This window comes from Nodularia spumigena CCY9414 (assembly GCF_000340565.2).
Lineage (GTDB): Bacteria > Cyanobacteriota > Cyanobacteriia > Cyanobacteriales > Nostocaceae > Nodularia > Nodularia spumigena.
This window is the reverse complement of the sequence record NZ_CP007203.1, coordinates 1147964-1205634: the sequence shown is the minus strand read 5'-3', so window position 1 is coordinate 1205634 and position 57671 is coordinate 1147964. Positions and strand designations below refer to the sequence as shown.

Annotated in this window: 51 protein-coding genes, 1 tRNA gene and 1 pseudogene (1 of these 53 cut by a window edge); 29 read left to right on the top strand and 24 right to left on the bottom strand. The window is 41.8% G+C overall.

The window, feature by feature from the left end:
- The 4 genes from NSP_RS05320 to NSP_RS05305 all read right to left on the bottom strand — a co-directional run.
- Positions 1-298 carry the beginning of a glutathione S-transferase family protein gene (locus NSP_RS05320; RefSeq protein WP_006194928.1) on the bottom strand. The gene continues 905 nt to the left of window position 1, outside the view, so only the first 298 of its 1203 coding nucleotides appear in the window; the start codon lies at positions 296-298; the stop codon falls past the left edge of the window.
- 93 nt (positions 299-391) lie between these two features.
- Positions 392-1996 carry a murein biosynthesis integral membrane protein MurJ gene (murJ, locus tag NSP_RS05315; RefSeq protein WP_006194927.1) on the bottom strand — a complete coding sequence of 535 codons (1605 nt, stop codon included), beginning with the start codon at positions 1994-1996 and terminating at the stop codon, positions 392-394.
- 177 nt (positions 1997-2173) lie between these two features.
- Positions 2174-2680, bottom strand: a complete 507-nt coding sequence (locus NSP_RS05310) for a pentapeptide repeat-containing protein (protein WP_042201771.1) — start codon at positions 2678-2680, stop codon at positions 2174-2176.
- Between the two features lie 183 nt (positions 2681-2863).
- Entirely contained in the window at positions 2864-4369 is a 1506-nt protein-coding gene (locus tag NSP_RS05305) for an LCP family protein (RefSeq protein WP_006194925.1), read from the bottom strand.
- Between the two features lie 116 nt (positions 4370-4485).
- On the opposite strand from NSP_RS05305, the gene NSP_RS05300 reads away from it, so the two are divergent.
- The 4 genes from NSP_RS05300 (at position 4486) to NSP_RS05285 (ending at position 9462) form a co-directional block, all read left to right on the top strand.
- Positions 4486-5550, top strand: a complete 1065-nt coding sequence (locus tag NSP_RS05300; RefSeq protein WP_006194924.1) for a mannose-1-phosphate guanylyltransferase — start codon at positions 4486-4488, stop codon at positions 5548-5550.
- A gap of 287 nt (positions 5551-5837) precedes the next feature.
- Positions 5838-7484: an ABC1 kinase family protein gene (locus NSP_RS05295; protein WP_006194923.1), complete on the top strand. Its 1647-nt coding sequence runs from the start codon at positions 5838-5840 to the stop codon at positions 7482-7484.
- Between the two features lie 212 nt (positions 7485-7696).
- Positions 7697-8677 (top strand): ABC transporter ATP-binding protein, encoded by a 981-nt coding sequence (locus NSP_RS05290; protein ID WP_006194922.1) that lies wholly within the window; start codon positions 7697-7699, stop codon positions 8675-8677.
- 50 nt (positions 8678-8727) lie between these two features.
- A complete protein-coding gene (locus NSP_RS05285; protein WP_006194921.1) occupies positions 8728-9462 on the top strand; it encodes an ABC transporter permease in 735 nt (244 codons plus the stop codon).
- Between the two features lie 306 nt (positions 9463-9768).
- On the opposite strand, the gene NSP_RS05280 is transcribed toward NSP_RS05285, so the two are convergent.
- The 3 genes from NSP_RS05280 to NSP_RS05270 all read right to left on the bottom strand — a co-directional run bounded on the left by NSP_RS05280 (position 9769) and on the right by NSP_RS05270 (position 12894).
- Positions 9769-10194, bottom strand: coding sequence for an ATP-binding protein (locus tag NSP_RS05280; protein ID WP_006194920.1), 426 nt, complete (start codon positions 10192-10194; stop codon positions 9769-9771).
- 3 nt (positions 10195-10197) lie between these two features.
- Positions 10198-11871, bottom strand: coding sequence for a SpoIIE family protein phosphatase (locus NSP_RS05275; protein WP_006194919.1), 1674 nt, complete (start codon positions 11869-11871; stop codon positions 10198-10200).
- Between the two features lie 306 nt (positions 11872-12177).
- Positions 12178-12894, bottom strand: coding sequence for a response regulator transcription factor (locus NSP_RS05270; RefSeq protein ID WP_006194918.1), 717 nt, complete (start codon positions 12892-12894; stop codon positions 12178-12180).
- A gap of 246 nt (positions 12895-13140) precedes the next feature.
- On the opposite strand from NSP_RS05270, the gene NSP_RS05265 reads away from it, so the two are divergent.
- Both NSP_RS05265 and ftsE read left to right on the top strand, forming a co-directional pair.
- Entirely contained in the window at positions 13141-13893 is a 753-nt protein-coding gene (locus NSP_RS05265; RefSeq protein WP_044482805.1) for a WecB/TagA/CpsF family glycosyltransferase, read from the top strand.
- Between the two features lie 68 nt (positions 13894-13961).
- Positions 13962-14729, top strand: a complete 768-nt coding sequence (gene ftsE / locus NSP_RS05260) for a cell division ATP-binding protein FtsE (RefSeq protein WP_017803863.1) — start codon at positions 13962-13964, stop codon at positions 14727-14729.
- Between the two features lie 82 nt (positions 14730-14811).
- Here ftsE and NSP_RS26690 read toward each other — a convergent pair whose 3' ends face one another.
- Entirely contained in the window at positions 14812-15579 is a 768-nt protein-coding gene (locus NSP_RS26690; RefSeq protein ID WP_231859538.1) for an armadillo-type fold-containing protein, read from the bottom strand.
- A 246-nt stretch (positions 15580-15825) separates the two neighbouring features.
- Here NSP_RS26690 and NSP_RS05245 point away from each other — a divergent pair, with 246 nt between their 5' ends.
- Positions 15826-16725: an alpha/beta fold hydrolase gene (locus NSP_RS05245; protein ID WP_006197015.1), complete on the top strand. Its 900-nt coding sequence runs from the start codon at positions 15826-15828 to the stop codon at positions 16723-16725.
- Positions 16726-16776: 51 nt separating this feature from the next.
- On the opposite strand, the gene NSP_RS05240 is transcribed toward NSP_RS05245, so the two are convergent.
- The gene (locus NSP_RS05240) at positions 16777-17310 is read right to left on the bottom strand and encodes a DUF4330 domain-containing protein (RefSeq protein ID WP_006197014.1); all 534 of its coding nucleotides are present in this window, start codon (positions 17308-17310) and stop codon (positions 16777-16779) included.
- A gap of 370 nt (positions 17311-17680) precedes the next feature.
- On the opposite strand from NSP_RS05240, the gene NSP_RS05235 reads away from it, so the two are divergent.
- A complete protein-coding gene (locus NSP_RS05235; protein WP_042202373.1) occupies positions 17681-18535 on the top strand; it encodes a M48 family metallopeptidase in 855 nt (284 codons plus the stop codon).
- A 19-nt stretch (positions 18536-18554) separates the two neighbouring features.
- Here NSP_RS05235 and NSP_RS05230 read toward each other — a convergent pair whose 3' ends face one another.
- Positions 18555-19313 (bottom strand): metallophosphoesterase family protein, encoded by a 759-nt coding sequence (locus tag NSP_RS05230; protein WP_006197012.1) that lies wholly within the window; start codon positions 19311-19313, stop codon positions 18555-18557.
- Between the two features lie 322 nt (positions 19314-19635).
- Here NSP_RS05230 and NSP_RS05225 point away from each other — a divergent pair, with 322 nt between their 5' ends.
- From NSP_RS05225 to dcm, 3 genes are all read left to right on the top strand, one after another.
- A complete protein-coding gene (locus NSP_RS05225; RefSeq protein WP_006197011.1) occupies positions 19636-19920 on the top strand; it encodes a DUF2470 domain-containing protein in 285 nt (94 codons plus the stop codon).
- 268 nt (positions 19921-20188) lie between these two features.
- On the top strand, positions 20189-21223 hold the full coding sequence (locus NSP_RS05220) for a restriction endonuclease (protein WP_231859537.1): 1035 nt from the start codon (positions 20189-20191) through the stop codon (positions 21221-21223).
- A 37-nt stretch (positions 21224-21260) separates the two neighbouring features.
- On the top strand, positions 21261-22562 hold the full coding sequence (dcm, locus tag NSP_RS05215) for a DNA (cytosine-5-)-methyltransferase (RefSeq protein WP_006197009.1): 1302 nt from the start codon (positions 21261-21263) through the stop codon (positions 22560-22562).
- A 12-nt stretch (positions 22563-22574) separates the two neighbouring features.
- Here dcm and NSP_RS05210 read toward each other — a convergent pair whose 3' ends face one another.
- Positions 22575-23372: a Tab2/Atab2 family RNA-binding protein gene (locus NSP_RS05210; RefSeq protein WP_006197008.1), complete on the bottom strand. Its 798-nt coding sequence runs from the start codon at positions 23370-23372 to the stop codon at positions 22575-22577.
- A 27-nt stretch (positions 23373-23399) separates the two neighbouring features.
- Here NSP_RS05210 and NSP_RS05205 point away from each other — a divergent pair, with 27 nt between their 5' ends.
- Entirely contained in the window at positions 23400-25211 is a 1812-nt protein-coding gene (locus NSP_RS05205) for an ABC transporter ATP-binding protein (protein WP_006197007.1), read from the top strand.
- 91 nt (positions 25212-25302) lie between these two features.
- Here the strand turns inward: NSP_RS05205 and NSP_RS05200 are convergent, their stop codons facing one another.
- Positions 25303-26058: a YebC/PmpR family DNA-binding transcriptional regulator gene (locus NSP_RS05200; RefSeq protein ID WP_006197006.1), complete on the bottom strand. Its 756-nt coding sequence runs from the start codon at positions 26056-26058 to the stop codon at positions 25303-25305.
- Positions 26059-26406: 348 nt separating this feature from the next.
- On the opposite strand from NSP_RS05200, the gene NSP_RS05195 reads away from it, so the two are divergent.
- The 5 genes from NSP_RS05195 (at position 26407) to NSP_RS05175 (ending at position 33452) form a co-directional block, all read left to right on the top strand.
- Entirely contained in the window at positions 26407-27696 is a 1290-nt protein-coding gene (locus NSP_RS05195) for an ABC transporter substrate-binding protein (RefSeq protein ID WP_006197005.1), read from the top strand.
- 128 nt (positions 27697-27824) lie between these two features.
- The gene (gene metH, locus NSP_RS05190) at positions 27825-31379 is read left to right on the top strand and encodes a methionine synthase (protein ID WP_006197004.1); all 3555 of its coding nucleotides are present in this window, start codon (positions 27825-27827) and stop codon (positions 31377-31379) included.
- A 257-nt stretch (positions 31380-31636) separates the two neighbouring features.
- Positions 31637-32044, top strand: coding sequence for an endonuclease domain-containing protein (locus NSP_RS05185; protein ID WP_006197003.1), 408 nt, complete (start codon positions 31637-31639; stop codon positions 32042-32044).
- A gap of 26 nt (positions 32045-32070) precedes the next feature.
- Positions 32071-32781 carry a M15 family metallopeptidase gene (locus NSP_RS05180; protein ID WP_006197002.1) on the top strand — a complete coding sequence of 237 codons (711 nt, stop codon included), beginning with the start codon at positions 32071-32073 and terminating at the stop codon, positions 32779-32781.
- A 2-nt stretch (positions 32782-32783) separates the two neighbouring features.
- Positions 32784-33452 carry a PAP/fibrillin family protein gene (locus NSP_RS05175; protein WP_006197001.1) on the top strand — a complete coding sequence of 223 codons (669 nt, stop codon included), beginning with the start codon at positions 32784-32786 and terminating at the stop codon, positions 33450-33452.
- Here NSP_RS05175 and NSP_RS05170 read toward each other — a convergent pair.
- Positions 33427-33900 carry a TspO/MBR family protein gene (locus NSP_RS05170; RefSeq protein WP_042202370.1) on the bottom strand — a complete coding sequence of 158 codons (474 nt, stop codon included), beginning with the start codon at positions 33898-33900 and terminating at the stop codon, positions 33427-33429. The two genes, NSP_RS05175 and NSP_RS05170, sit on opposite strands and share 26 nt — an antisense overlap.
- A 194-nt stretch (positions 33901-34094) precedes the next feature.
- Here NSP_RS05170 and NSP_RS05165 point away from each other — a divergent pair, with 194 nt between their 5' ends.
- On the top strand, positions 34095-34706 hold the full coding sequence (locus tag NSP_RS05165; RefSeq protein WP_006196999.1) for a DUF3611 family protein: 612 nt from the start codon (positions 34095-34097) through the stop codon (positions 34704-34706).
- Between the two features lie 125 nt (positions 34707-34831).
- A complete protein-coding gene (locus tag NSP_RS05160) occupies positions 34832-35467 on the top strand; it encodes a hypothetical protein (RefSeq protein WP_006196998.1) in 636 nt (211 codons plus the stop codon).
- A gap of 80 nt (positions 35468-35547) precedes the next feature.
- Here NSP_RS05160 and NSP_RS05155 read toward each other — a convergent pair whose 3' ends face one another.
- The 4 genes from NSP_RS05155 to NSP_RS05140 all read right to left on the bottom strand — a co-directional run bounded on the left by NSP_RS05155 (position 35548) and on the right by NSP_RS05140 (position 39586).
- Entirely contained in the window at positions 35548-35967 is a 420-nt protein-coding gene (locus tag NSP_RS05155; protein WP_006196997.1) for a type II toxin-antitoxin system VapC family toxin, read from the bottom strand.
- Positions 35964-36203, bottom strand: coding sequence for a hypothetical protein (locus NSP_RS05150; protein ID WP_006196996.1), 240 nt, complete (start codon positions 36201-36203; stop codon positions 35964-35966). Before NSP_RS05150 ends, NSP_RS05155 begins: the two co-directional genes overlap by 4 nt.
- 406 nt (positions 36204-36609) lie before the next feature.
- Entirely contained in the window at positions 36610-37905 is a 1296-nt protein-coding gene (locus NSP_RS05145; RefSeq protein ID WP_071839273.1) for a GUN4 domain-containing protein, read from the bottom strand.
- A 145-nt stretch (positions 37906-38050) separates the two neighbouring features.
- Positions 38051-39586 (bottom strand): phytoene desaturase family protein, encoded by a 1536-nt coding sequence (locus tag NSP_RS05140; RefSeq protein WP_006196994.1) that lies wholly within the window; start codon positions 39584-39586, stop codon positions 38051-38053.
- A gap of 97 nt (positions 39587-39683) precedes the next feature.
- Between NSP_RS05140 and NSP_RS05135 the strand changes: the two genes are divergently transcribed.
- The 3 genes from NSP_RS05135 to NSP_RS05125 all read left to right on the top strand — a co-directional run bounded on the left by NSP_RS05135 (position 39684) and on the right by NSP_RS05125 (position 43680).
- Entirely contained in the window at positions 39684-40466 is a 783-nt protein-coding gene (locus tag NSP_RS05135; protein ID WP_006196993.1) for an ABC transporter ATP-binding protein, read from the top strand.
- Between the two features lie 346 nt (positions 40467-40812).
- Entirely contained in the window at positions 40813-42090 is a 1278-nt protein-coding gene (gene iscB / locus NSP_RS05130) for an RNA-guided endonuclease IscB (RefSeq protein WP_006196992.1), read from the top strand.
- 105 nt (positions 42091-42195) lie between these two features.
- Positions 42196-43680: an MlaD family protein gene (locus NSP_RS05125; protein WP_006196991.1), complete on the top strand. Its 1485-nt coding sequence runs from the start codon at positions 42196-42198 to the stop codon at positions 43678-43680.
- Positions 43681-43795: 115 nt separating this feature from the next.
- Here the strand turns inward: NSP_RS05125 and NSP_RS05120 are convergent, their stop codons facing one another.
- Positions 43796-44092, bottom strand: a complete 297-nt coding sequence (locus tag NSP_RS05120) for a DUF3288 family protein (RefSeq protein WP_006196990.1) — start codon at positions 44090-44092, stop codon at positions 43796-43798.
- Positions 44093-44325: 233 nt separating this feature from the next.
- Between NSP_RS05120 and NSP_RS05115 the strand changes: the two genes are divergently transcribed.
- The 3 genes from NSP_RS05115 to NSP_RS05105 all read left to right on the top strand — a co-directional run bounded on the left by NSP_RS05115 (position 44326) and on the right by NSP_RS05105 (position 48935).
- Positions 44326-46779, top strand: coding sequence for an ATP-dependent Clp protease ATP-binding subunit (locus tag NSP_RS05115; RefSeq protein WP_006196989.1), 2454 nt, complete (start codon positions 44326-44328; stop codon positions 46777-46779).
- Positions 46780-46989: 210 nt separating this feature from the next.
- Entirely contained in the window at positions 46990-48165 is a 1176-nt protein-coding gene (locus NSP_RS05110; RefSeq protein ID WP_006196988.1) for an AAA family ATPase, read from the top strand.
- Complete coding sequence (locus NSP_RS05105) at positions 48162-48935, top strand: DUF3226 domain-containing protein (RefSeq protein ID WP_006196987.1); 774 nt, start codon at positions 48162-48164, stop codon at positions 48933-48935. The genes NSP_RS05110 and NSP_RS05105 overlap by 4 nt, the downstream gene beginning before the upstream one ends.
- 67 nt (positions 48936-49002) lie before the next feature.
- On the opposite strand, the gene NSP_RS05100 is transcribed toward NSP_RS05105, so the two are convergent.
- A complete protein-coding gene (locus tag NSP_RS05100; RefSeq protein WP_006196986.1) occupies positions 49003-49737 on the bottom strand; it encodes a 2-phosphosulfolactate phosphatase family protein in 735 nt (244 codons plus the stop codon).
- Positions 49738-50015: 278 nt separating this feature from the next.
- Here NSP_RS05100 and NSP_RS05095 point away from each other — a divergent pair, with 278 nt between their 5' ends.
- Entirely contained in the window at positions 50016-50435 is a 420-nt protein-coding gene (locus NSP_RS05095; protein ID WP_006196985.1) for a BlaI/MecI/CopY family transcriptional regulator, read from the top strand.
- A gap of 2 nt (positions 50436-50437) precedes the next feature.
- The gene (locus NSP_RS05090) at positions 50438-51283 is read left to right on the top strand and encodes a M56 family metallopeptidase (protein ID WP_006196984.1); all 846 of its coding nucleotides are present in this window, start codon (positions 50438-50440) and stop codon (positions 51281-51283) included.
- Positions 51284-51432: 149 nt separating this feature from the next.
- On the opposite strand, the gene NSP_RS05085 is transcribed toward NSP_RS05090, so the two are convergent.
- The 5 genes and pseudogenes from NSP_RS05085 to NSP_RS05065 form a co-directional block, all read right to left on the bottom strand.
- Positions 51433-52344, bottom strand: coding sequence for an nSTAND1 domain-containing NTPase (locus NSP_RS05085; RefSeq protein WP_231859536.1), 912 nt, complete (start codon positions 52342-52344; stop codon positions 51433-51435).
- 819 nt (positions 52345-53163) lie between these two features.
- Positions 53164-53235, bottom strand: a tRNA-Asn gene (locus NSP_RS05080).
- A 143-nt stretch (positions 53236-53378) separates the two neighbouring features.
- Entirely contained in the window at positions 53379-53930 is a 552-nt protein-coding gene (locus tag NSP_RS05075; protein WP_006196980.1) for an NYN domain-containing protein, read from the bottom strand.
- 215 nt (positions 53931-54145) lie between these two features.
- The gene (locus NSP_RS05070) at positions 54146-54823 is read right to left on the bottom strand and encodes an ABC transporter ATP-binding protein (RefSeq protein ID WP_006196979.1); all 678 of its coding nucleotides are present in this window, start codon (positions 54821-54823) and stop codon (positions 54146-54148) included.
- 13 nt (positions 54824-54836) lie between these two features.
- A pseudogene (locus NSP_RS05065) lies at positions 54837-55110 on the bottom strand (UPF0367 protein family).
- Between the two features lie 351 nt (positions 55111-55461).
- Here NSP_RS05065 and psbD point away from each other — a divergent pair.
- Together psbD and iscB (NSP_RS05055) are read left to right on the top strand one after the other, a co-directional pair.
- Positions 55462-56520, top strand: a complete 1059-nt coding sequence (gene psbD, locus NSP_RS05060; protein ID WP_006198347.1) for a photosystem II D2 protein (photosystem q(a) protein) — start codon at positions 55462-55464, stop codon at positions 56518-56520.
- A 641-nt stretch (positions 56521-57161) separates the two neighbouring features.
- On the top strand, positions 57162-57671 hold a 510-nt coding region (gene iscB, locus NSP_RS05055; RefSeq protein WP_017803858.1), incomplete at its 3' end, for an RNA-guided endonuclease IscB.

Below are 57671 nucleotides of genomic sequence, written 5' to 3'. Positions count from 1 at the left end.
TAGCAGGGAGCATTCCTGATGGGACCTTACGTTTGTACCAACTTTCTTTTTCCCCATAGCAGAACATTGTCACTTTTTCGATGCGGTAGGGGATCTGTTTTTCCTCTAGCCATAACCAAACTTTTTGACAGTATGGACACCAGGCGTGGTTATCGCGATACAGCGTTACCCGTACATCAGATTCGGGCTGACCAAACAAGCGTAACCTGGCTCTAGCATTGGTGAGACCATTAACAGTATCTATTTGATAATCCGTGAGGGTTTCTAGTTCTTGCCAGCTTAAGGGTGCGGTAGTCATAGGGGGAGTTGAGTAGGCAATACTTAGGACTTTTCTTGACTCTACAATTTTACCGACTACTTGCCAACATATTTAGTGACACACTCCACACACTTATCTGTTTAAAAATCGCTGACGCATCCGCACCACAAAGGTATTCACCTCTGGTATTTTCAGAAATGAAACAATGATGGCAAATACCGAAATCCCCACGAATCCTGATATACACAACTGCAACAGTTGAATAATTAACCCCTGGGTTCCTAGCAATTGCTGCAAACTGACCAAAGTCCCAAAACTGGCTAACCCAGCGACCACACTACCCCCAGTCAAACCCAAAATTGGCAAACTCCACTCACGCCAAGGTAAACCATTGAGTTTACGGTCAAGTAACCATAACAGCATTAATATCGAACTGCAATTTACGCCTACTGTTGCTAACACAATACCAGTCGCGCCAAAGGGTTTCACCAAAATTGCATCTAGTCCAGCGTTGAGGAAAATGTTAAAAATACTAATGCGAAAAGGTGTCTGTCCATCGCCCAAGGCGTAAAACACCCGTACTAAAACATCACGCCCTAAATAAACAAACATCCCAATTCCGTAAGCAATCAGCAGGGATGAAACCAACTGTGTAGCCTCTTGTTTGAAAGCACCCCGTTCATATACTATCTGCACAATTGGCACGGATAACACGATCATCAGCGCCCCTAAAGGTAGCATCGTCACGGCGGTGAGTAAAATTCCCTGGCGAATCCGTAATTTCAGGTCTGGCCAATGTTCTGGATCAGCCAATTTGGCAAACATTGGTAATAAAGGCAGTAAAATAATATTAGAAATAATTCCTAAAGGAGTCTGTACCAGGAGATTGGCATAGTTAAAACCAGCAGCCGCACCGGGGATCGGACTAGCAAAATATAGGTCGGTGGCGACATTAATGGGCATCATTCCAGAGGAAATTGTCGCCGGTGTCATGATTTTAATAACTTCTTGCACGCCAGGAGATTTAAAATCAAACCGCAGGCGTAATGTACCTAGTCCTAAGCGCCACTGCACAATTAGCTGTACCACCCACTGGAGAATCGCACCGGCTAGGGTTCCCCAAGCTAAGACCATACCACCAATGAAGGCGTATTCTGGCTTGATAATATCTTTACCTAGTTGCCCTGTTAAGATGGCAATCCCAGCAATTACAGTAATACTGGATAATAAGGGACTGATTGAAAGTAACCAATATTGATTAGCGGCGTTGAGAGTGCCAAAACCAATGCCAATTAAACCTGCAAATAAAGCCATTGGGGCCATGATGCGGATTTGTTGAATGGCGATCGCTCTTGTAGTCGGTTCTAAGCCATAACCAACAATATCAATAATTGTATCAGCAAAGAAAATCTGAGCAACCGTCACCAGTAACAGTAATCCACCCACCAGAGTTGTGACTGTTTCTACCAGTGGCGCGCCTTCTTCCCGTGGGCGCTTGGCTAAAACACTAACCACCGCACTGTGTAATGGTCCATTCACACCACCTAGTAAAATTAAGAGAAAACCAGGGATAATATAAGCGTAACTATAAGCAGTCGCCGCAGCACCCACACCAAAAGCAGCTGCGATCGCTTGCTGTCGGACTAAACCAAATACTTTACTAATTAATGTCGCTGCCGCTACAATGCCAGCAATTCCCGCAAAAGAACGAGCGGGTTTCGGATCTTCTTTTGTCACTAATTTTAACTAATTCGTAATTCGTAATTCGTAGACGTTTCAATTCCCAGGTAATGTAATAGCAAAGATGATGGAAACGAACCGCAAAGGCGCAAAGGGCGCAAAGAAAGATGGTGTTACTAGCCCAAAATCTTCCCCCCTGCCCCCTGCTCCCTGCTCCCTGCCCCCCTGCCTCTTTTACCGACATCCCAAGCTATCCCGTGTAGCCACCCCGGTAACTGAATTTATGCCAGCAGCGCGATCGCACATTAAAGCCACTTGATAGCGGTCAATCAAAGCATCCGTAAAATCCGCCCCAGTAATGTCCGCATCAAAAAAACGACTCCGGGTCATAGTCGCTTCCGTAAAAATCGCATTTTTTAAATTTGCCCCATCCATAGTTACACGGTCAACTAAAGCGCCTTCAAGGTTGGCATTTTCCAAATTAGCATTGAGTAAAACACCCTTAGTCAGAATGGCATTTTTTAAATTTGCGCCTTGAAAATTTGCCCCCCGCATTTCCGCCGCCACAAAAGTTCCCCCAGCTAAATCAGTGTTAGAAAAATCACGATTCTGGAGACTAGCATTGCTGTAATTGATGGTATTAATTTGAGCAAAAGCCGGTTGAGGATTGATAATCACCCATAACCCAGCCAAAACCACAATCACAAGCAAACTTAATAATCGCAGTAAAAACTTTTTCATAACTTGACAAACTTTATTGATCATCATTAGCCAATAGTTTAATACCATTTCTTGATCAAGTTGTGCGTTATTAGGCTGATAATCACGACTATATTTATCAGCCAGTAACATGAGTGACTGTCTATGACCAATGACTAATGACCAATGACCAATGACCAATGACTAATGACTAATGACCAATGACTATTTCCAATCTTGACCAATACGAATTGTCAGATCAGATTCTAAATCCCCCGTTGCCGACACGTCAATTTTACCCAAGCCGATGAATTTATGTAGTTCAAGTCCTGTAGCGCGATCGCCTTTTTGGACGAGAATCTGAGTGTCCCTTTGGGTATCAGGCCAAGCCGACACCGCATAAACATTTTTAAACCCTTTTTGTTTGAGATAGTGAATAACTTTTTCTGTTAGCTGAGGTTGATTAGAAGCATTTTGAATAGCAATTTTGAGGTGATGAACTGGACGTAAATCTGCCTTCAAACCAGGTACATCTACCCCAACATAATTATTCAACAGACTCTGTTGTCCATTGAGATTCAGCCAATAACTATTGGGATCTTGACTAAATCGGCTGAAAGTACCAGGCAAAATGGTCATTTGGAAATTATCCCGTTCCAGGTTCACCGAATAATTTACTAAAGCCATCATTTCTTCTATTTTGAGATTTGTGTCAAAATATTTCCGCATCAGGCGAGTTAATTGCGGTAATCTGGGTAACACAGTCGGACTATTAAGACGTTGGAGTAACGCTTTCATGAGGGATTGCTGTCGTTGTACCCTTGGTAGATCCCCTAGTCCTGGCTCACGGAAGCGGGCAAACTTTTCTGCTTGTTCACCGTCAAGAGTTTGCCAACCACTGACCAAATTAATCGATAACTGACGACTGGTGTCTTGAGATTGCATTTCTTGGGGTACAAAAACATCAACCCCACCCAATTGATCAACTAACTGCCTTAAACCACTCGTAGAAATCCGGATATAGCGATGAATAGGGGCATTGTTTAAAGTCCGGCTAACTACCCGTGCAGCCAAAACTGGGCCGCCTTGAGCATTAGCATCAGATACCTTGGTTAATCCCTTTTCGGGGATAGCAATCATCGTATCCCTGGGGATTGACAGTACCCGCATAGTTTTATTACTGGGGTTGAGCCTGACCAGCAGCATGGTATCACTGGTTCCAGCAAAACTTTCCGGTGAGCCATCAACAGTACCTTGAATGGGATCAACTCCCATAATCAAAATATTCATGGGTCGTGATAGTTTATACTGGGAGATATTACCCCATAATTCCCCCGGCAATGGAACTTTCTGCTCATCTTTGCCAGAAAATCCTAATTCTTCATCTGTTCGCTCCAGATTGCTCCACAGTGGAGTCCACAGCGCCACAGTCGAAACCAGCAAACCAGAAAATACTATGCTCAGGACTACTGTCAATATCCACAGTAGCCATCGAGGCATGGTCAAGCCTAACCTATCGTAAAGCTCGTTGGGAATTGCACCCACAGACTCAACAACACTACGGGAAATAGTTCCTGGCTCATGAGGTACTATCTCCATACTTGATGATGGCTGTTGAATGCCTAGCTCATTTTCAGCCCACGGTATTTGTTGAGGTTTTTCCTCTAGTTCTAACTCTGGTACTTCTTGAGACGGCACCTGATTTTCTGACCATTGAAATTGTTTAATCACAAATTATCTCCCCACTCAACCACTCCCTAAAGGTATGTTAATCGCAGCCACAAATCTTGCCAGTGCAAAAGCTCACTGTACACTGATAGTTATCTGAGCTAAGTCTGTATGACAACATGAGTAATTTACTGTTCCCTGTAATTCTTGCCGGTGGCAAAGGTGAGCGTTTTTGGCCCCTGAGTCGCAAAGACCGACCCAAACAATTTTTAAGTCTTGATGGTAGCTCTAGAAGTCTATTACAAGCAACTGCCGATAGACTTATCACAGTTGCAAGCGGTTGGAATAACCTCTGGGTCATTACTTCTAGTCAGATAGCCGCAGGTGTGAGACAACAACTACCTGAACTGCCATCTCAAAATTTATTAATTGAGTCACAAGGGCGAGACACTGCCGCAGCTGTTGCTTGGGCAAGTTTGGAAATTAAGAAGCGTTACACAGAAGACGCTATCATCGGCTTTTTTCCCTCTGACCACTGGATAGCTGACCAAGAAGCGTTTCAACGCACCTTAGATGCTGCTACCCAGTTAGCGGCAAGCACAGAGGCAATTGTCACTTTGGGGATCAAGCCTACTTTCCCATCAACTGGTTACGGCTACATCGAACAAGGCGAAAAGATTGGTAGATTTAATGATTTGCCAGCCTATCACGTCAACCGTTTTACTGAAAAGCCCAACCGTGAAACAGCAGAAACTTTTTTATCTACGGGGCGTTTTAGCTGGAATAGTGGAATGTTCGTGTTTCGGGCTGGGGTTGTTCTCAAGGAACTATATACCCATGCGCCAGAAATTATCGAACCCTTAGAACAACGAGGCCCTGATATATATCCTCAGTTGCTTAAACAGAGTATAGACTATGCACTCATGGAAAAGACAAATTTAGCATACGTCTTGCCAGTTGAATTTGGTTGGGATGATTTAGGAGATTGGAATGCACTGGAGCGCTTACTAAAAAAACCAGAGAATCCCAATGTAGAACTCGCTACCCATGTGGGATTAGATACGCAGGGATCGATTGTTTATGCTACTAATTCAGAAGATGTCATTGTTACTATTGGTTTAGAGGATGTGGTGATTGTGCGCGATCGCAACGTCACTCTTGTAATCAATAAAGACCGTAGTCAAGAAATTAAGCAGATTCTCCAAACCCTCGCAAATGATCCCCGATTTACTGAACTGTTGTAACTGTTAAGCTGTAAGAGTTAAAACCCTGAGCAGAGGTTTAAGATTTGTTGCCTCTATTATAACTAAAATGTCTGTTTTCCAGACCAGGGATTAGGGAATAAGACCAGAAACTAGAGGACACAGCAAATTCTTCTCTATTCCCTACTTTCTCCCCACCTATAGCAACCGCCAAGGTTGTTAGGACATGGCAAAAGCCTAAAACCCAGTCACAGCGAGTCTTTGACTTTTGACTTTTGACTTTTGACTTTTGCTATACCTCATCCCCCTCATCTCCCCACCTCCCGACAATGTTCCTCACCCAAACTGTTCCTCGTCAAAGAGAAATTATCGAAGTAGTCCTCCGCAATGGCTGGGACTATATGCGAAGGCTACTCACTGGTGGTAAAGCCGATGAACCCCAGCTACCCACACCTGCGGTTTTAAAGAATATCTTGGTGGATTTGGGACCAGTGTATGTCAAACTAGGTCAGCTACTTTCTACCCGTCCAGACTTACTGAACGCCGCCTACATTGAGGAACTTTCCACCCTCCAAGACGAAGTACCCCCAGTTCCTTGGTCAGAGGTAGAAGTATTCATTCGCAAGCAGTTAAAACGCCCCCTGGAAGAAACTTTCAGTGTACTTAATCCTGTCCCCGTAGCGGCGGGATCAATCGCTCAGACTCATCGAGCCACATTGGTAGATGGTCGAGAAGTAGCTTTGAAAGTGCAACGTCCGGGAATTGATCTGACCGTTGCTCAAGATATTGCTTTAATTCAAGGAATTGCTGATTTAGTCGCGCGGACAGATTTTGGGCAAACCTACGAAATTAAATCCGTCGCTGAAGAATTTACTAAGGCTTTAGAAGACGAGTTAGATTTTACACTCGAAGCCGGTTTTACAGACGAGCTGCGAGGTAATTTATCGCGTAGTCGCTGGTTTGACCCCACACAACTGGTAGTGGCAGAAATTTTCTGGGACTTAACCACCCAGAAGTTAATGGTCATGGAATGGCTGGATGGAGTACCGTTGCTGTCAGCGAATTTGGTCAGCATTGAAAACGGTAAAACTGCTCATACACAACGCCAAGAAATCACTACTTTGTTATTTCGAGCTTTTTTCCAGCAACTCTATATTGATGGCTTTTTTCATGCTGACCCCCATCCTGGTAATTTATTTTATCTTGCAGATGGTCGCATTGCCCTTTTAGACTGTGGCATGGTGGGCAGGCTTGATCCCCGCACCCAGCAGATATTAACAGAAATGCTCTTGGCAATCATTGATTTAGATGCGGGGCGCTGCGCTCAATTAACTTTACAGCTAGCAGATTCTTCTCAGCCGGTGATTTTGTCCCGGTTAGAAAATGATTATGATCGGATGTTGCGGAAGTATCATAATGTCAACTTGGGTGAAATGAATTTCAGTCAGGTAATTTATGAAATTTTGCAAGTCGCCCGGAATAATAAAATCCGCTTACCCAGTAATATGGGGTTATATGCCAAAACTCTGGCAAACTTAGAAGGGGTAGCCCGTGCATTCAACCCAGAGGTGAATTTATTTGATGAAATCCAGCCATTAATTACAGACTTGTTTCGGCGGCAATTATTAGGCGATAATCCAGTGCGATCGCTTTTAAGAACTGCCCTAGATATTAAAAGTTTATCATTACAATCTCCCCGGCAACTTGAACTTTTATTAGATCGAGTTACATCCGAAACCTTACAGTGGAATCTTTCCCTGGGTGGTTTAGATGGTATGCGGCGGACTTTGGATGATGCGGCTAACAGATTATCTTTTAGTATTTTGGTAGGTTCTCTAATTATGGGAGCCGCCGTTATTTCCACCAAAGCCCAAACCACTCAACTCTCCTTTTTAAGTAGTGTCCTCTTTGCTGCTGCTAGTTTATTAGGTTTGTGGCTAGTTTTTAGTATTTTGCGGTCTGGGCGTTTAAAGTAACCCTTGTGTTTATTAACTGGGTAATTCCCACTTGAATAGGTATTACAAGAATTATTCGACCACAGATAAACACAGATAAACACAGATAAATCCGTAACTCAGTAGACTAGGTAATGCTATATTGACTGGGTAATTCCCAGTTATAGCAATCATCAACACAGATAAATCCTTGATATGCATCAGTGTTTATTTGTAGTTTATATTTAAGAAATATGTCAGCCATCACTGTTAAAAATCTGAGTAAATTTTACCCAGTTGCTGTTAAAGAACCAGGTATAAAAGGCACGCTCACCCACTTTTTCCGGCGTAGCTACCGTTCAATTAAAGCAGTACAGGATGTTTCTTTTGAAATTGCACCTGGTGAAATAGTGGGTTTTTTGGGGCCAAATGGTGCTGGTAAAACCACCACTCTGAAAATGCTCACAGGGCTGATTCATCCTTCTGATGGTACTGTCACAGTAGCCGGACACGTGCCATTTCTTCGCCAAGAAGCATTTTTGCAAAAAATTACCTTGGTAATGGGGCAGAAACAGCAATTACTTTGGGACTTACCAGCACTAGATTCTTTGAAAATTAATGCTGCTGTTTACAACATCTCTAACAAGGAATTTCAAAAACGAGTCGGGGAATTAACCCAGATGCTGACTCTCGAAGGTAAGCTTACCCAACCAGTGCGGAAATTGTCTTTAGGTGAACGGATGAAAGCCGAACTTTTAGCAGCACTTTTGCATCATCCTCATGTCTTATTTCTGGATGAACCGACACTAGGACTAGATGTCAATGCACAGGTAGCAGTGCGCGATTTTTTGCGCGAGTATAATCGGCGTTATCAAGCCACAGTATTATTAACTAGCCATTACATGGCTGATATTACTGCCTTATGTGAGCGTGTGCTGTTGATTCACCAGGGAAATCTGATGTATGACGGTAGTCTGGATGGACTGCTGCAAAATTTCGCTCCTTACCGGGAAATTCATCTTGAGTTAGCCCAACCGCTACCAAGAGAAAAACTCATGCTTTATGGTGATGTCAAACTCTTAGAGGGGCGTGCAGTCAGTTTTATGGTACAGCAAGAGGCGTTGACACGCACAGTATCTCAGATTTTGAATGATTTAGAAGTAATTGACCTAACAGTGACTGAGCCGCCCATAGAAGAAGTAATTGGCAGAGTTTTTCAGGCGGGTGTAGTTTGAAAAAAATTATTAGGAAAATCTTGACCTTTCTTTCTGTTTACTACGCCTATATGGTTGAGTATCGAGCAGAACTGATTTTATGGGTTTTATCCGGGGCTTTGCCAATTATTCTCATGGGTGTTTGGATACAGGCGGCGCAAGGTGGGCAATTTGGTTTAACACCTGTGGATTTTGCCCGTTACTTTATCACAGTTTTTTTTGTTAGGCAACTTACAGTAGTTTGGGTAATTTGGGATTTTGAAAAGGAAGTCATAGAGGGTAAGTTGTCATTCCGGTTATTACAACCCATAGACCCAGTATGGCATCACGTGGCGGGTCATGTTTCAGAAAGAGTTGCTCGCATACCGTTTATATTGCTATTACTTGTCTTGTTTTTTATCCTCTATCCCCAAGCTATTTGGTTGCCGAATTTAGGACAGTTTTTGCTGTTTGGGTTAGCGGTGACGTTAGCTTTTGTCTTAAGGTTTATAATTCAGTATACCTTTGGTCTGTTTGCCTTTTGGACAGAACGTGCTAGCGCTTTGGAAACTTTTTGGCTGTTGTTTTATTTATTTTTGTCCGGGTTAATTGCTCCTTTAGATATGTTTCCTGAGACTGTGCGAACAATAGTCATGTTTACGCCTTTTCCTTATTTAATTAATTTCCCAGTTAGTCTTTTGGTGGGGCTACCTGTTGATTTAGGGCGCGGATTTTTAGCACTTGTGGGTTGGATATTTTTATTTTTGGGTGCAAATCGTCTGCTGTGGCGTGCGGGATTAAAACGATATTCGGGTATGGGGGCTTGAAAATGTCGACATGACCAGAGTGAAGCCGGAAATAAACGACACTCATCAATAATTTTGAGTAGGTATTATAGCACCCGCCAAGGTGGTTAGGACAAAAATGGATCATAAAACCCTTGTAATTAAGGAGTTTTAAGCCTGCCCCCCTGCTCCCTGCTCCCTGCCCCCCTGCTATATATAATGGCAATCGCCCCGTTGCGCTAACAGCACTACTGGAAAGTCGGCAATTAACAGATTTCTTCGTAAGTTAGCGTAGAGAACACTTACAAAGTCTGCCAATGGGCAATCGGGGCATTCAAAATTAGCAATTCAACTAATTAGTTCTGGAAGAGTAGCTTCTAACTTGAGACAATTTGCACCATCAACTTGTAATTGATATTCCACATTATCCATCAGACGATTCATAATTAGCCATCCATAACCGCCTTCCTGTTTATCTGTAGGGTTAGGTGGAAAGTAGGTAGACATATCAAAGCCTTCGCCATAGTCCCAAATTTCTATGGCAATATCTCGGTTTTTCAATTCCAAACGCAGTAGAATCGGTAAACTAGGCTGTTCTTTGTGGGCATGACGGACTACATTTGAATATGCTTCGACTAAAGCTAGCCGCAAACGACTTGATTGCCTTGACCAATCTACTGATTCTTTAAGATGGATTTTTAAGCATCCTAGTAACCAGCTTTCAACGATATTTAAATAGTTCAGGTCACTTGGTACATGAAGCTCACTTTTCATTACCTAAAAAACCTCCAGTGAGAGTATAGTTTGATCATCTTCTTGAACGTGGTTATCTGCCTGAATGCGCGCTAGTAAATTGTGAAGAGAAAGAGGTTGGGGTTCTCTTTGTAAGAGTTGCCAAAGTCCTTCTTGATTGAGCATAGAACGGCTAATTAGCTGGCCGCTATCCTCGGTTTTTTCGGGATTTAATAGTTGGTTTGATACCATAGCTTCGGTAATCCCATCACTAGCGAGCAGCAAGGTATCTCCTGGAGCGAGAGTTAAGCGCCCAGACTGTGCCTGCCACTTAGGTAAGATTCCCAAAGGAATGCCGCGCACTTTGAGATAATTAGGGTTAACGGCTACAGTGTTTTGATGTGACCAAACTAAGGGATAGATGTGACCGGCATTAGCATAAACCAGTTCTTTGGTGGTAGGAGTATAACGAGCTAAAGTCAGGGTAATGAAACAATTGTTGCCAATCAAGTCATCACAAAGAGCGTTGTTGAGGTTATGTAACACTACATTGGGTTCGGCTGGTGTTTCTTGAGCTAATTCCCGGCGTAATACTGAAATAGCACTAGCCATGAATAAAGCAGCTGGGACACCCTTACCGGAAACATCACCTACGGCTAACCATAAATCTCCCTTGGGATGGACAAACACCTCAAAAAAATCCCCGCCTACTTCACGGGCTGGGTAACAACAGGCTTGCACCTTAGCATCTGGGATATCAGGTAGGGTTTGGCGCAGCAGATTGTTTTGAATTTGGCGAGCAACTTCCAATTCTGTCCCCAGCTGTGCTTGCTTTTCCTGGAGGCGCTGGTAAAGTTTTGCTTGGGAGAGAGCTAAAGCTGCTTGTTCAGCTACGCCTGCAATCAGTTGGATTTCTTCTTCTTGCCACAGTTGCTCGTTTCCCCACTGGTAGATAGCCAGGACGGCGAGCAAATGCTGTTGGTACGAAAGTGGTACAACCATCTGCTGACAGTGGTGGCCGTCATAGGTATCTTGAGTTAGTTGATAATGGCGGGTTTGCAGAACTTTTTCAATTAACAGACTGGGGTTGTAGGCAGAATCAGGTAAACTGGAGTTAGAGTCTTGATAACAAAATTCTTCTTGTGTCAAGCGATCGCTTGACACTGGTCTGAGCAAACAACAAGTAGTAGCAAATTTCTGTCCAATAGTGCTAACAATTTTTTGCAGCATACTGTCATAATCCAGGGATTCCCGAATTGCCGTTGTCACCGCATTAAATAAAGATTCTCGCCGCAAAGCCCGACTTAACTCGCGGGTACGCTTCTTGACTAGGCTATATGTATCAGTGGCTTGCTCAACTAATACTTTCAGTTGTTCAGGACTCCAAGGCTTGGTGATGTACTTGAACACTTGACCGGAGTTAATTGCCGCTACCAAATCTTCAACATCAGTAAAACCAGTCAATAAAATCCGAATTGTATCTGGAAAGCGCTCCACTGTGAGACTCAGAAACTCAGTACCGTTCATTTCCGGCATTCTTTGATCCGAGATAATCACAGCCATCTCGCCTTCTTTGTCCAGAATTTCTAGCGCAGTCAAGGCATCATGAGCTTTATATACGTGAAACTCTCTCCTAAAAGTACGATAGAGTAAATCTAAGTTATCCTGCTCATCGTCTACTACCATGAGCTTCAATTTTTCTATGGCTGTTTCAGTCATATTTGACTTTAAATTTGGGTATTCCAAAATGGCGAGCTTGGACTATTTTTATCCCACCTCTTACCTAAAAATGAACAAGTAATTTCTCAACAGAAGTTACCCACTTGGAAGTGATAAATTCACTTTCTGTTTTCCACTGCGGTGGAGTTGACTTCTTGACACCTAGACAAGTCTAGACATTTATTTCTTACTTCAATGGGAGCATGGGAGCAGTTATCCCTCGGTAAGCATTCACGCTTTAGCCAAACGCGATAAATTAATCGATGCGTTTAAATTCTCTTATAATTTTTACACTCAAATTTAACTTTATCCCACTAATCCAGAACGCAAAGCACGGACTGCCGCTTGGGTGCGGTCATCGGCACATAATTTATTCAAAATATTTCTGACGTGTGTTTTCACAGTCCCAACGGTAATATAGAGTCGTTCGGCAATGTCGGCATTGCTACAACCTTCAACGATTAACTGTAACACTTCCAACTCTCTTTCTGTAAGGGTGTAAGCGGCAATATTTTCTTCCTCCTCAGATTCTGGGTTTGGTAAAATATTTTGATGAACTGTGGTAACATTTTCCCGTAATGGGGTATTTTGTTGTGCTTGTTGTAACACAATTCTGGCGATCGCTGGATCAATCCAAGCGTTGCCATTGTAAGTGACTCGCACGGCTTCCATCAAATTATCAAACTTGATATCCTTCATACAGTAAGAGTCAGCCCCAGCTGCAAAAGCTGCCAGCACTGCTTCTTTGTTATCACGAAGCGTTAAAATTAGCACCTTTGTTGCTGAATCGTCTCCATGAGTCAGAGCTTTCAATTCCCTTGTCAGTTCAATCCCATCCTTATCTGGTAAACCAATATCAATAATGGCAATATCTGGTTGTAACTTTTTTAACATTTTTAGACCTTCCGCCGCATTGGCAGCTTCTCCGACAACTTCAATTTCTGACTTTTGTAGTAAAGCTGTCCGAATACCTACACGGGTGAGGTCATGATCTTCAATCAGGGCAATCCGAATCTTACTCATAGTCAAATTCCGCAGGTTACATTACTTTAACTTCAAAATCCAGTTGATCACACTTATGTAATACCAAGTTTTTTGATTACACACTGTTTTATAGAGAAAATATAAATGTAGCCTATTACATCATCTCAGCTAAGTAATTTTTCAATTGATCTCTACCCAATCAGATAATTCTTGTTTGCTCAATGAAAAAATTTGATAGACTAACGTTCGAGAGAATCTGGTGTGGGTCTAATTCAAGATTGGGCTATGTTTAAATCGCTTCAAGTGTTTTCGGTACTGGGAATACCAGTTCATGTAATGAGTAACTATCCCGGCTGGTTGCTGGAATGCCTGCAACACAGCAGAGGAACTCATGTAGTTACGCTAAATGCAGAAATGACTATGCAGGCAGAACGGAATCCCACTCTGGCTGAAGTAATTCAAAATGCCGAGCTAGTAATTCCCGATGGCGCAGGAGTCGTGCTGTATTTGCGATGGCTGTTCTGGCAAAAAGTGCAGCGTTGTCCGGGGATTTCGCTAGCAGAAACCCTGTTGCAAGAACTGGGACAACAGCAGACACAGACAAAACTTTTTTTCTATGGTGGAGCGCCGGAAGTGGTTGCAAAAGCGGCAGAATTTTGGCAACAGCAAATTCCCAGCTTAAATTTAGTCGGTACTCATTCTGGCTACCATACCCCTGAAGAAGAAGAGCAATTAAAACAAACGCTCACCCAATTGCAGCCACAAGTAATTTTTGTGGGTTTGGGAGTCCCACGTCAAGAGTTATGGATTGCCCAAAACCGCCATTTGTGTCCCGAAGCAATTTGGATTGGTGTTGGTGGTAGCTTCGATATTTGGTCAGGGACAAAAACTCGCGCTCCGGCTTGGTTAGGAAATAATAACTTGGAATGGCTGTATCGGCTTTATCAAGAACCTTGGCGTTGGCGGCGAATGTTAGCTTTACCGCAATTTGCTGTAAAAGCTTTTATTTATCGTTTAACGGCAAGGGGTGCAATATAAGTGTTATTGCTGATTGATACATGGGCATTTTGTATAAGTTTTGTGTTGCACTTGAGGAAAGTTTCGCAATGCCAGTATTAACAACCCCAAATACGACTGATAAATCCATTAACACAGAAGATCACAACACTCAAGAGCATAGTAGCAATACATCTGCAATGGTACAGTTGCGCTCTGTAACCAAAACCTATACAAATGGCTGTCACGCCTTATTAAATGTCAATCTAGAGGTTAAACACAAAGAATTTTTATTTATTACAGGGCCAAGTGGTTCGGGGAAATCAACCCTGTTAAAACTCTTGTATGGTCAAGAGTTACCCACACAGGGCGATGTAATTGTTGATGATTATAATGTCAAAACTTTACGAGGCGATCGCCTGTCAAGATTACGGCGACGGATTGGGATTGTATTTCAAGACTACAAATTGATTCCGCAGCGCACTGTGGCAGAAAATATCACTTTTGTGTTGCAAGCTCAAGGGTATACCCGTAAAGAAATTCACCGCCGTTTAGAACCAACTTTGAAGCTAGTAGGTTTACTGACTAAAGCCGACTGTTTTCCCGATCAACTTTCTGGGGGAGAACAACAACGAGTCAGTATTGCGCGGGCGATTGTCGGCACACCTCCCTTACTTTTAGCTGATGAACCTACAGGGAACCTTGATCCAGATAATTCTTGGCAAGTCATGCAGATTCTGCAAAAGTTAAATAACTTTGGAGCCACCGTCATTGTGACTACCCATGATGAACAATTGGTACGTCGGTGTAATCATCCAGTAGTGCAAGTCCGTAATGGACAAATTTATCGCCAATCGCCAAAGATTCACAGAGATTAAATATCGCACTCAAACAATGTAAAGACGTTGCGTGCAACGTCTCTACAACAACGGTTCCGCGAAGAAGTATATTTGCAGCCTATCAGGAAGAAATGTGAACCTTCAATTTTGTAGATAGAGGAGTCAAAGTTGTCACTTTGCTCAAGGGTAGCGATCGCCAGTTATCCCAGGCTTGTAAACTGTCTAAAGCCGCATCCCTAATCACTATTTCCTGCTCTTGACTAAGTAATAATCGTAAGCATTGAACAACTTCTTCCTGCACCTGAGAATCAATTTGCTGATTGCTGATGATTTTAGTTAATTGTCGTACAGCAATCAAACGCTTCAAAGGGTCTGGTTCTGTTAAATTAACCAACCACTGCTCAAGGTGATTTTGCTCTTGGTTGCCGTAAAAGCTGACGATTTGCCACATCAATAAAATTAAAGTTAATAACGTTGCCAAACCTTGCACAATCGCACCAGCCGCAATCCAGGAACTGCTGGACTCAACCCAGATAGCAGCTGCCATATATGTGCTAACAGTGGCAATACCGCCACTACCTACCGCTAAGGCTAAACGACAATTGGGGCTGCTTAAAAATTTCCACATCTGGGATAAGTGCCGTTTCCAGTCCCATTTCTGCATTGAGTACACGCATAACATTACCCCAACGCCAACCACAAGTGCCAATAGCAGTTTCCAGTTCCACAACAGCATGGCCACAATAATTGTTAAAAAGCCCAAAATGCCTCCCGGCCCAGACAAAGGTTTGAAAGTTCTTTGCTTTGGGCTTCCTGTCTTGAACTTTAAAAGCGACCAGTGCGGAATCTGGTTGATCCGTTGTTGCCAAGAAAATGAAGCCTTTGCCACAGTGTTTACCTACTGAATCACAATAATGTCTAATGATAAATCCTTGTATAGTAGTAATTACAAGCAAATCATTTTTTAGAATAGCCAAAAAATTACCTACTTAATCTAACAAGGGCTAGAGGTGGAGAGTTTTTAATTCTCTGATAATCAGAATTGTGGGAAGTTTGAAGCCAACAGTTCAGTGCTTTAAGTTGAAGTAACTATCCGTCACATTTAGCAACCATCACAGAAATTTCATAAATACCTATGTTTCAGCCACAAGGATTTGAGCAACGCTCCATAATTACCTCACTAGGTAAGATGGTTTATTATACTGCCACTAGCTCACCTTGGCAGGATGATTCCACCGCAAAACAACAGGAAAGGGAAACTTTGGTATTCCTACACGGCTTTGGTGGCGGGTCTTCTGCCTATGAGTGGTCGAAGGTTTATCCGGCTTTTGCTGCCGAATATCGCGTTTTAGCACCAGATTTAATTGGCTGGGGTAGGTCTGAGCATCCAGCCCGGAACTACATGATTGATGATTATCTCACAACGATTCGGGAGTTTATCCAGCAGACTTGTACAGGGCCTGTGAAAGTGATCGCTTCTTCTTTGACTGCGGCCTTTACAATTCGAGTGGCGATCGCCTATCCTGATTTATTCGAGTCTTTAATTCTCGTCACACCAGCCGGACTCTCGGATTTTGGCGAAGACTACTCTCGCAGCGTTTTTGCCCAGATAGTTAGCGTTCCTATTATTGATCGTGTGCTTTATAGCACTGGAATTGCTACAAGTGGCGGCATTCGTAATTTCTTAGAACGACGGCAATTTGCCCAGTCTAATCGCATATACGAGGAAATTGTCGAGGCTTATCTCCAATCTGCCCAACAACCGAATGCTGAATATGCAGCCTTGTCTTTTGTCCGTGGTGATTTATGTTTTGATTTGTCCCTATATATTCAACAGTTGAAAACTCCGACAGCGATTATTTGGGGACAACAGTCAGAATTTACTGGCCCCGAAATTGGTCGTCGTCTTTCTGACAAGAATCCCCAAGCTATCCGCGTGTTTCAACAATTAGAAAATGTGGGTTTAACGCCTCAGTTGGAATTACCAGCTGTGACTATTGGCTTGATTCGGCAATTTTTACCGATGTTGAACTAGCAGAGACTCAGATCCCCGACTTCTACAAGAAATTGGGGATCTTTGTGTTCGTTAGCTCTCTTTTATTCTGACATCGATAACTGTAGAATTGAAGTTATAGTTAAAACCTTCTAATTCAAAGGTCGTACCAATTTTAACTTTGCTATTACCTAGTACAGGACCACTGTCAGTTATTTGGGCTTTACCTTCTAAGGTTAACAGCATATCTGTACTAAAATTGTTTGTCCTGGGATCTGGTAATTCTTTAACCGAACCATCTGGTTGGGAAACTGTTAAGGTTCTAGGTAAGACTTGAACGGATTTTATCCCAATCTGACCGTAGGGTTGATTGCGAATAATCACGTTAGTTTTACCGCCTTTGGTAAATCCTCTCTCAAATAACCTCTGAGGATCGCGTACATTTAAACCGCGCACTGCTAAGTCTACCTCAATGGGTACGGTTTTAGTGTTGACTTGGGCAACAGAACCAGTAGTTCCTGGAAAAACAAATATACCAATTATTACTAGCAGAATTACCAGTGCAGCACCTAAGTCTAGAAGATTTATTTTGCCGAACAAGCGTCCTTTGGAATCTAAAATAGCCATACAAATTTTTCCTAGATAGAAGCGGAATAATTGATTTTAGCAATAAGTTTTGTCAGGAACAGGACAAGTTTCACTAATTGATTACTTAGTAAAATTTCCAAGTATCTCGGTGGGGTCGTCATTTGTCCTTTGTTATTGGTCATTGGTAAGGGTTTCATGGGTGTTTACGAGTCGTAATATAGTTGGGTTTTTTCATACCCACCTACTTAATCTCAAAACAAAAACATTCTGTCTATTCTAGACATGGAAACAAGATTTAAGCATCAGATATATGGGAATCATACTGGTATACAATTTTGGTTTTGAGTCAATAACGCAACTTAGAAGACTCTAGATACGTCCTATAGTTTATCCCATCAACCTAATTACAATGAATTGGAACAGCTTTTTTGGACATCATCATAGTCAACGGCGACGTTGGTTTTATCCGTTGATTTCGGTAGTAGTTGCTCTGACTCTGTGCCTGAGTACACCCATGCCGGGAAATGCTTTCGATATCCGGTCTCTGCTCTTCCAAGGAATACAGGTAATTCAGATGTCTAATATGTCTGACCGCCAAGAAGTTGATCTTGGTAAGCAGATGAATCAGCAGTTGCAAAGTGGTGATATTCGATTTAGTCGTAATTCTCAAATTAATCGCTATGTGGAACAAATTGGTCAGCGTTTGGTAGCTAGTAGCTCCCGCCCCAATCTTCCCTTTACCTTCCAAGTAGTTGAAGATGATGCTATTAATGCCTTTGCGACTTTGGGGGGTTTTGTATACATTCACACTGGTTTAATGAAAGCCGCAGAAAATGAAGCAGAACTAGCTAGTGTAATTGGCCATGAAATTGGTCATATTACAGGCAGACACTTAGTACAACAGATGCGCCAAAGAGCGATCGCTAATGGTGTAGCTTCAGCCGCAGGTTTAGAGCGCAATGCAGCCGTGGGAATTGGTCTAGAACTGGCACTCAACCGTCCCCGCAGTCGTCAAGATGAATTTGATGCCGATAATAGAGGATTACTAGCTATGACAGAGGCTGGTTATGCTCCCTCCGGGATGGTTTCCTTTATGCAAAAGCTGATGCAAAAACGGGGTTCTATACCAGCATTTTTGAGTACTCACCCTGGCACAAGCGATCGCATTAATGCCCTGCAAAATTCTATTAATGCCCAACCTAGCAAACAGCGTGACGGATTGGATAATGCTGCTTATCGAGCCAATATCCGCAGCATACTTTAGGTGAAATGTCAATAATCACTTATGCTCGCTGCTTATGCCGGCGAGCAGCTATTTTGTAGGTATCAACCATCACCACCCCTTCTGCTAAAGGCAAGGTGCGGAGACAATTGTTAAACATATTCACTTGATAAATTAAGTTATTTGTAGTATCTAATCCAGTTAACCAACCACTGCGGGGATGGTAAGCACCAGTATCTATATCCAGCCATCCCTGCCCTTGTGCCAACTTACCAGGAGTCACGCCAGGGAAGGTAAAGGTAATAGTATGACCAATGATAATCAGCTTATCACAAAAGTATGGTTGGGAAATGCTATGAAATTCGTCGCGTATCCAGCAAAATTGCTCGGCAGTTTGTTCTGCTAAAGATAGTTCAGGGTCAAGGCCAGCATGGGTTAACCAAATATCTCCCAAATCGATATACAGGGGCAAAGTTTTCAGCCAATCCAAATGTTCGTCAGGAATATGAGCATCTTCGTAACTGGCTATAGTGGCTTGTCCCCCACCATACAGCCATGCTTGCATTGCTGATGAAGAAGTTTGACTACCAGTCAAAATGCTTAATAACATTTGCTCATGATTTCCCAGCAGACAGGCATAATTATTGTTCTTGACAAAATCAATTACCTGTGCGCTTTTAGGTCCACGATCAATTAAGTCTCCCAAAAAGTATACTTGATCGTCTGATCCAGGAGCGATCGCCTCCATCAATGTCATCAAACCTTCATAGTGTCCATGCACATCCCCAATCACAATTCGACGTTGGCTAATTTCGCTCATTGGTTCTTAGCTTAAATAGTTTGGTTTAATAGTTTGGCTACAGTTTAAATTATCTGGTTTACGGAACGAAGTAACGATATATAGACAATATTTGGCAAATTACCTTTCATTTTACTCGAATTCTTCCCTATAAAATTAATTTGACCGAATACTTCGCGACGCGCCAGCCCCTACAATCATTAGCAAGAAGGCAAACTGCGACTTTCTCACCGAAGTAATGGATTCAGAACAAAGCTTTGTGCGTAATTTCCCAGCCTGTAAATTTTGGCCAAATTAGCTTAAAATTTAGGCAAACCCTGTATTCTCAACTTCCAAGCACATCATGTCTGATAACTTTTCTCCGGAAATTAGCTCACGCATTTGCACTCACATGAACGATGATCATGCTAATGCGGTAGTTCTTTACGCCCAGGCTTTTGGCGGTGTAACAAATGCGACAAACGCACAAATGCTGTCAATTGACGCTGAGGGAATGAATTTGACCGCACAGGTAAATTCTGAAACAGTGCCAATTCGGATTCCGTTCGATCATATTTTAGTAGACTCCGAAGATGCTCACCAAACTCTGATTGCAATGGTGAAGCAAGCACGGGTTCAGCCGAAATAGGAATTGTGTTAGTTAAGCTCAAATTAATGTGTATATTGATACTTATACGCAGTTTAATGTCTGAAGTATCAAAACATAGTTTATGTCTAGTCAGGTTGATTAACTATACTAAAATTGTAATAGTCAATTTTAATACGCAGTAATAATCTTGATTCTCCAAAACAGTGATCCTGATCAAAGAGAAATCATTAACTAACTGCGTCATGCAAACAAATATCAGTATCCTCGCGTTAGCCAATCAACCTACTAGCATAACACATTGATTATCTTGAATCCAGTTTATCAGAGAAATGTTGAGGATTTACGTCAGTTAGCCTCTATGTTTTGGCCTTCAGAATTATCAAAACAAGAAGCAGAACTGAGTGTAATTCCCAAACTTATAGAAACGCAAGACCAATTTATTGCTATTTTGAGTGTTAGTGTATCTAATTTAAACGGACTATTTCAAATTATTGAATCTTCCAGCCTCCCAGCAAATCTATTTTTGAAACATTTACTTGTTTTAGCTGACTTTGGTGGTGAAATGATTCAGAGATTAAATAGTCAGTTTGACTCAATATTTCCTTCTAAAAGGTTAGATTATTTATGGGATACAAAAAGCTATTCTTATAGTTTTCTAGTTTTGCCTGTATCAGGTCAACTCAACAATAATAAACTTGGTATAACTGGCAAAAAAATACTGGAAGACCAACCTCTTTCCCAACTACACAAAGACGTTATAGCTTTGATTTTATTTGGTAGTAATTCCACAAACGAAAAAGCTTCAGAAATCCTAGTAAAATGTGAAATTGGTAACTATATAGGTAGAACAGATAAATTACAACAATTTATTAAACAAAGATATATATGGGTTAGTCGGATTACTGCTGGTTCACAATCAAATAGTTTAGGACAAATTACTCAAACTTTTGTCAAAGAATATTTAGAAAATCACCTTAATCTTCCAAATGTTAATATCAAAGCAAATGGACAGATACCAGGGATAAGTCATACTGAAGACAATAATCCGACAACATTTGATATTGTACTTTCTCAAGAAAATAAGTATGTAGCTATAGAAGTCAGCTTTCAAGTAACTACCAATAGTGTGATTGAGAGGAAAGCTGGACAAGCAAAATCGCGGTTTGAGCAAATTGAAGCACTTGGATATAAGATAGGTTATGTCCTTGATGGTGCTGGCAACTTTCAAAGAGAAAATGCGCTCAGGATAATTTGTTCATATAGTCATTGTACAGTAGCTTTTTCTCGTGATGAACTTGATGTATTTTGTGATTTTTTAAAGGAATATTTTGTGGACAGATAAATGAGTTTAATTTTTAAGTAACAAACTATTTAACAAGATGCAAAAAATTAGGTTCGTTGACTTATTTTCAGGAATAGGGGGAATTAGATTAGCCTTTGAACAAGCAGCTAATTCCTTAAATATAGAAAGTGAATGTGTTTTAAGTAGCGAAATCAATACAGATGCTCAATTCGTTTATGAAACCAACTTCAATCACAAGTCTTTGGGTGATGTCCGATTGATAGAGAAACTACCAGAACATGAAGTATTATTAGCTGGTTTTCCCTGTCAATCATTTTCTCATGCTGGTAAAAAAGAAGGTTTTGGCGATACACGAGGGACACTATTTTTTGAAATTACTAGATTACTTGATACATATAAACCACAAGCTTTTATTTTTGAAAATGTCCGAGGAATTTACAGTCATGACCAAGGTAAAACTCTAGCAACGATTAAACACGAAATCCAAAAAAGAGGTTACAGCTTTGATGCTTTTCTGCTCAACAGTGCAAACTTTGGTTTACCACAAAACCGTGTCCGAATTTATTTAATAGGTATTTTAAACGCCACGCCTAAGTTTAATTTGATGTCAGATGTGGGACCGAAAGATTCCCATACTTATAATCCGCAACAAATGTCTTTGTTTCATAAACCAAAACGACCTGCAACTGTTGCTGATATTTTAGAAGATAATCCTAGTAGTAAATATGATTGTTCTCCACCATTTATTAATGCTTTAAAACGCATATTTAACGATGATTTAAATCGCTTGCATGGCGTGAGACTAATTGATTATCGAGGAGGAAATTCTATTCATTCTTGGGAATTAGGATTGCGTGGTGAATGTAGTGCAGAAGAAATCGCATTGATGAACCAATTCATCTTAAAAAGACGAAATAAAGAATTCGGTTGCGAACAAGATGGTAAGTTATTAACTCAGGAGCAAATAGCTAGTTTTTGTGATTATCCTCATCTGGGAGAAGTTTTAAACTCACTAGTTGCCAAGAAATATCTTAAACTAATTAATGGAAAATATAAACCTTTATCGGGTAATTTTTCATTTGAAGTTTATAAATTTGTAGACCCAAATAAAATTTCAGTAACATTAGTTGCCAGTGATGCCAATAGATTAGGGGTATATCATAATCAGCGAGTGCGGCGACTAACTCCCCGTGAAGCAGCAAGGTTACAAGGTTTTCCAGATAGCTTTCTACTTCATCCCAATGATGACAAAGCTTACCATCAACTGGGAAATTCGGTAAGCATTAATGTAGTTAAAGCTGTTGCTGAAGAAGTGTTATTAAAAATGTTGTCTTATTCTCAACCAAAAACAGAGAAAATTGAGGAATTAGTTATCTAACAAATTTTAGAACTATATTTCCGCCCTTAATAACCAAAAGCCTGTATAAGTCATTCCGGAATCATCTGGTTGAACTAACAAAAAATGCAATCCTTGGCTTTGTTGTTGACGCTGTTGATAAACTTTCGCAGCAGCTTCAACCTCTGCATCTTCAAAGGTCGCCACAATCCACCTATCAACTAAACCAGCTTCTAATATTAAACCATTTGGTTCGCCAGCTATGTAATTTAACGTAAATGGCTGTGCTTGTTCTAACCATCGCGCTAAATACATCGATTTTCTGCCACCATAGATAATGACACCAGGAACGGGGACTGTGGATGCTAAACCCAGATTTATCGGTTTCAAAAACTCTGGTATAGATACAATCGGTATCTGGCGTTGTGCAAACACATCCGCGAGTTCGCCGGCTGAGAGTGTAGCAAATCGCCACTCTTCCCCCCAGAGGTTTTCGGGTAATGGTGTTGGGGGTGGTTTATCCAGCGCTAAGGGATATTGCTTTTCTTCTAACCACTGTTTTAATGCCAAAGTGTAGCGGGTAGGTTCAACATCAATATCTAAGTTGTTTGCAGCTGCTTGAATTAAACTCAAAGACTGGGGACGAAATACCTGAATAGTATCTGGTAAGTTGTCATTATCTGCTAACTGAATTTGAGTCGCAAGCCAATGAGAGTTGGCTGCTGACTGGGGACAGGTGGCTGTATATTCAAAGCTACGTGTTGCGTCACAAATCAGCAATTCCCAGAGAATTTGTCCAGATTTATCCTGCACCGGACGACGATAAAAGTCAACTTGCCAAATTTTGATCATTTTATAAGAATCAGTATAAATATAAGCATGAAAAAAATAAGAAACACTCTGCGTCAGTCATTGGCGGTTTTTCGCTATAGCGGACGGGCTATTAGCTTAGTGTGGAATACTAGCCAGATTTTGACCATTATTCTTGCTACTTTAACTTTAGTTGCGGGTCTTTTACCAGCTGCGATCGCCTACATTGGCAAATTAATTGTAGATGCTGTGGTTTTGGCGGCTCAAGTCAATGATGGCAATATTACCCAACCTTTATTATATGTGGGTTTAGAAGCAGTGGCGATCGCCCTCCTCGCCGGTAGTCAACGAGGTATTTCTATTTGCCAATCCTTGTTACGGGTGCTACTAGGGCAAAAAGTAAATGTACTGATATTAGAAAAAGCCCTGACATTAGATTTACGCCAATTTGAAGATTCCGAATTTTATGACAAACTGACAAACGCCCGGCGCGAAGCCTCAGTGCGTCCCCTTTCCTTAGTAAATCGCACCTTTGGCTTAGTACAAAACGCCCTTTCCCTAGTCACCTACGGCATTTTATTAATCAATTTCTCAGCTTGGGCAGTCATAGTATTAATTTTAGCAGCGATGCCCTCCTTTATTGCCGAAACCAAATTTGCTGGACAAGCCTTTCGTTTATTTAGTTGGCGCGCCCCAGAAAGCCGTCAACAGCAATATATCGAAAGCTTACTAGCCAGAGAAGACTACGCCACAGAAGTCAAACTTTACCAACTAGGCGAAACCCTGCTAGAACGTTACCGCAACCTATTTCGTCAACTATATAGTGAAGATAGAGATTTAACTTTGCGGCGGGGTTTGTGGGGATATCTGTTGAGTTTAGTGAGTACGGCGGCTTTTTACTTAGCTTACGCTTGGATAGTCGTTGAAACAGCAATGGGTAGGATTTCTTTAGGAGATATGACAATGTATCTCACCGTATTTCGCCAAGGACAGTCTACATTTTCTAATGCCCTAACTTCAATTGGCGGAATGTATGAAGACAACTTATATTTATCCAACCTCTACGATTTCTTAGAAGAAGAAGTTCCCAAATCTTGGGGTAATGCAACCAGAGGGATAAACCCGGAAGATGGAATTCGATTTGAGAACGTATCATTTACTTATCCTGGAAGTTCTCAAACTGCATTAACAGATATTTCTCTACATTTAAAACCGGGAGAAAAACTAGCCATTGTCGGTGAAAATGGTTCAGGTAAAACCACCTTAATTAAATTACTCACTCGACTTTACACCCCAGATGCAGGAAGGATTTATTTAGACGGCTTAGACTTGCAAGAATGGGATGTAGACGTATTGCGTCAACGCATTGGGGTAATTTTCCAGAACTTTGTGCGTTATCAATTCACCGTCGGGGAAAATATTGGAGTCGGCGACGTAGAACATTTAGCAGACAAACATCGCTGGGAAATAGCCGCCGAAAAAGGCATGGCGCAACCCTTCATAGAGAAACTACCGCAAACCTTCCAAACTCAACTAGGGCGTTGGTTCAAAAGTGGACAAGAACTTTCCGGGGGACAGTGGCAAAAAATCGCCTTAGCCCGTGCATTTATGCGAACAAAAGCAGATATTTTAGTATTAGACGAACCAACATCAGCAATGGATGCTCAAGCCGAGTTTAATATATTCAATCATTTTCGCACACTGACGCAAAATCAGATGGTATTTTTAATTTCTCACCGCTTCTCCACAGTCAGAATGGCCGACAAAATTGCCGTTATCGAAGAAGGCAAAATTGCAGAACAGGGAACCCACGAAGAATTATTAAAGACAGGAGGACGTTACGCCAAATTGTTTAATTTGCAAGCTGCGGGCTATAAATAATTCGTAATTCGTAATTCGTAATATTACCTTCTTTCTTCTTCCTTCATCCTTCTTCCTTCGTGTACTTTGCGTCCTTCGTGGTTCGTTCCTCCTAAACCAACAACTCCAAAACACTATCCGACATATCAAAATTAGCAGTCACATTCTGGACATCATCCAACCCCTCAAGAGAATCAATTAACTTGAGAAGCGATCGCCCTTGCTCAAAATCAACAACCTCAATATAATTACGAGGAATCCAGCGTAACTCTATATCATTCACCTGAAAACCCGTATCCCTCAACCTCTGACCGAGAACCTCCAAATTTGACACCTGAGTAAACACCTCAGCCATATCATCCTCAGACATCTCATAAAACTCAGCCCCACCTTCCAGAGATGCTTCCAAAAGCTGGTCTTCATCCTCCACCCCAGAAACCACACACACACCCTTTTGGTCAAACATCCAGCTAACGCAACCCGTTTCACCCAGATTTCCGCCAAATTTACTAAAAGCCCCGCGTAAATCAGCCGCCGTGCGATTACGATTATCAGTCAGGGCTTCAATTAAAATAGCCACACCACCAGGGCCATAACCCTCATAGCGAATAGCCTCAAAACTAGCACCATCACCGCCAAAAGTTCCTGCCCCTTTAGCGATCGCCCGTTCAATATTATCATTAGGAATATCAGCCGCCTTAGCCTTATCAATGGCTGTACGTAGCTGAAAATTTAAATTTGGGTCTGGTACACCACTTCTAGCAGCAATAATAATTGCCCTAGACAACTGCGCGAAAGTCTTGCCCTTTTTGGCATCTACTACCGCCTTCTGGCGCTTAATATTAGCCCATTTACTGTGTCCTGCCATAATCTCAAATGATTAACCCTTCCTTCAAAGTTTAGGATATACATAGTTTTTGCTTAGATGCAAAGGACAGCCTATTGAACTGTATCAGGACTTACGCAAAATTATGGAAAAACGAACCACGTTCGCGAAGCGTCTCCCCTTGGGAGAAGGACACGTTGGCGCTAGCCTCTCCCCTTCTCCCAAAGGGAGAGGCTAGCGCCAAGGGAGAAGGACACGAAGTTAAGAAGGTTTCAGAGAGTTCTTGCGTAAGTCCTATGTATAAAAATCACCTCAATTGTGCAATACCTTATGAGACATAATGCACGGCTTTTTTTCATACCCCAGAAATATAGGAGAAAAAGAAAAAACGTGCAGTACTACTTTAAAAGTTTACTGCTGTTACTGCTAGTGGGCATACTAGCTTTAGGTGGATGCCAGACTCTGCGGACAGCAGAAACAGGCGTAATTAATCTGACTTTATGGCAAGGTGTAAATCCTCCACCCAATCGAGATGTTTTACAAAAGCTTGTAGATAAATTTAATCAAACTCATCCGAAAATTCAAGTCGAATCTCTTTATGCTGGACAACAAGACCAGCAAACGCCGAAAATTTTAGCCGCAGTTGTGGGCAATGCGCCGCCGGATTTATTATGGTATAACCCCACCATTGCTGGTCAATTAGTCGAACTACAAGCTTTAATTCCTTTAGACGAAAAGCTGAATAATTCTCCTGTTAAAGCCGAAATTGACCCTGCTTTATTTGAGTCAATGGAATACCAGGGTCAAATTTGGTCTTTGCCATTTGCGACCAATAATGTCGCTGTCTATTACCGTCCCAGTTTATTTAAAGCCGCCGGCATTACCGAATTACCGAGGACTTGGGAACAATTTCGGGAAGTTGCCAAAAAATTAACTCGTGATACCAATGGCGATGGTCGCATAAATCAGTATGGAATGTTTTTGCCATTAGGGAAAGGAGAATTTACAGTCTTTACCTGGCTACCATTTATGTGGAGTAGCGGTGGCGAATTAGTCAAAGGGGAAGCAGAGAAGGCATCAGCCGTAATGTTACAAAATAATCCCGGTGCGATCGCAGCTTTGCAATTTTGGCGTAATCTAATTGAAGATGGTTCCGCCATGTTATCCAGCCCCGAGAGAGGCTACGAAACAGGTGATTTAATTGCTGGTAACGTCGCCATGCAAGTCACAGGCCCCTGGAGTCTGGGAGAATTTACCGAGAGTGGCGTAGATTTTGGGGTGTTTCCCATTCCCGTTAATCAAGAACCTGCGACCAGCGTCGGTGGTGAAAATTTATTCTTATTCAAAACCACACCAGAACGAGAAAAAGCCGCCTTCACCTTTGCCGAGTATGCCATGAGTGCAGAATTTCAGACAGAACTAGCATTAGGAACAGGCTACTTACCAATTAACATCAAATCTCGCCAAGATGCACAATATCAAGAATTTGTCAAGAAACTGCCACCAGTGCAAGTATTTTTAGAACAAGCCAAATATGGGCGATCGCGACCCATCTTTCCCGGTTATAATCGCATATCCGACAGCTTAGGCCGAGCCATAGAATCAGTCTTACTCAGTCAAAACACCCCAGCAGAAGCCCTAAAAATCACCCAACAGCGCTTAGACCTCATCTTCAAATAAACTCTTCTCAACTCCTCTTCTCCGCGCCTCTGCGCCTCTGCGTGACACAAATCCACCCAACCCTCATAAAACGCCGACAATTTGGGAAAATAATAAAATAGAAAACTACAAGACCGATGTAGGAAAATATGACCCATCCGTTCCTAGAACATTTACATAGTCCAAATCGCCCAGTCATCGTCTTTGACGGTGCGATGGGAACCAACCTGCAAAGCCAAAACCTCACAGCTGAAGATTTCGGCGGTCCACAATACGAAGGCTGTAACGAATACCTCGTCCATACCAACCCCGAAGCCGTCGCCAAAGTTCACCGAGACTTTCTCGCCGCCGGTGCTGATGTCATCGAAACCGACACCTTCGGCGCGACATCCATAGTCTTAGCAGAATATGACCTAGCAGACCAAACCTATTATCTCAACAAAACAGCCGTAGAAATAGCCAAGCGCGTCGCCGCCGAATTTTCTACCCCAGAAAAACCGAGATTTGTCGCCGGTTCCCTCGGACCCACAACCAAACTCCCCACCTTGGGACATATTGACTTTGACACCCTCAAAGCCAACTTCGCCGAACAAGCCGAAGCCCTATTTGATGGTGGTGTGGATTTATTCCTCGTAGAAACTTGCCAAGACGTGCTGCAAATCAAAGCCGCATTGAATGGTATAGAAGAAGTTTTTGCCAAAAAAGGCGATCGCCGCCCATTAATGGTATCTGTAACAATGGAAAGCATGGGTACAATGCTAGTCGGTTCAGAAATCAACGCTGTCCTGACAATATTAGCCCCATATCCCATAGATATCCTCGGTTTAAACTGTGCCACAGGCCCAGACTTGATGAAACCGCACATCAAATATCTTTCCGAACATTCACCATTCATAGTTTCGTGTATACCCAACGCAGGTTTACCAGAGAACGTCGGCGGACAAGCACATTACCGCCTGACACCAATGGAATTACGCATGGCGTTAATGCACTTTGTTGAAGATTTGGGTGTCCAAGTGATTGGGGGTTGCTGTGGGACACGTCCAGAACACATTCAACAATTAGCAGAAATTTCCAAAACGCTGAAGCCAAAAATCAGACAGCATAGTTTAGAACCAGCCGCAGCATCAATTTATTCTACTCAGCCTTACGACCAAGATAACTCCTTCTTAATCGTCGGGGAACGTCTTAACGCCAGTGGTTCCAAAAAGTGTCGTGATTTGCTGAATGCAGAAGACTGGGACGGCTTAGTGTCCATGGCCAGGGCGCAAGTCAAAGAAGGCGCACACATTCTAGATGTCAACGTCGATTATGTGGGACGTAACGGTGTGCGAGATATGCACGAACTGGTTTCGCGCATTGTGAATAATGTTACACTGCCCTTAATGCTTGACTCCACAGAATGGGAAAAAATGGAGGCGGGTTTAAAGGTAGCCGGTGGTAAATGTTTGCTCAACTCTACCAACTACGAAGACGGCGAACCACGTTTTCTGAAAGTCCTGGACTTAGCGAAAACACACGGCGCTGGTATAGTCATTGGGACTATCGATGAAGATGGGATGGCACGGACAGCCGAGAGAAAATTTCAAATTGCCCAACGCGCCTATCGTCAAGCTGTAGAACATGGTATCCCGCCCACAGAGATATTCTTTGATACCTTAGCTCTCCCTATTTCCACTGGTATTGAAGAAGACCGAGCCAATGGTAAAGCCACCGTTGAATCAATTCGACGCATTCGCCAAGAATTACCCGGATGTCATGTAATATTGGGGATATCGAATATTTCCTTTGGTTTAAATCCTGCATCCAGAGTTGTGCTGAACTCCATGTTTTTGCATGAAGCCATGCAAGCCGGAATGGATGCCGCCATTGTCAGCCCTAACAAAATTTTACCGCTATCTAAAATTGAAGAAAAGCATCAAAAAGTTTGCCTTGACCTGATTTATGACCGCCGAAAATTTGATGGTGATGTCTGCGTTTATGATCCTTTAGGAGAACTTACCACCTTATTTGAAGGGGTAACAACCAAACGCGACAAAGGTGTTGATGAAAGTCTCCCCCTAGAAGAACGCCTCAAGCGGCACATCATCGACGGCGAACGCATTGGTTTAGAGAAACTCCTGACAACAGCTTTAGAACAGTATCCGCCCTTACAGATTATCAACACATTTCTCCTGGATGGGATGAAAGTTGTGGGGGAACTATTCGGTTCAGGGCAAATGCAACTACCCTTTGTTTTACAGTCTGCGGAAACCATGAAAACGGCGGTTGCATATTTAGAACCATTCATGGAAAAGTCAGAAACTGACAGTAATGGCAAGGGAACCTTTATCATTGCGACGGTAAAAGGTGATGTCCATGATATTGGTAAAAACTTGGTGGATATTATCCTCACTAACAACGGCTACAGGGTGATTAATCTGGGTATTAAGCAGCCGGTGGAAAATATTATCCAAGCTTACGAAGAGCATAAAGCTGATTGTATTGCCATGAGTGGGTTGTTGGTCAAGTCCACCGCTTTTATGAAGGATAATTTGCAAGCGTTTAACGAAAAAGGAATTACCGTTCCGGTAATTCTAGGTGGTGCGGCGTTAACTCCTAAGTTTGTGCATCAAGATTGCCAAAACACCTATAAAGGTAAGGTGGTTTATGGTAAGGATGCTTTTTCTGATTTACACTTCATGGATAAATTAATGCCAGCTAAGGCTGGTAATAACTGGGATGATTTACAGGGATTTTTGGATGAAGTCGTCGCAGATGAAGCAGAAATTACCAGCGAAGTGATTACGGAAGAAGCGCCCACTGCCCAGACTCCAGTCCCCATTGATACCCGCCGTTCTGAAGCTGTGGCGATAGATATTCAACGTCCTACACCGCCTTTCTGGGGAACTCAGTTATTAACGCCTGGCGATATTCCCATTGAAGAGGTGCTTTGGCATTTGGATTTGCAAGCTTTGATTGCTGGACAATGGCAGTTTCGCAAGCCGAAGGAACAGTCTAAGGAGGAATATCAGGCATTTTTGGCTGAGACAGTTTATCCGATTTTGGAGAGTTGGAAGCAACGGGTAATTGAGGAAAATTTGTTACATCCGCAGGTGGTTTATGGGTATTTTCCCTGTCAGTCTGAGGGGAATACGTTGTATGTTTATGAGACGTTCGCGGAGCGTGCGCGAAGCGCATACCGCCAAGTCGCCAAGGACGCAAAGGTAAGAGCCAGTTTTGAGTTTCCCCGGCAGAGGTCTTTGAGAAGGTTGTGTATTGCAGATTACTTTGCGCCGAAGGAGTCGGGGGTAATTGATGTGTTCCCGATGCAGGCGGTAACTGTGGGAGATATTGCGACGGAGTTTGCACAAAAGTTGTTTGCTGATAATCAATACACAGATTATCTGTATTTTCACGGTTTAGCTGTGCAGGTAGCTGAGGCGTTAGCGGAATGGACTCACGCTAGAATTCGCCGGGAGTTGGGTTTTGGTGCTGATGAACCGGATAATATTCGGGATATTTTGGCGCAGCGATATCAAGGTTCGCGGTATAGTTTTGGCTATCCGGCTTGTCCGAATATTCAAGACCAGTACAAGCAGTTGGAGTTGTTGGAGGCTGACAGAATTAATCTGTATATGGATGAAAGTGAGCAAATTTATCCAGAACAGTCTACAACGGCAATTATTGCTTATCACCCAGTAGCGAAGTACTTTAGCGCTTAATCATACCCCCCTCTCCTTCACAAGGAGAGGGGCTGGGGGTGAGGTTCTTTGAAATTTAATATAAAGTCAAGAACCTCACCCTAACCCTCTCCTTAGTAAGGAGAGGGGACTGGAATTTATCATACCCCCCTCTCCTTCACAAGGAGAGGGGCTGGGGGTGAGGTTTTTTGAAATTTAATATAAAGTCAAGAACCTCACCCTAACCCTCTCCTTAGTAAGGAGAGGGGACTGGAATTTATCCCGATTTAAAGATACTAATGAATAAACTTTATAACAAAAATACTGAACTAGAAAAAAGGCGACTATTACGCCAAAATATTACCAAAGCTGAAAAGCTTATTTGGGATAACATTAGAGATAGACAATTGGAAAACTGCAAGTTTCGCAGACAATATAGTGTGGATAGGTTTGTTATAGATTTTTACAGCGCTGAGTTGAAATTAGCTATAGAAATTGATGGTGATAGTCATTTTCAAAATGGTGCTGCTGAATATGATCAAGCAAGACAAGAGTTTATGGAATCAGTAGGAATTAAGTTTATTCGATTTACTAATAATGATGTTTATGGGAATTTGTCTGGTGTTTTAGAAAGTATTGTTCAGTATATACGAGATTTAAGAACCTCACCCCCAGCCCCTCTCCTTATTAAGGAGAGGGGGGTATGATTATTATATAAATTTACTCAAAACTTATGAGACTTTATCACCAAATCCATATCGTTGAATGTGGTGAATTACTGGTGCAGATTCCTTTGGAATTATTTGCAGTGGAATCTCCCCATCCTTATGCAAAACTCGGTGCGCCCTATGGGGAATATTCTCCTTATTATTTGCGCGACAGTGTGGTAAAAAATTTAATTCAAGCCCAAAAATATCTACAAGAATTGCATCCTCATTGGTATATTCAAATCTTTGATGCTTATCGCCCTGTAGCTGTACAACAGTTTATGGTAGATTACAGTTTTGCCCAAGCGTTACAACAGCAGGGTTTGACTGAGGTGGAGTTATCACCCAACCAACGCCAAGAGATTTGGAAGTCGGTTTATGAAATTTGGGCTGTACCCAGTTTCGATGAAAAAACTCCCCCTCCTCATAGTACAGGTGCTGCTGTAGATGTGACTTTGGTAAATGATGCTGGGGAAATAGTTGATATGGGTTCGCCCATTGATGAATTGTCCGAGCGATCGCATCCCAGTTATTATACCAATAATGACCACCCAGATGCACCACAATATCATGCTCATCGGCAATTATTACATGATGTCATGTTAAAAGCTGGATTCCAACGCAACCCTAGAGAATGGTGGCATTTTTCCTTTGGTGATCAGATGTGGGCTTGGTTGTATAATCAAAGTAATCCGGCTGATCCTTTAAATGCACGTTATGGTCGGAAAATATTTTAACCTTGAATAATCCACTTTCATTAAAGCAAAAATTACAAGCTTCCCTAGAGGAGATGCAAACCAAAAGTAATCTCAGTTCTCCTCTCACCGATTTGAAGCTAGATAAAACCTCAGCCGCAGAAATCTCCCAATTAGCTACAGAACTAGAAAGTTGTAATCCTCATCCCCAACCACTCTTAAATGCTATTTCTCTACTTAATGGTGCTTGGAAATTGCTATACTCCACAGCTAGAGAAATCCGTTCTTTAGATTCCCTACCATTAGGATTACAGTTGGGTGAAGTTTATCAGGTAATTGATGTTACCAATACACTATTTTTCAACTTAGCTTTTGTGAAACATCCTCTGGGAATAGTTTCGGGATATGTGAAAGTAACAGCTAGTTTTGCACCAGCCACAGATAATTTATCGCCTTTACCGAATCAACGCATCAATGTAAATTTCGATAAACGCTATCTATCCATTCAGAAGATATTTGGCTTTGACACTCCTCAACTTAACCCATTTAAAGTAGTTCCTGCTAATGGTCCCCAAGGTAGAATACCTACTCTTGATATTACTTATTTAGATGAAAATTTCAGAATTGGACGTGGCGGAGATGGTAGTTTATTCATTTTGAGTAAAGCTGATGATTTACCTGCAAGTTTTACGCATCTTGAGGATTTAGGCTAATCATTTTCCAAGTAGTATAAGTACCGATGGGACTCCATAGCAAATAGGGAACTAATAACAATGCTGCGGAAGTAGAAACAGGTAAAATGGCAAGTGTTAATATTAGACAAATCACCAAACCTGTACCACCGAGAATTGTACCTATTCGCAAACTACGCAGGCGGAACATAACAGGTGTATAGGCGATAGTCACTATTTCTAATAGTAAATATAAACCCATAAGTAACCAAGTTGTTGTAGTTCCTGGACTACTTTCCCAGACGATATAAGCTGACCAAGCACCACAAATAAAAATTACAGTCCAAATAATCGGAATCGCCCCTTCAAAAGTTAACCATCTGGGTCTTCGTAAGCGCTTAAACCACTGGATACCACTTGGCGTAATCAAATTAGCCGCCAAAGCAATTACAAAAGCCACACCCCCAATTACCATCCACGATCTAATCATGCTGTTTATTCTTTAACATTAGCTGCATATTCTTAAATATCATGCTTTATCGGAACATTATGTCAATTTTTGACTGATTTATCATCATCCTAGAGTTTGATAACTGTTCATTTATTGCATCTATTCCTCAAGATTTTGCGGTATTCGGTCTGTGGGTGGGTGCATGAGTTAGGGCAGTGCAAATATTATGTATTATGGGGACAACTAAAATTAATATGGAACCAGAAACAGAATCGCGATCATCGCTAGCAACATCACATCATAATAGAAACAAAGTTCATAACATCGCCAATCAAATTCGTCTCACAGGGTGGATTACCTTATGGGTACAATTGGCGCTAGCATTGGTTTCTGGCTTATTATTATTGTTTGCTTCTACAGGTCGTAATTTTGCAGATAAATCGAATCCAGGTTTAGGAATAGGAGTATTTTGGGCTGTTGGGGGAATTTTATTATTATTATTCAGCGTATTTTGGGATTTTCGTTATACGCGCATAGGTAAACGCTTAGACAATCCTAATCCAACTCTGCATCCTAGTAAAGCGGATACAACTAGAGCTATCCGCATGGGTATTCTGGTGAGTTTAGTGGGAATATTCATCACCATTTTAGGCGCAGGAACCAGCGTGAGTGTGCTAGTAGCAAAAGCTGTATCCCAACCCCCAGGAGTCGCAATTACTGACCCTAACAAGATTATTCGAGCGCTTGATGTGTTCATAGTAGTAGCGAATATTAATGGTATTGCGGCTCATTTTTTCGGTACAGTTGCTTCTATGTGGTTACTAGAAAAAGTGCATCAGCATTGACATCTTCGATAAAGTAGAGACGTTCAATGGAACGTCTCTATAATGGTTTTGGAAAAAGCTAGGGAATGGGGAATAACTGCTATTAATGTAATTAAGTATTCCTGACTCACATCCCATAAAAATCAATGACAATTCTCAATGCTAGTAATTTATCTCTAGAAGATATACAGCGTCTGTTTGGCTTTCAAGAAGAGTATAGGGACTCATTTTCCCCTCTGTTATCCCTGGAACCTCTCCTAGAAGCAGAACACCAAGAACTTCTACAAATTAGAGATGACTTTCGACGTTACCTGAAATCTGGCAAAGTTTCGGAAGGACAGGTCAAATTTCTTGTTATTGCACCCTTGCTGAGATTAGCTGGATTTTATCGCTATCCCATCGAGATTCGCTTAGAAGAAGATATTGCTGATATTGAGGTTGAAGATGAAGATACCAAAATTAAAGGCAGGATGGATATTTTAGCTGTTAGTAAAGCTAAAAATACTAAATTTCAAGTATATTTTTGGATACTTTTCATTGAATCAAAAAATAGTCAAATTGATATATCAACAGGCTTACCTCAACTGCTCACTTATGTCTATAAAAGTTTAAATAATCAAACATCCGTTTGGGGTTTAACAACTAATGGCAGGGGTTATCAGTTTGTTTATATTGAACAGGGTAATCCTCCCATTTATCATCTGATGCCATTATTAAATTTTATGGAGCCTCCCCGTGCAGTTGAATTATTACAAGTTTTAAAAGCCATTTGTCAGATGTAAATACTCGTTTCAATTCTCAGTTTAATTTCACAAGAATACTGACTTCGTTATAGTCTTAAGTATCAGGTCGTCAAAGTAGCTTATAGAAACCAGTTATCGATTTGAAGTTGGCTAAAATCAGCATAATCTGATACATTATTAGTAACAAGAATTAGATCATTAACATGAGCAATTGCAGCAATTTGACCATCTGGAAATGATGGTGTTTTGCCAATAGCCACCAAACGCGCTCTTTCTAAAGCGTGCCATTTAGCAGCGTTATTATCATACGGCAGTATAGGTATATTAGGCTGAATTACTTCTTGGAGATATTTTTCTATAGTTCGACGTTTTTTTGAATCTGGAAGACGATAAGACCCGAAAAGTATTTCATGATAGACAACAGTTGCTGTAGCTATTTCATTTTCATGCTGTCGTAGCATTTCCATAACATTCGAGTTAGGAATTGGGCGCAATGGCTCAGAGAAAACATTAGTATCTAATAAAAAGCGCGGACTCACCAGTTTACCTCACGTCCTGGTGAAGTATCTCTCACATTTGCAAAAACTTCTGGTTCTATTTCTAATTCTTGTTCTTGGCGAAAATTTTCTAGTGATTGCCAGAACTGAGACTCACTAATTCCATTTTTTTTAGGTTCTTCCTGTATAATTTCAATCACTATTTGTTGACCATCAGGAATTTTTATTTCCTGAAATAGTTCTATGGTGTTCTTGCGCTTGATACCTTTAATTTTCATACAGCAAAATTTATTAACGTTAAATCTGTGTTCTTAGTTTTATCAAATAGGAACACTAAGATATCTCTATTTTAGAGAATAAAATTAAACATTTGGAAAATAATTATTTTAAATTTACTTTGATAAAAAAGTTAGACTACCTTGGGATGAATGGGAAGCGACTAACGAAGAAGTAGAAAAAGTGGCATCTCAGTTTATCTTGGCTAATTGTTATAACCCGCAAGTTGCTGGCGACATACTACAAGCAAAACAAGCAACGTGGGGAAAGCAGCAGTGCCAGGTATCGGAAACGTAGAACCCGCAATACTTCGTGGAAAATGACTTGTTTAGAAATCTTTACAATTTTGTGTAAGCCTTATATGTTACAGTTTACAAGTCTCGACGCGAGAGAATATGTGTGTAAGCCTTATATGTTACAGTTTACAAGTCTCGACGCGAGAGAATATGTAACCACCCCCACCACCTCACCCCCACCTCCAACCACTATCCATACCCACCACCCCACCACCCACCACCCGGGGAGATGTCCTTCGGGAGCTTTGACGTTGAAGGTCAGGTCTTTATAATCTCGCCATTCTTTCATCATAATAAATCCTTTTCTCCAGCCCACGCGATCGCCGAACTTGCACCAAGTTTCATAATCCGCTTCGGGATTTCCACCCACACTTTCCCAGATACGCTTTTGTACACTAAAACCAAAACGCCCATTGCTATATTCTACCCAAAGTTGGTCAATAGTGCGTAAGTCTGTGCAGGGAAATTGTTCAATTGAATTGGTGTCAAGCCAGCCTTCTTCTTCTCTCTTAGCAGCTTTTAGCATCACTTTCAGAGTTTCTTGATCTGCTTCTTTCCACTCTCCAGCTTTGAGCAAATCTCGCAACCGCGTATAGTCTACACCTTTATCTGAAGGTAATTCATTTTGGCGTAGTTTCTCAGCTTTTTCCTGTTCGAGTTTTCGTGTTTCTGCTTCCTTTCGTTGCCGTTGTATCCTTTCGGCTGCTTCTTTTTCGAGTTTTTGACGTTTTTGTTCTTCGGCTTCTTGTTCTTGTTCTCTCTTTAACCTATCGTCTTCTTCTTGTTTTAGCCGTAGTATTTCGGCTTCTTGTTCTTCTCGCCGTTGTCTTTGTAACCTATTAGCTTCCTGTTGTTTACGTATTCTCTCAGCTTCTTCTCGTTCTCGTGGTCTTTGTAGCCTTTCAGTTTCTTCTTGCTGGTTGAGTTTTTGTTTACGCGCCCCAATCAATTTCTCAGCCGCATTCCAAAATCCCTCAGCTACATTAGTAAATGCAGCGTCTTGGTCAGTCCATGACTTTACAGGTAAGATATTATTTTGGACATCCTTTGGCAAACCCTGAATTTTAGCAAATAATGGTGCATATTTCCATGCAACACTTCGCAAAATAATGGGAATAACACAAGCATCTCCTAAATCGTGACGTTCTATTGCCTTTGTTACCTCAACTTTCCAACAGTATTCGGAAGCCATAAAATCAGAACTCACAAGCAACAAAATTATATCGGCTGTATTGAGATTATCTTTAATTTGCCGATCCCACACTTCCCCTGGCATTATTTTGCCATCATGCCAGATTGAAATTTTACCCTGGTGTGTGAAAACACTCAGATGGTTTTCTAGTTCTTTCCGTAGAAATTCGTCTTTGTGAGAGTAGGAACAGAATACCTTGAGCGATACTTCTATCATTTTGTGTTTCAGGAGTACGATAAGTTAAGCTTTAAGCAAATTATAGTATTTTTGCTTGATTTCCCCGCTCGGCTAACGGTAGTAGCTGGGGTAACTTGAAACGTCTGCAATTATGTTTCAAATTCTTATAAATACAGGGATGTAATCAATAGTTTACATTTTCTAATAACTCCCCCATTTGCTGCACATTCACCAAACTATTAGCACACAAAATCCCAGAAGCAGCTACCGCAGGTACACCAATTCCCGGCATAGTGCTATCACCCACACGATACAAACCTTTTATCGGTGTTTGCGTACTAGGAAACATCCCCTTACCCGCAACTATAGCCGGACCATAAGTTCCCTGATATCGTCTAAGATAATGAGCATGAGTTAGCGGTGTTCCAATCAGTTCCAACACTACACGTTCACGAATATCTGGGATAACTCGCTCTAAAGCCCGATATAAAGTTTGCGCTTTCTCTTGTTTCCTGGCTTCATACCCATCATTTCGTTCCCATCCTGCATAAGGTTCCAGAGTGTAAGCATGAACCACATGATGTCCCTCTGGTGCTAACGTTGCATCCCACACACTGGGAATGGAAATCATGCAAGTATTACCCGGTACGCTGATATCTTGATTTGAATCATGCACTACTACATGATGTCCCGTCAAATTTTCTAAACCATTCGCCTTAATTCCTAAGTGCAAATGCAGAAAACTATCAACTGCTGGTGTTTCTAATGCAACTTGCCGATATGATGCAGGTAAATCTTCAGGGCGTAACAGGTGATTGTAAGTATCCCAAATCGTCGCGTTAGAAATGACTATGGGCGCTTGGAGAACTTCACCATTTTGCAACTTTACACCGACAGCTTTACCCGATTCCACCAAGATTTGCTCGACATGACACCCCAAACGTAACTTACCACCCCAGCGTTCTAAACCCCGCACCAAAGCATTGACAATTGCACCACTCCCTCCCACAGGATACTCAACCCCAGCACGGGAGCGCTCACCTAACATAAAAGCTACCTCTGGGGCAATTGTGCCGTGTGCCTTTAAACCAGATAATAAAAAGCATTCCAGGTCAATCAGCCGACGTACCCAAGGGTCTTTGACTGTAGCATCCATGACATTACCCACAGAAGATTGAACAAGGGGTAAGTTAGGTAACATTTTCGTTAAAGATGGTAAATAACGTGTCATTAATACCAAAATTACCTGCCAATCTGCTCTCAAAGCGAGAGTGGGAATACCTTTCATCCCCTCGTATAGCTTTAATAAGCGTTCTGCAAACTGTTGAAATTCCTTAGCACCTTGGGGCGTTATTTTATCGAGTTCATTCAGGTACTTTTCAGCATGGCCATAAACTGCAAAAATGGCTTCAGGAAAGTGATAGTGTCCTAATGGATCATAGGGTATAACTTGGAGAGATTCGCCTAGAACATCGAGAATTTGCTTGACAGGATTCAAGCTTTGTGTATCTGTTAAACCACAATAAAAAGAGGGGCCTGAATCAAATTCAAATCCTCGTCGTCTGAAACTATGGGCTGCACCGCCTGCAATTGCGTGGCTTTCACACACAATCACCCGCTTACCATAACGAGCAAGTAAACCCGCAGCGCATAACCCACCAATACCGCTACCAATTACGATGACATCTTGAGAATGCTGAGTATTGAGTGCTGAGTTCATATTTTAATGACTAATGACTAATGACCAATGACTAATGACTAATGACTAATGACTAATGACTAATAACCAATGACTAATAACCAATGACTAATGACTAATGAATGAACCATTAATTGAACTAAAAGGCATTTCTAAGTCCTTTGGTAGTAATAAAGTTTTAGATAATGTGGATTTGACGATTTACCGGGGGGAGGCAGTAGGGATTATTGGGCCTTCAGGAACTGGTAAATCAACGGTGTTAAGAATTATTGCCGGATTAATGGCTCCCGATAGCGGAGAAATTTATATCCAAGGGGTACGGCGAGATGGGTTAATTGAGGACAGCGCTGATCCGATTGGGATTGGGATGGTGTTTCAACAAGCGGCGTTATTTGATTCGTTGACAGTGGATGAAAATGTGGGTTTTTTACTGTATCAACATTCCAAGATACCGCGATCGCGTATTCAACAGATAGTTAAAGAAAAATTAGAAATGGTCGGTTTATCGGGAATTAGCCATCTCTACCCATCTGAACTATCCGGGGGAATGCGAAAACGGGTAAGTTTTGCCAGAGCAATTATCTCTAATCCTGATAATCTCACAGAGGGCCCAGAAGTTTTACTATACGATGAACCCACAGCCGGACTTGACCCTATTGCCTCAACAGTCATAGAAGATTTAATTCGAGAGTTACAATTGACACAAGGAGTCTGTAGTACTTATGCTATTGTGACGCACCAAGATAGTACCATTCGCCGTACAACTGATAGACTAGTGTTTCTTTATCAAGGTAAAGTGCAGTGGCAAGGTACAGTTAGTGACATAGATAGCACAGAAAATCCCTTGATTAGACAATTTATTAGTGGCAGTGTCAAAGGACCAATTCAAGTGGCTGGGTAGTACCGCAAGGCGAAAGTCAAAAGTCAAAAGTCAAAAGTCAAAAAACTCATAACACAGGCTTTTGAAGGATTTTAAAGGTGAACTAGCCCTGTGGGAGGGTTTCCCCCTCTACGAGACGCTACGCGAACAATAGGCGAGAGCATAAATAAACGGAGTAATCTGTAGTTTATGTGAACCAAACCACTCAAAACATGAGTAAACGTTATCTAGGTCATAACACCTTGGGATTCGCTAGTCCCCTGCCATGTTGCTACTTATTAAACAATCCGCAAGGATAGTGTATTTAGCATAACAAGCTCAGATAACAAGGTTGAAGCAAACATTACCCTGAAAAGGTGAAATTTAAATGTCTAATTTTGTTCTAGTTCTTGATACCAACAAAAAACCACTTACTCCAATTCATCCAGGAGATGCACGTTTTTTATTAAATCAACAAAAAGCTGCTGTATTTAGAAGATTTCCATTTACCATAATTTTGAAAGAACCTAAATCTGAAGTTCCAACTCAACCGATTGAATTAAAAATAGATCCAGGGAGTAAAACTACAGGTTTTGCGTTAGTTCAAAATAATAAAGTCATCTGGGGTATGGAATTACAACACAGAGGTTTAGCTATTAAAGAAAGCCTAGAAACTCGAAAAGGAGTAAGGCGAGGAAGACGTTCTAGACATACTCGTTATCGTCAAGCTAGATTTCTTAACCGCACTAAACCTCAAGGTTGGTTAGCACCTTCTTTAAGCCATAGAGTTTTAACTATTAACACTTGGGTTAAAAGATTATGTAATTTTGCCCCAATAACTGACATAGTTCAAGAGCTTGCTAGGTTTGACCTACAGCAGCTAGAAAACCCGGAGATATCAGGCTTTGAGTATCAACAGGGAGAGTTACAAGGGTATGAAGTCCGTGAATATCTTTTGAATAAATGGAATAGAAAATGTGCATACTGTACTGCGGAAAATGTCCCTTTACAAGTTGAGCATATTAAACCAAAAGCCAAAGGAGGAACTAATAGAATTTCTAATTTGTGTCTAGCTTGTGAGAAATGCAATATCAAAAAAGGTACTCAAGATATTGAGAAGTTTTTAGCAAAAAAGCCTGAGTTGTTGAAGCAAATTTTATCCCAAGCCAAGCGTCCACTAAAAGATGCGTCTGCTGTAAATTCAACGAGATGGGCTTTATTTAATAAGTTAAAAGAAACTGGATTACCTATAACAACAGGTTCAGGAGGTTTAACTAAGTTTAATAGAACTCGTTTAGGATTGCCTAAAACTCATTGGATTGATGCTGCTTGTGTAGGAAAAGTTGAAACTCTCAAAATACTGACAACAAAAATTTTAACAGTAAAAAGCACGGGGCATAGTTGCAGAAGATTCTGTAGGATCAATAAATTTGGTTTTCCTTGCACTGAGCCTAAAAAAATATTCACTCATGTTTCTACAGGAGATTTTGTTAAGGCTACTTTGCACAAAGATCGTAAAAACATAACTTCTGGAAAGTATGTAAGTCGTGTTAAAACTCCCACAAAAAACGGATGTGAGATTGTTATCAATGGTTTTAGAGTTGAATTTTCAACAATGAAAGATATTACTAAGGTTCATTGTAGTGACGGGTATAGCTACGGTTGACTACGGACAACTACAATTTTATGAGATTAAATGCAAAGACTGGAGAACCCGTAGGGTTGCTTTATTTACGCCGTGCTGTACTAGGTCGATGGAGAAATAAATCATATGCGAGATATCATAACAAACAGCTTTGCGTCTAAGCGCACATTGAGAGAAGGCTCAGTGGGGTTGCTCATACTCGTGGGTTTGGGAGCATTTGTGATGATTGTCCTCTGGTTAAATAGATTTACCGCAGGCACTAATTCATACAAATTCATAGTGGAATTTGCTAATGCTGGAGGTATGCAAAGAGGCGCACCGGTTCGCTATCGGGGTGTGAAAGTAGGCAATATTTCTAAACTGAAAGCAGGTTCAAATGCCGTAGAGGTGGAAATTGAAATTGCTCCAGCTGACCTGATGATTTCCCGCGATGCAGTAATTGAAGCTAATCAGAGCGGATTAATTAGTGAAAGTATTATCGATATTACACCTAAAACATCTATACCGGTTGGGGCGATCGCTAAACCCCTAGATAATAATTGTGATGACAGTCTGATAGTGTGTAATGGTTCTCGGTTAACAGGTGAAATTGGCATCAGCATTGATGAACTGATTCGCACCTCAACTAATTTAGCCACTACATACAATGATCCAGCATTTTACCAAAACCTAAATCGACTTTTAGAAAGCTCAACAGCAGCAGCCACTGGAGTTGCATCCCTGACTCAGGATTTCCAAGTTTTGAGCAAAAGCTTTCAACAACAACTAGGGACATTTTCCACCACCGCTAATTCAGTACAACAATCCACAAATAAACTTACTGTATCCGCCACTAAAACAGTAGACCAATTAGGGGCGACAGCAAGTGAATTTAGTGCCACAGCCAATCAAGCTAGTCGCTTGTTGAGTAACCTAGATGAACTCGTCACCAGCAACCGGAGTTCTTTAGTTGGGGCTTTAAATAATATTACCGAAACTAGCAACCAACTCCGGGTGACAGTCAGTAGCCTATCACCTGCGGTTAATCAACTCACCCAAGGCGAATTACTCAACAATTTAGAAAGTCTTTCCGCAAATGCAGCCCAAGCCTCAGCCAACTTACGCGACGCGTCTAAAACTTTAAATGATCCTCAGAATCTAGTGCTAATGCAGCAAACCTTAGATTCAGCCAGGGTAACTTTTGAAAATACCCAAAAAATTACCTCTGATTTAGACGAATTGACAGGTGATCCAGCTTTCCGGCAAAATCTGCTGCAATTGGTCAATGGTTTAAGTGGTTTAGTGTCTTCTACAGAACAGATGCAGCAAGATGTCAAGGTAGCTGCTACTTTAGACTCACTCAAAATAGCCGTGAGCAAACCTGGTGTTAAACAGCTTCCTGTAAAGAAACCATTTGTTAAACAGCCTCCTGTTAGTACACCTAAAATTGAGCTTCCCACTCCAAACCCACCAAAGCAACAGGCGCTGAATATTAAACCCACACCTGCTGCTGTTGCTATTTTTGAACCCAACCCCCAACCAATCGTTAATCCAGCCATCCCCGACTCATCCCAAGACAAGCTACTACAGCAGCTGCGGAAATATGGAGAAGAAAGAAAGGTCAATGAATAAAATGAATAAGGTTGAATTCGACCCTTCGGTGAACCCTTGTAGAGAAGTTCCATAGAACGTCTCTACATTCTCAGATATCTTTAATGACCAATGACCAATGACCAATGACCAACGACTAATTCCAATCTTGCTCTTCTTTTTTGCCGCGACTTTGATAAATTCCGCCTATATTGTGCATTTGGCGAGTTTTTTCCAAAAGTTCGGCTTCTGTCAAACCCCACTGCTGCAAGATTTGATCCAGGTCTTTTTGGATGTCCCTCGCCCCTGGAAAGCCTTGATAACGAATTCTTAATCTAGCTAATTCGGCTAAATTGTACTCCGTTGCCTCTTGAGCGAGTAAAATATTAATAGAGGAGCGATCGCGGTTATAGAGGGGATGTTGTTGGTCTTTATTTGCGTGTAATTCAGACATGATTTATACCTATAGTTGGATTATTACTTCATCCCAAATCGAGATTTAATAGTCTTTCTATACCGCCATAATTAATCATGACGGCAACCACACCCCACCTCATACGGCTCTCACCACTGCCATGTAACTTTAAATAAAGATACATTATCTTTAAGAAAATACAAAAAAGTTTAAATGAGGGTGAATATTTAGCTCACCCAACGCCCAAAGCAGCAAGGGAGCAAGAACCCACTATGTTTGAACACTTCACTTCCGAAGCCATTAAAGTAATTATGTTAGCCCAGGAGGAAGCACGCCGCCTAGGACACAATTTCGTAGGAACTGAGCAAATTCTCCTGGGACTAATTGGAGAAGGGACTGGGGTTGCTGCTAAAGTACTGGCCGAATTGGGTGTAACTCTCAAGGAAGCACGCCGCGAAGTCGAAAAAATTATCGGTAGAGGTTCTGGCTTTGTACCACCAGAAATTCCTTTTACTCCCAAGGTGAAAAGCTTATTCGAGCAATCCTTTCGAGAAGCCAACAGTCTGGGACATAACTACATCAACACTGAACACTTACTCTTAGGATTAACCGAGGCTGGTGAAGGTGTCGCCGCCAAAGTCCTCCAAAATCTAGGGGTTGACCTTAAGAACGTCCGCACAAACGTCATCCGCCGTTTGGGTGAAGGTGGAACTGTTTTTGCGAGTACAGGTAGTAGCTCCAAGCGCAGCCAAAGCGTGACTCTAGAGGAATTTGGCAGAAATCTGACTAAATTAGCTCAGGAAGGCAAGCTTGACCCTGTAGTTGGTCGAGCCAAAGAAATTGAGCGTACCATCCAAATTCTCGGTCGTCGGACAAAGAATAATCCTGTATTGATTGGTGAACCAGGAGTTGGGAAAACTGCGATCGCCGAAGGTCTAGCTCAACGCATTGTCAATCAAGATGCACCGGAAATCTTGCTAGATAAGCAAGTTATCAGTCTTGATATGGGCATGGTAGTATCTGGAACCCGTTTTCGTGGTGACTTTGAAGAACGCCTGAAGAAAATTGTCGAAGAAGTTCGTTCTGCTGGCAATATCATTCTGGTGATTGACGAAGTTCACACCTTAGTTGGTGCGGGTGGTACAGAAGGCGGTTTAGATGCAGCCAATATCCTCAAACCTGCCTTAGCACGCGGTGAACTCCAGTGTATTGGTGCAACCACTCTGAATGAATATCGTCAGCATATTGAGCGTGATGCGGCTTTAGAGCGTCGTTTCCAATCAATTCTGATCGGGGAACCATCAGTAGAAGAAACTGTGGAAATTCTCTACGGATTGCGCGGAGCTTATGAGCAGCACCACAAAGTCCATATTTCTGATCAAGCTGTACTCGCAGCCGCCGAGCTGTCAGACCGTTATATTAGCGATCGCTTTTTACCAGATAAAGCAATTGACCTAATTGATGAAGCTGGTTCTCGTGTGCGCCTGCGGAACTCGCGGATTTCGACTAATAAAGAACTCAAGAAGCAATTAGTCGGTGTGAGTAAAGCCAAACAGGAAGCAGTCAGAGTCCAGAATTTTGGCAAAGCTGGAGAACTGCGCGACGAGGAAATGAAACTCGAAGCCGATCTGCAAGCTGAAGCACAAAATGAGGATTTTGTCAAGTCACCCATCGTCGATGAGGAAGACATTGCTCAAATTGTCGCCTCTTGGACAGGAGTACCAGTCAACAAACTCACCGAATCAGAGTCAGAGTTGCTGCTGCACCTAGAAGACACACTCCACGAGCGGTTAATTGGTCAAGAACAAGCAGTTACAGCCGTATCTCGCGCCATTCGTCGCGCCAGAGTCGGGTTAAAAAATCCCAATCGTCCCATTGCTAGTTTTATTTTCTCTGGACCTACCGGAGTTGGTAAAACAGAGTTAGCAAAATCTTTGGCATCTTACTTCTTTAGCAGTGAAGAAGCGATGATTCGCCTAGATATGTCCGAGTACATGGAAGGACATACAGTTTCCAAGCTGATTGGTTCACCTCCTGGTTACGTAGGATACGACGATGGCGGACAACTAACAGAAGCCGTGCGCCGCAAACCATACTCAGTGATTCTCTTCGACGAAATCGAAAAAGCGCATCCTGACGTATTTAATATGCTGCTGCAACTCTTAGATGACGGACACCTCACCGATGCGAAAGGTCGGAAAGTGGACTTCAAGAACACCCTAATTATTCTGACTTCCAACATTGGTTCTAAGGTAATTGAAAAAGGTGGTGGTGGTTTAGGCTTTGACTTTGAGACTGCGGCCGATGCAAGCTATAACCGCATTCGTACCTTAGTGAATGAAGAACTGAAAGCTTACTTCCGTCCGGAATTTCTCAACCGCTTGGATGATATTATCGTCTTCACCCAACTTGCTAAAGATGAAGTCAAGCAAATTGCTGATATTATGCTCCGCGAAATTGCTAGCCGCTTGACTGAAAAAGGCATCACTTTAGAAGTTACAGAACGCTTTAAAGAGCGTGTAGTGGAAGAAGGCTATAACCCCAGTTACGGTGCGAGACCGTTACGCCGAGCAATTATGCGCTTGTTAGAAGACCCTCTGGCTGAAGCAATGCTTTCTGGTCAAGTCACCGAGGGAGTTACAGCCATTGCGGATATTGATGATGACAATCAGGTAACAATACATGGCTCAGAAAAGCGAGAGTTACTCTTAGCTAATGCTGGCTAGTATTTCCCCCAAGTAACTGAATTACAAACCTTTACCCCTGGTAGTCATACTAGGGGATTTTTTTATGGGTATATATAAATTAAAAGCTGTTTCAGTTCAAAAATATAATGTGCCAATAAAAAAGTTATATTTAAAGATTGGATTGAAACTGAAAAATAAAAGTATCAGTTAGATAAAATCGAATGGCTACAACTTAGGTTTAGTTTGGTTATGAGAAATCTTGAAAGTTTAACCATCCACCAATTTCGAGGTTTACAGAACCTGGAATTAAAGGATACAGGACAAATCAATATCCTTGTGGGAGTTAACAACGCAGGTAAAACGAGTGTACTGGAAGCAATTTCAACGTACTGTCGTCCACTAGATTTATCTGAGTGGCTGTCAACAGCATTGCGACGAGAAATCAGTCTATATCGTAGTAGTTCCAGGTTGGAAGCTCTAAAATGGTTATTTCCTCAACAGAAACAAGGAAAACACACTCAGAGTTACCAAGGACAGATATTGATATCTGGTACAGGTGATTTCCCAGTCAGTAAATTAGAAGCAACCTACCAGGAACTTGAAGGAACATGGATATCTAAAGAAACACTTGGTGATGAAGAAATTAATGATAGAGATGAAAGTCTTGAGGATGATTTTAGCAACCGACAAGGTGCAGAGTTAGAGCTAAGAGTTACTCCTGCTACTGTTCAAATAGACTTGTTTCAGAATCAAAACGAGATTATCGAAAAGTTTCAAATATGGGAAAATGATAGATTTATTCCCAAACGAGGGCAAAAAAACCTAGCATTACCTGTTGCTACTATTACCCCATTTTCCCACCGTGCGGAACGTTTTCAAATTCGGCTGCTTTCAGATGCAATTTTTCAAGATTTCAAGTCTGAGGTAATTAGATTACTTCAGTATATGGACTCAGGAATTATTGACCTTGAACTTGTAGTTCCTCCAGGTCAAAGAATACGTAATCCTAGTATATACATTAAGCATCAACAAACTGGTATTGCACCAATCAGTGCTTTTGGTGATGGTGTCTCTCGTTTGCTATCAATGGCTTTAATGCTTCCCAGAGTAAAAGAAGGAATTCTGCTAATTGATGAATTAGGAACTGCAATTCATACCGAAGCACTGCAATTTTTCTTTAAGTGGTTGATTGACTGGTCTCGGAAAATGAACGTACAAATTTTTGCAACCACTCACAGTCTTGAAGTTATTGATGCGCTATTAGTTGCAAACACTTCCGAAACTGACTTAGTTGCAAACACTTCCGAAACTGACTTAGTAGTGTATAGAATAAAACCTGATGCTTCACAAACTAATGTAGTGCGGCTGGATAGAAATATGCTCAAAATACTTCGAGAGGAATTAGGACAGGAGGTTCGCTGGTGAGTCGGAAGCATGCTCTTATTGGCGTTGAAGGTCCCAATGATTCAGCATTTGTTGGCAAGGTTCTCAATCTGCTAAATTTCAAAAAATTTGATGGTAAAGAATCTAATTTAGACTCATTTTGGGCAAAATTTAGACCAATTTATCCTAAAAAAGGGGGGGATTTGTATGAAAGGTTAGATATGCCATCTATTTTTTTTACAGATACTCTCTCAGTTGCTATCTATGCGGGTGGTGGAAGCAACCTGTCACGAAATCTATCACTCATTCTGCACAGTCATCCCCCGTATCAAAAACAAATTGAAGCATTTGGAATTATTGCCGATGCTGATAAGGATTCACCAAATAATATTGCTAAAAAATATAGCAAAGATTTCCAAGTATATTTCCCTGGATTTCCCACAGTCGGAGGAAATGTAGATCCAGGTGATCCACGAACAGGTATTTATGTACTGCCAGATAATTCACAGAAAGGTGTACTAGAAAATATTCTTTGTAGTTGTGGAGAATATGCTTATCCTTTACACATGGAAAAAGCGGCTTTATATTTAGCTGAGTTTGATGGAGAACATAAGCCCAAGTGGAAACCATTTGATGATAAGAAGGCTTTAATAGCTACGGTTGTCAGTGTTTTGAAACCAGGGAAGACTAATACAGTGAGTATTAAAGATAATAACTGGATTAGCCAAAATACTCTGAGTAATGTTCCTGCTCTTGGAAATTTTGTAACTTTTATAAAAAAACTTTTAGATTTAGAGATAATCGATATTTAGCAAGTATACCCCTTTCCAGATTATAATCTAGAAAAGGGCATCTTCAAACAGAAAAAGAATTTTTTATTTACTGGCTTTTTAACACCCCCAGTTCTTGCTGTATGGGCAAGACATCTAAAATATCGGTTTGAGCGCAATATTTTAAATCTTCGTGGGATTCCAGACGTAGTAATCTTTTGCCGTGGCTGGCTTGGTGGAATAATCCCAATAAGTCATTTTGCCAGTGTGAGTAAAGCGCGATCGCACTAATTACTTCATCGTTACCAGCTAATTCGTCTTGAGAAAATTGGGACTTCTCGACAAGACTATGAGCGATCGCCCCAGCACAAACTGTATCTTCTAAAGAAAAAGAGCCTTCCCAACCAGAACCGACAATCCACACAGTCTCTGGTTGTTTATCCAGGAGATACTGCACCACCGCCGCCCGATTAATCAAAGCTGCGGCCAGTACACTGGGGGAGTGTTCTATCCGTTGTAAGGCGCGAGTTCCATTGGTGGTACTGATGAACAAACGCCTCCCCTCAACTACTTCCCGTGTGCAGTCAAGAGGAGAGTTACCCAATTCAAAGCCAGTTACTTTAGCACCGCCGCGTTCTCCAGCTCGGAGTCGTTTTTCCGGTGGCCATTTTTCGCTAACTGCAATCAATTGTTCTAAATCGCTGAAGACTTGCACAGCTTCGCCACCAGATGCCAAAACAGTCGCTATAGTGCTAGTAGCCCGCAAAACATCAACTACGATCGCGCAGTCTGGAGTTTCGCCGGTAGGAGTCAATTCCGGAGTGTGGTATATGAATAGCTTCACGCGGTGGATAAACCTGCTCTAAATACTATTGCCGAGATTACATTCTAATGGGTGTCATTCACCATAATCACAGTTAAATTCGGAGTATTTCTTATCATCAGACCAGAGTATTTCTTATATATGGTTGCAAAATTGATGCCAGCGAAGACAAACAAAGGTAATCTGAAAACAGAATAAATCCCAGCAGAAAAGGTTTTAATCCTCTGGTACTTGGCAAAATAGAGAGGAAATCTTGGCAATCCACAGATCCCACCTCTACAATTCGTTACAAAATTAATATGGCACCTTTACCCGACTACCGCCCGAAACAAATGTCTGTAGGCCCCTTGGAAGCAGAAATTTTGAATATTATCTGGGAACTGGGTTCAGCTACAGTCAAAGATGTACACGATCGCATTCTCTCTGACCCTAACCGAGAATTAGCTTATACTTCTGTAACTACAGTTTTACGTCGTCTCACTGATAAAGGTTGGTTAGCTTGTAACAAACAAGGACGGGCATTTTATTGGCTACCAAAGCTGACAAAGCAGCAAGCACAGGTAATTAAGGCGCATGACCAGTTACAGAAATTTCTCGCCGTGGGTAATCCTGATGTGATCGCCGCCTTTGCTGATAGTCTAGATGCAGCCGCCAGTGACCAACTAGAAGCGATCGCTCAACGCATTCAAGCCGCACGCCAAGCCAGGGAGGGACAATAATCATGCATTTGATGATGATTTTGACTGCTATCACAGTTGCTTGGAGTTTAAGACACTCTGGGAATCATCTCCAAGGAAATTGGGATATCCGGTGGCGGCGATCGCTGTTTTTATTTCTCTTCCCCCCATTATTAATTTTTATGACGGCGATCGCAGTGTTATTCATGGGGCCGCAAGGCAAAATGGGCGGAATACACACTGGCTGGTGGAGTTATGAACTAGCGTTAATTCTTTTAGGCTTTTTCGCCATTTTGTGCATGGTTTTAGCCTTCCAAGGTTGCCAATCTGTAGAATCTGCCCGTAAATCTCCCCTAGTAAATATTCAGGGTAGACAAGTTAGATTACTGAACACAGACGCGCCCTTTGCGGGTCAAATAGGCTTTTGGCATCCAGAATTAGTAGTTAGTCAAGGATTGCTGCAAACCCTGTCTCCTGCCCATGTAGATAGTGTTTTAGCGCATGAACAAGGACACTACCATTACCGGGACACATTTTGGTTTTTCTGGCTGGGTTGGGTACGTGCTTGTACCAGTTGGCTACCCAATACAGATGCTTTGTGGGAGGAACTCTTAGCTTTGCGGGAATTACGGGCGGATAGTTACGCAGCTTCACAGATAGATCCTTTGCTATTAGCAGAGTCATTGCTGATGGTGGTGAGTAACAGCAGTAGCAGTGTATCATCAGAAATTTGCTGTGCAGCTTTAGGGGCTAGTGGAAGCGAGCGTTTAGAACAGAGAATAGAAGCTTTATTAGCACCACCAGCACCCACAGCAGAAATCAACTCTCTATCTTGGCATAGTTTTCTCCTAGCATTTCTACCGCTAGCAAGCGTCATATTTCATACTTAAACTCAGGTTGAGCCAGCTAAGTAAGTATGCGGGAAAATTTCAAGTTATGTCATTGCGAACGGAGTGAAGCAATCTCAAGGGATTTGAGGATTTTACATTTTGTTACATAGTTAGGTTTATTTGTGACTACCTACTTATGAAGATGAGAATCACTCATCTTCTAGCAACTGTTCTACAAATCTTTGCACCAAAGGGACTTGAAAGGCATTGCCTTCTTGAGTCAAAATTTCTTTGCGTGCAAGTTTTCGCACAACTCCTTTATCTTGCTGTGTGGGAGTTTCGCCTTGAATTACCCGCCGCAGTAAATTGCGGTCACTATCTGCTAAACTTGTCCATAATTCGCGGAAATACTGATCACCTCGCTCAAGCACTGTGGGAATAATTGTTTGTACATCCTGTGCAGTGGCTTGGGCTGTATCTGCTTGTCGCTGATTTCTCCTAATATCTTGGTTGAGTAACTCCACCAACTCGTAACATACCAACTGGACGAGATAAGGTTGACAGTGAGTAAGTTCAATAATTTCATTTACAGCAGTTGCTTCATATATGTTGGGGAAGTCTTCCACAGGCTGTAGAATCAACTCACGAGCTTCTGATTCTTGCAAAAAACTCATCTGCAAGGCGCGGGTGTTAATTAAATAATCACTCCAATAATTATCAAGTTCAGATAGCTGGTGGGAACCACTGAACAGCAAAATCCATTTTTTTTGGTGTTGCAGCAGGTTACGAATAAAATTGAGAGGCGCACGGCTATTTGTTTCTTTCACCACCTCACTCAATCGCTCATATTCATCAAAACAGAGAAGAAATTGCTTATTGGAATATTTGCCTTCTATTTCTGTGAGCCAAGTTTGCAGCGCTGGAAATGGATCTTCAGCTAATTTGCTGGCTTTGATTTGAGGTAAGGGTCGCTTAAAGCTGAATTTGTCGCCACAGTGGAAAATTTCAACAATTCCCGCGCCACTGCTAAATAAAAATTTACCTCTCCCTGACATACAGCAGATTGTAGGGAGAGGTAAATGACGACATAACGGCTGGGGTTTGGTACTCGCTGTTCCCAAGTCAAAAAGTAGTGATACAGCAACGAAGATTTACCAATTCGCTTGTCACCAACAATATTAATACTTATCGGCTGGACTCCACTCATTCGAGATGCGATCGCGTGTAACTGCTATATAAAACCTAGACAAAACTAGACTTTACTTTCTACTTCAACGGGAGCATGGGAGCAGTTATCCCTCAGTAGACTTTCACGCCTTAGCCAGACGCGATTGTGTTCCAATTAAGTTTCTGAAAAAGACTACCACCATCATTGCTTGGTTTTCGCGTCGGCAATAGTCTCAATTCAATACTTGATATCACCGTATTATATATCAAGTAGTTGATTTTTTCCTAAAATATATATTGATTTTTGTCAATATAAGTATAGTTTTGTCTATGAAATTGTCAACTTAGGACTTGCTCATCTTTACGACCGACAAACAGCCTGGGGTCTTCAATCATCCCCGCAGCTACAAAAGGATTCGCAGGTAATGCCCCAGAGGTCATATAAAAGCTATACCCTAATTTTAATAATTTAAGTGCGATCGCTTAAAAGCATAACATTATACGCAATTATGCTTCTGTTATCTGGTGTTTAGTGTTGTGCCGAAAGTGCAAAATCTTCCAGATCATCTGAAAAACATCTAGTTTGCAGATTTAAATTAGATGAAACTCTTGTGGGGTGGGCATCTGGTTCCCCCCATGTTGATGTTATGCCAGTCAAATATTGAACAGCTTAGAACCAAGCGATCGCTCATCACAAAAGCATCAAAGGAAAAAGTCTGAAGCTGGGTTCTTTGTCCTCCATGCTTCAGACTTCTTCAGATGATTTAATTAAACTCCCCAGGCTGGATTCGAACCAGCGACCAATCGATTAACAGTCGATCGCTCTACCACTGAGCTACTGAGGAACGCTTACAATTAAACATCTTAAGACTAAATATAAGATTTGGCAAGTCTTTTTTCAAACTTTTTTTTGCCAATGTTGAATTCCCATAACACTATAGCCAAAACGCCCTCTGGCGGCTGGTTTCAGGCTTTTATATTTTAATATCTACTGTAACCCCATGCGTAATTCAGCCAGTCGCTGCCGGGCCTTAGCATCAATAGAGTTGGCTAAGAACCTACTTTTGGATTGTTTGCGCTGTTGATATTTATGTCGCATCCGACAAATTGTAGTTTCTACCTCACCACACAGTTGCTGTGCCGACAACCATTCAGCACCATACCCCTGAACCATCAACTGCTGTGCGCGGTCTGAGGTAGCCACAATCACGCGATGAATCAGAGATTGGGCTATTTTATAGCGCAGAGATGCACAGGACTTTTCAATATAGGTATCTGCCGTTTGCCCAAAATCAGTGTAATGAACTGATAAAAGTTCTGTAATAATTTCTTGATTGCTAGAAGCTTGATGATATTGGGCATCAAAAACTATTTGAGTCTCATAACCTTGAAAAGAACTGTAGTTAGTCATAGCTTCCACCAGTTCCCAGCGTGCTGCCTCTAATCCTGCATGATCACGGGTTTTCTTCAGGCAAGGCCAAGCGCCAATTATATTGTAGCCGTCTACTAACAAGACAGCTTGGAGTAATGAACGAGGCATGGTTTTTAATCACAGTTATCTAGAGTTAACAAAATTCATTCATTTTCATAGTAATTGAAGTATTGTCTGTAACTCTATGTTACAAATCAGTAAAAAATCCGATCAGATTCCCCAATTTGACTGGAAAAACCTTGCCCTAATAGAAACGCGCCCGATCAAGGCGCGTCCCAATTGTTAGTAATTATTCAAAAAAAGGGATGGTAGAAAATGGCTGTTTAAGAAGCTTGATCATCCATTGTCATCAAACGTTGTTTAAGACGTTGAGGCTCACCCTTATCTATCAAACAGCCTTTTTCTAGTAAGAAAGCGCCGTCACAGTAATTCAACTCGTCTAGGCGATGAGTTACCCATAGGGCTGTAATCCCCCGACTTTTGACAAGGCGACGGACACCAGCCACTAAGTCCAATTGGCTATCTGGATCGAGTAAAGCTGTGGGTTCATCTAATAATAAGATTTCGCAACGCCGAGCGATCGCACCTGCGATCGCCACACGTTGTTTTTGTCCCCCACTTAAAGCATAGATTGGGCGTAATTGCAAGGTAGACAAATTCACCGAACCTAAAGCCTCCTCCACCCTTGTCCTCACCGTAGCAGGCGGTAACTTTTCATCCACCAGACCAAAAGCCACGTCAGCACCAACAGTTGGCATCACCAGTTGATGATCAGGATTTTGAAAGACGAAACCAACGGGTTCTAAAACCTTAATTTCACCGGACTGAGGAGCTAATAGCCCGGCCAGTAATCGGAGTAATGTAGATTTACCACTGCCATTTGTACCCAAAAGCATCCAAAATTCACCCACAGGTACTTCCAGAGAGCAAGATTGGATTGCCTTCGCCCCACTAGGCCAACTAAATTCTAAATCCTTGACCTCAATGCCAACTTCTGACATTTTTATACCTTACTTATTCAGCTGTGACTGCAAAAAAGCCTGGTGGTCTACCGCCACTAGTAGTTGCACCATCTTTTTTGAACAATCTGTACTCCAGAAATTTCGCTAGAACGGACAGCAACTTTCTTTTCTGTCTTACCCTCACACTTAAGTTCCACGATGTCAGGGTTCCCAGAGCGCATAGCTGCCAAAATTAGCTGATAAATCGCTTCAGCATCCTCTGCTGTCTTACGTTGTACTGATACGGGAAAAGCAGTATTTTTGATACTTAAGTCAATGGTAAACATTTAGGATTAGTCAAACAGAACTGTAGAACTCATTTTAACGTTAGGGAGTGGGGAGTGGGGAGAAGAGGCAGGGGAGCAGGGTGCAGGGTGCAGGGGGGAGAAGAGGCAGGGGAGCAGGGTGCAGGGTGCAGGGGGGAGAAGACGGTAACTTCCCAATGACCAATGACTAATGACTAATGACTAAATCAAGAATTTAGTGGAAAAATTAACAATATGTGTTTATAATTATGAGAGTCAGTAAAAATTTGTAAACTAGATTGACAATCTGGTAAACTGTCTGCATACAGATAGCTGTAAAAGGTTTATCTATAAACAGACCTGTACTTATAAACAATTTGGAGATTCCTTCTCATGACCATCGCAGTTGGACGCGCCCCTAGTAGAGGGTGGTTTGACGTATTAGACGACTGGTTAAAGCGCGATCGCTTTGTATTCGTAGGCTGGTCAGGGATATTATTATTTCCCTGCGCTTACCTAGCACTAGGCGGTTGGCTCACCGGTACAACATTCGTCACATCCTGGTACTCCCACGGATTAGCATCATCTTACCTGGAAGGAGCTAACTTCTTAACAGTTGCAGTTTCCTCCCCACCAGACAGCTTAGGACACTCCCTACTATTGTTGTGGGGACCCGAAGCTCAAGGCAACCTCACCCGTTGGTTCCAATTGGGTGGCTTGTGGCCATTCGTAGCCCTACACGGAGCCTTTGCATTGATTGGCTTCATGTTGCGCCAATTTGAAATTGCCCGTCTTGTAGGCATCCGTCCATACAACGCTCTCGCCTTCTCTGCCCCCATTGCGGTATTCGTCAGCGTATTTCTGATGTACCCCTTGGGACAGTCTAGCTGGTTCTTTGGCCCTAGCTTTGGTGTAGCTGCAATTTTCCGTTTCCTACTATTCCTCCAAGGTTTCCACAACTGGACACTTAACCCCTTCCACATGATGGGTGTAGCAGGTGTTCTAGGTGGTGCGCTGTTGTGTGCCATTCACGGAGCCACAGTAGAAAATACCTTGTTTGAAGACGGTGAAGGTTCTTCTAACACCTTCCCTGCTTTTAACCCTACCCAAGCTGAAGAAACCTACTCAATGGTGACAGCAAACCGTTTCTGGTCACAGATTTTCGGGATTGCATTCTCCAACAAACGTTGGTTACACTTCTTCATGCTATTTGTGCCAGTAACTGGCTTATGGATGGCATCAATTGGGATTGTTGGTTTAGCACTAAACCTGCGGGCTTATGACTTCGTTTCCCAAGAATTACGGGCAGCAGAAGACCCAGAGTTTGAAACTTTCTACACCAAGAACATTTTGTTGAACGAAGGTATCCGCGCTTGGATGGCTCCTCAAGACCAACCCCACAAACAGTTTGTCTTCCCAGAGGAAGTTCTACCTCGCGGTAACGCTCTCTAAGATTCAAATCTCATTCCTCATTTTTTATTCAGCCCCTGCCACAAGGCGGGGGTTTATTTTTTTTGCAATTAAAATTTCTGTGTTATATTGAGTGCAGGTTAATAACCCAGAGCGAGATGCTCTGCCCTTTTAAAACTAAGACCGCTTAGGCAACAAGGAGGTGATGCCCATGATAGAAAGTAGTATAAGCATGGGTCATCAGGTTGCAGTTAGCCGGCTGTGTGCCGGGGCTGTTCTCTAAAAGTTAGCCTTAGTTTCCTTGTGATACTAAGTTAGCTCAAGTAGCTAGGCTAGAGTTCGGAGTTCCTTCCGGCAGTCTGGTTGCAACCTGAAGACCCGCTACACCGCCCTGATATTAGGTCAACCGATCTAAATCAGGGCGGATAGTTTTTTATGGGTATCTTTTGATTTCTCAATGGTTTCTGTGTAAGAGAGCATAAATAAACGGAGTAATCTGTAGTTTATGTGAACCAAACCACTCAAAACATGAGTAAACGTTATCTAGGTCATAACACCTTGGGATTCGCTAGTCCCCTGCCATGTTGCTACTTATTAAACAATCCGCAAGGATAGTGTATTTAGCATAACAAGCTCAGATAACAAGGTTGAAGCAAACATTACCCTGAAAAGGTGAAATTTAAATGTCTAATTTTGTTCTAGTTCTTGATACCAACAAAAAACCACTTACTCCAATTCATCCAGGAGATGCACGTTTTTTATTAAATCAACAAAAAGCTGCTGTATTTAGAAGATTTCCATTTACCATAATTTTGAAAGAACCTAAATCTGAAGTTCCAACTCAACCGATTGAATTAAAAATAGATCCAGGGAGTAAAACTACAGGTTTTGCGTTAGTTCAAAATAATAAAGTCATCTGGGGTATGGAATTACAACACAGAGGTTTAGCTATTAAAGAAAGCCTAGAAACTCGAAAAGGAGTAAGGCGAGGAAGACGTTCTAGACATACTCGTTATCGTCAAGCTAGATTTCTTAACCGCACTAAACCTCAAGGTTGGTTAGCACCTTCTTTAAGCCATAGAGTTTTAACTATTAACACTTGGGTTAAAAGATTATGTAATTTTGCCCCAATAACTGACATAGTTCAAGAGCTTGCTAGGTTTGACCTACAGCAGCTAGAAAACCCGGAGATA

Coding starts and splice junctions, on each gene's coding strand:
- NSP_RS05310 (WP_042201771.1), bottom strand. CDS start 2,680: ATGAAAAAGTTTTTACTGCGATTATTAAGTTTGCTTGTGATTGTGGTT.
- NSP_RS05300 (WP_006194924.1), top strand. CDS start 4,486: ATGAGTAATTTACTGTTCCCTGTAATTCTTGCCGGTGGCAAAGGTGAG.
- NSP_RS05295 (WP_006194923.1), top strand. CDS start 5,838: ATGTTCCTCACCCAAACTGTTCCTCGTCAAAGAGAAATTATCGAAGTA.
- NSP_RS05290 (WP_006194922.1), top strand. CDS start 7,697: ATGTCAGCCATCACTGTTAAAAATCTGAGTAAATTTTACCCAGTTGCT.
- NSP_RS05285 (WP_006194921.1), top strand. CDS start 8,728: ATGGTTGAGTATCGAGCAGAACTGATTTTATGGGTTTTATCCGGGGCT.
- NSP_RS05280 (WP_006194920.1), bottom strand. CDS start 10,194: ATGAAAAGTGAGCTTCATGTACCAAGTGACCTGAACTATTTAAATATC.
- NSP_RS05275 (WP_006194919.1), bottom strand. CDS start 11,871: ATGACTGAAACAGCCATAGAAAAATTGAAGCTCATGGTAGTAGACGAT.
- NSP_RS05270 (WP_006194918.1), bottom strand. CDS start 12,894: ATGAGTAAGATTCGGATTGCCCTGATTGAAGATCATGACCTCACCCGT.
- NSP_RS05265 (WP_044482805.1), top strand. CDS start 13,141: ATGTTTAAATCGCTTCAAGTGTTTTCGGTACTGGGAATACCAGTTCAT.
- ftsE (WP_017803863.1), top strand. CDS start 13,962: ATGCCAGTATTAACAACCCCAAATACGACTGATAAATCCATTAACACA.
- NSP_RS05245 (WP_006197015.1), top strand. CDS start 15,826: ATGTTTCAGCCACAAGGATTTGAGCAACGCTCCATAATTACCTCACTA.
- NSP_RS05240 (WP_006197014.1), bottom strand. CDS start 17,310: ATGGCTATTTTAGATTCCAAAGGACGCTTGTTCGGCAAAATAAATCTT.
- NSP_RS05235 (WP_042202373.1), top strand. CDS start 17,681: ATGAATTGGAACAGCTTTTTTGGACATCATCATAGTCAACGGCGACGT.
- NSP_RS05230 (WP_006197012.1), bottom strand. CDS start 19,313: ATGAGCGAAATTAGCCAACGTCGAATTGTGATTGGGGATGTGCATGGA.
- NSP_RS05225 (WP_006197011.1), top strand. CDS start 19,636: ATGTCTGATAACTTTTCTCCGGAAATTAGCTCACGCATTTGCACTCAC.
- dcm (WP_006197009.1), top strand. CDS start 21,261: ATGCAAAAAATTAGGTTCGTTGACTTATTTTCAGGAATAGGGGGAATT.
- NSP_RS05210 (WP_006197008.1), bottom strand. CDS start 23,372: ATGATCAAAATTTGGCAAGTTGACTTTTATCGTCGTCCGGTGCAGGAT.
- NSP_RS05205 (WP_006197007.1), top strand. CDS start 23,400: ATGAAAAAAATAAGAAACACTCTGCGTCAGTCATTGGCGGTTTTTCGC.
- NSP_RS05200 (WP_006197006.1), bottom strand. CDS start 26,058: ATGGCAGGACACAGTAAATGGGCTAATATTAAGCGCCAGAAGGCGGTA.
- metH (WP_006197004.1), top strand. CDS start 27,825: ATGACCCATCCGTTCCTAGAACATTTACATAGTCCAAATCGCCCAGTC.
- NSP_RS05185 (WP_006197003.1), top strand. CDS start 31,637: ATGAATAAACTTTATAACAAAAATACTGAACTAGAAAAAAGGCGACTA.
- NSP_RS05180 (WP_006197002.1), top strand. CDS start 32,071: ATGAGACTTTATCACCAAATCCATATCGTTGAATGTGGTGAATTACTG.
- NSP_RS05170 (WP_042202370.1), bottom strand. CDS start 33,900: ATGATTAGATCGTGGATGGTAATTGGGGGTGTGGCTTTTGTAATTGCT.
- NSP_RS05165 (WP_006196999.1), top strand. CDS start 34,095: ATGGGGACAACTAAAATTAATATGGAACCAGAAACAGAATCGCGATCA.
- NSP_RS05160 (WP_006196998.1), top strand. CDS start 34,832: ATGACAATTCTCAATGCTAGTAATTTATCTCTAGAAGATATACAGCGT.
- NSP_RS05150 (WP_006196996.1), bottom strand. CDS start 36,203: ATGAAAATTAAAGGTATCAAGCGCAAGAACACCATAGAACTATTTCAG.
- NSP_RS05145 (WP_071839273.1), bottom strand. CDS start 37,905: ATGATAGAAGTATCGCTCAAGGTATTCTGTTCCTACTCTCACAAAGAC.
- NSP_RS05140 (WP_006196994.1), bottom strand. CDS start 39,586: ATGAACTCAGCACTCAATACTCAGCATTCTCAAGATGTCATCGTAATT.
- NSP_RS05135 (WP_006196993.1), top strand. CDS start 39,684: ATGAATGAACCATTAATTGAACTAAAAGGCATTTCTAAGTCCTTTGGT.
- iscB (WP_006196992.1), top strand. CDS start 40,813: ATGTCTAATTTTGTTCTAGTTCTTGATACCAACAAAAAACCACTTACT.
- NSP_RS05125 (WP_006196991.1), top strand. CDS start 42,196: ATGCGAGATATCATAACAAACAGCTTTGCGTCTAAGCGCACATTGAGA.
- NSP_RS05120 (WP_006196990.1), bottom strand. CDS start 44,092: ATGTCTGAATTACACGCAAATAAAGACCAACAACATCCCCTCTATAAC.
- NSP_RS05115 (WP_006196989.1), top strand. CDS start 44,326: ATGTTTGAACACTTCACTTCCGAAGCCATTAAAGTAATTATGTTAGCC.
- NSP_RS05110 (WP_006196988.1), top strand. CDS start 46,990: ATGAGAAATCTTGAAAGTTTAACCATCCACCAATTTCGAGGTTTACAG.
- NSP_RS05095 (WP_006196985.1), top strand. CDS start 50,016: ATGGCACCTTTACCCGACTACCGCCCGAAACAAATGTCTGTAGGCCCC.
- NSP_RS05090 (WP_006196984.1), top strand. CDS start 50,438: ATGCATTTGATGATGATTTTGACTGCTATCACAGTTGCTTGGAGTTTA.
- NSP_RS05075 (WP_006196980.1), bottom strand. CDS start 53,930: ATGCCTCGTTCATTACTCCAAGCTGTCTTGTTAGTAGACGGCTACAAT.
- NSP_RS05070 (WP_006196979.1), bottom strand. CDS start 54,823: ATGTCAGAAGTTGGCATTGAGGTCAAGGATTTAGAATTTAGTTGGCCT.
- psbD (WP_006198347.1), top strand. CDS start 55,462: ATGACCATCGCAGTTGGACGCGCCCCTAGTAGAGGGTGGTTTGACGTA.